This window comes from Thiococcus pfennigii (genome assembly GCF_016583835.1).
Taxonomy (GTDB): Bacteria; Pseudomonadota; Gammaproteobacteria; order Chromatiales; family Chromatiaceae; genus Thiococcus; species Thiococcus pfennigii.
Genome location: NZ_NRRW01000001.1, coordinates 1 through 57,261, shown reverse-complemented (window position 1 = coordinate 57,261; position 57,261 = coordinate 1). Strand labels below are relative to the sequence as shown.

Genomic DNA, 57,261 nt, shown 5'->3' with positions numbered 1-57,261 from the left:
TCGGAAATGGGATGGCAGTAGGCCGGCCCGGGGGCGCGCGGGCGGGGGGAGACCTCGCCCGCTCAGCGCCGCCGCGTGCCGCCGAACAGGGACCCCAGGACGCCCCGGACGATCTGCCGACCGAGTTGGGTGCCGATGGCCCGCGCCGCGCTCGTGGCCATGGCCTCCATCGTGCCTCGCCGCGGGCCGCGCGGGCGCGCTGCGCGCGGGTCCGTCGACGCTGCATCGACGGTCGCGGCGCTCTGTGCGGCCATCTCCCGCAGGATCTCATAGGCCGAGACACGGTCGATGGCCCGCTCGTAGACGCCGGCGACCAACGAGTCGCCGAGGATCGCCTGCCGCTCGGCGGCGGTGATGGGGCCGATGCGCCCGCCCGGCGGGGCGATCAGGATCCGCTCGACCATGGTCGGGATGCCGTCGGCGTCGAGGGTCGAGACGAGCGCCTCACCGACGCCCAACTCCCCGATGACCCGTTCGACATCGAGCGCGGGGTTGGGCCGGAAGGTCTGGGCCGCGGCGCGCACCGCCTTCTGCTCGCGAGGCGTGTAGGCGCGCAGCGCATGCTGGACGCGGTTGCCGAGCTGGCCGAGGACCGTATCGGGCAGGTCCAGCGGGTTTTGGCTGACGAAGTAGACGCCGACCCCTTTGGAGCGGATCAGGCGCACGACCTGTTCGATCTTCTCCAGCAGCACCTTGGGGGCATCGTCGAACAGCAGGTGGGCCTCGTCGAAGAACAAGACCAGCCGCGGCCGATCCAGATCGCCGACCTCTGGGAGCTGTTCGAAGAGTTCCGAGAGCAGCCACAGCAGGAAGGCGCCGTAGACGGCCGGGGTGTGCATCAGTCGGTCGGCGGCGAGCACGTTGACGAGACCGCGACCGGCCGCGTCGGTCTGGATGAGGTCGTGGATGTCGAGCGCTGGCTCGCCGAACAGGCTGCTCCCGCCCTGCTGCTCGAGACTCAGCAGGCGGCGTTGGATCGCGCCGATGCTGGCCGCGGAGACATTGCCGTGGGTGGCGCGCAGGGCGCCGGCCTGCTCGGCGACGTGTACGAGCATCGCGCGCAGGTCCTTCAGGTCGAGCAGCAGCCAGCCGTTTTCGTCGGCGACTCGAAAGGCGACATCGAGGACGCCCTCCTGGACCTCGTTAAGCCGCAGCAGGCGCCCGAGCAGCAAGGGGCCCATCTCCGAGACGGTCGTGCGTACCGGGTGACCCTGCTCGGCGAAGATGTCCCAAAAGGTCACCGGGCAGCCGGCGTATTCGAACCCCTCCAGGCCGAGTTCGCGGACCCGCTCGGCGACCCGCCGGTTGTCCCCCCCGGGCTGGCTGAGCCCGGCCAGATCGCCCTTGATATCGGTGACGAAGACCGGCACGCCGCAGCGGCTGAAGGACTCGGCGAGCCGCTGGAGGGTGACCGTCTTGCCGGTGCCGGTGGCGCCGGCGATCAACCCGTGGCGGTTGGCCATGCCAGGCAACAGGTGGACCGAGTGCACGCCGCGGCCGACGAGTATGGGATTGGGCATTCGCGAGGATCCTTCCGGCATGGGAGGGGATGCGGGCTATGGTACTGTCTCGAACCGTCGTGGCAAAGGCCGCCCGGCGTGCTTGGAGGGCACCTTGGAAGATTCGAGGCGCCCGGACGGGGCCAGCAGCCCCCACCATGTTCGGTTGTCTGAGAGGCTGACAGGGAGGCGAGGCGAAGATCGCATCTTCGCCTCGCGTCGTCGAAGAATCGCCGGGATGGCCATCTTCGGAGATCTCCTGGAGTCGGCCCGCATGTGCGCGCGGTGTGCCGTTTCCATCGCGGCGGCCTTCGCGTTATTTTAGGCCGTTGCCTCTATCGGTCTCCGCGACGCGGCTGAGGTCCGAACGGGCCCCACGGGCCTGGGCGCGATGGCCTTCGGCTGGATCTCGGCCGACCCGGCAACCCCCGGGAGGCGGATCGCCGGCCGGGCATCCGACCCGATCGGCTCGCCGCTCCGGCAACGCTGCGGAGCGTGTCCGAATCAATACGAACCAACCCAATGGCTGTTTGGAGCTGTCGATGAAAAAGAGATGTCGTTTCCGGTCGATGCCCCTGCCCGTCGTGGCGCTGGCGACTATCCTGTTGCTGGCCGGCTGTGGTCCCGAGGCCCCGTCGGGCCCCGAACTCTCGGCCCCGGAGGCGCTGGAGAGGGCGCAGCGCGGCGAGCTGATCATCGTCGATGTCCGCACGCCGGGTGAGTGGCGCCGCACCGGGGTCGGTGCTGGTGCCCTCGAACTCAACATGATCCAGTCGCGCGGCGGCGAGGAGTTCATCGAAAAGCTCCTGGAGCAGGTCGGTGGCAATATGGATACGCCGATCGCCCTCATCTGCCGTACCGGTAATCGCAGCGGCAATGTCCAGCGGCTCCTGCTGGAGAACGGTTTCACCGAGGTCTATAACGTCCGCGAGGGCATGGCCGGCAGCGGGGCCGGACCGGGCTGGCTGGAACGCGGCCTGCCGGTCGAGGACTGCCGCAGCTGCTGATCGTCTGGACAGTCGTCCGCTCGCGCGTCATGGGGACCTTGAATTCTTCAACCCAAAAGCGGCCGTTGGACGGTGCCCGAGGTGCGCCGCGCGGGGTGCCCGGTCAGGCACGAGGAGGCGCAATAGCCAGGCTATTGCCACGACTTGTAACGCCACCGGGCGTTGCGCGCGACCTGCGTCGGCCGTCGTAGCGGCCTTCACCGAGCGGGCGAGCAGGACCCATACCCCTATAGCGCCTCGCCACGGTTCCGACCGACTTCCTTCCATGATGAAGCGGTCAACTGCCCTTTTTAGGCCTCATGTCGGGGCCTCGAACAGCGAGCGCTGGATGGGGCGGCCCGGTGGGCTGAAGCGGCGGCTGTCGAGGTGCCAGGCACCGCCATCCGTCCCCAGGCCGGCGCGGCGGGCAGCGAGCGCGAAGCGCTGCGCGATTAGCGCGGCGATCGGCCCGCTGCCGCTGTGACGGTGGCCGAAACGCGGGTCGTTGAGCCGGCCGCCGCGGCATTGGCGGATCAGGTCCAGGACCTTGGCCGCACGGTCCGGATAGTGTGCCTGGAGCCATTCCTGGAACAGGTCTTTCAGCTCGTGCGGCAAGCGGATCAGCTGGCTGCACGCCATCCTCGCCCCGGCCTCGGCGGCCCGTGCGAGGATTCGCTCCAGGTCGACGTCGGTGAGGCCCGGGATCACCGGCGAGACGAGGACGCCGACCGGCACACCGGCCTCGGCCAGGGCCTCGATCGTCGCGAGGCGCCGCGTCGGCGAGGCGGCGCGCGGCTCCAATCGCCGGGCGAGTTCGGCGTCGAGCGTCGCGAGCGAGACCCGCACCGCGATCAGGTTCTCCCGGGCCATCGCCGCGAGGCGCTCGAGGTCGCGCAGCACTAGGGCCGACTTGGTCGTGATGAAGGCCGGGTGGCGCCAGTCGTGCAGGACCTCGAGGACCGCCCGGGTGAGGCCGAGGCGTCGCTCGAGCGGCTGATAGGGGTCCGTGTTGGAGCCGAGCGCCAGCGGGGCCGGGCGATAGCCGGGTGCCGCCAACTCGCGAGCGAGTTGGGTCGCGGCGTCCGGCTTGTAGAACAGCCGGGTCTCGAAGTCCAGACCAGGCGAGAGGCCGAGCCAGGCGTGCGAGGGCCGGGCGTAGCAGTAGAGGCAACCGTGCTCGCAGCCGCGGTACGGATTGACGGCGCGGTCGAACGGGATATCGGGCGAGGCGTTGTAGCTGATCACCCGGCGGCTGGCGTCGACCTCTACGGTCGTGCGCAACGGCTCCTCCGATGCTTGCCACCAGCCGTCGTCGACCGTCTCCCGGCGGTGCTCGGCATAGCGTCCGTCGGGGTTCGAAAGGGCACCGCGGTGCGGTGATCGTTGCGCTGGGTCTTGCGCCATCGTCTTGCCTCGCTGAACCTGCTCCACCATCGCCAGTCACGTTTCCATTTGTTGGCCGCGAGCCCGATCCGACGTCGGGGTGGCCCGATCCGGAGATAGAGTCTATCCATGATGGACCAGCTCGCGCAGATCCTCGTGCTGCTTGCCGTCGCCCTGACGGTCGTGATCGCGTTCCAGCGCCTGCATGTACCGACCAGCCTCGGTTATCTGTTGGTCGGCGTGATCCTGGGGCCGCACACGATCGGACCGACCATCCACATGCCGGAGCTCAGCGCCCTGGCCGAGTTCGGGGTCGTCTTCCTGCTCTTCACGATCGGGCTGAACTTCTCGATCCCCCAGCTCCATGCGCTGCGCCACCAGGTCCTCTGGCTGGGCACGGCCCAGGTGGTGTTGACGACGGCCGTCGTCGCGCTGATCCTGTGGCTCGTCGGCCTGCCGGGGGCGGCGGCCTTCGTCCTCGGTGCGGCCTTCGCCCAGTCCTCGACGACGATCATCGGCAGCCAGTTGGCCGAGCAGGGCGAGGAGAACAGCCCGCACGGGCGGCTCGGCCTGGCGATGTCGGTCTTCCAGGACGTCACCGCGGTGCCCTTTCTGGTCGTCATCCCCGTCTTGGGCGTGGCGCTCGCCCCCGACCTGCTGGCCGGCGCGCTCGGCGCGGCGATTGCCAAGGCGGTGCTGGCCTTCGTCATCGTCTTCTTCGTCGGGCGTCGACTCCTGCGCCCACTCTTTCACCTGGTCGCCAAGCGGCGTTCCCCCGAGGTCTTCACGCTGGCGGTCCTGTTGGTCGCGCTGCTCGCCGCCTGGTCGACGAGCAGCCTGGGCCTGTCATTGGCGTTCGGGGCCTTTCTCGCTGGGATGATGCTCGGGGAGACCGAGTTCCGTCACCAGGTGGAGTCGAGCATCCGGCCCTTCCGCGACGTCCTGCTCGGCCTCTTCTTCATCGGCATCGGGATGCTGTTCGACCCGAGCGCGCTGCCGCGGATCTGGCATTGGGCGCTGGCCGGGGCCCTGCTGATCCTGGTCAGCAAGGTGCTGATCGTCGGGCTGATGGTGCGACGCAGCGGCATCGAGCCCCTGGTCGCCTGGCGCACCGCGCTGCTCGTCGCGGTCGGCGGCGAGTTCGGCTTCGCGCTCCTGGCGCTCGGTCTCGGGGCCGGCGTGATCGACGAAGCGCTCGGCCAGATCGCGCTCGCCGCGATCCTCTTCTCGTTGATCGGCGGGGCGGCGTTGATCCGCTTCAACCGGGCCATCGCGGCGCGCTTCGCCGGACCCCGCGTCGAGGCGGCGGACCCGCCGAGCGCACTCGCCGAGTCGCCCGAGGCGCAGGTAGTGATCGGCGGCTACGGCCGCGTCGGGCACACGATCGCGGTCCTGCTGCGCAATAGCGGCGTATCCTTCGTGGCCTTCGACACGGACCCGAAGCGGGTGCTACAGGGCCGCGCCGACGGCCATCAGGTCCTCTACGGCGACATCGCCGATTCAGAACTGCTGACGGCGATCCAAGTCGAACGGGCGGCCCTGGTGATTATCACGACCGATCGGCCGGCTACGGCCCTGCGGGCCGTCTCCTTCCTGGGTCGCCACTGCCCGCAGGTGCCGGTCATCGCCCGGGCGCGCGACCTCGAGGCGAGCTCGCGTCTGAGCGAGGCCGGGGCGACGCATGCCTACCCAGAGGCGATCGAGGCGAGTCTGCGGCTCGGCGCGATGGCCCTGGAGATGCTTCGCATCCCGAGCGAGGATATCGAACTGACCATCCAGGGCGTGCGGGATTGGCAGTACCGTGCGGTCCTCGAGCCCGAAAGGGATGGCTGAGGTAGGCTGTGGGCGTGCGAACGACCGAGGCAGCGAGATGATGAAGCGATTCGCCGATATCCTCTGTGTGATCGGATCGCCCGTCCGTGACGGGTTGGTCCTTGCGCGGGCGGTCTCGCTCGCCGAGAACAATCAGGCGCGGCTCACGGTCGCCGCGTTGCTGCCGGTGGTCCCGGCGGGTAGCGCCGGTGCGGCCCCAGACCCGGCGGTGACGGGCGACGCCCGGCGGATCCTCGCGCGCCTGACCGAACCCTATCGGCAACGGATCGAGATCCGCCACGCGGTGCTGGTCGGCACCGGCTTTTTGGAGGTCATCCGTGCCGTGCTGCGCGAGGGGCACGACCTGGTGATCAAGGCGGCCGAGGATCCAAGCTTCCTCGACCGCCTGTTCGGCTCCGACGACATGCACCTGCTGCGCAAGTGTCCCTGCCCGGTGTGGCTGACGAAGCCGGGCGAGCGCCCCAACTACGCCCGCATCCTGGCGGCCGTCGATATCGAACCGCCGACCCCCGAGGCCGAACTCGCGCCGCTCAATCGCCGCATCCTCGAGCTGGCCGGATCGCTCGCGCTGTCGGACTTCGCCGAGCTGCACCTCGCCCATGCCTGGGACGTGCCGGAGGAACGCTTCGTGCGGACCTGGAGCGAAAATCCGCACGTCGATGGACCGGCCTACGTCGAGGGGGAGCGGCGCTACCATCAGGATGGCCTGGACCGGCTCGGCGAGCGATTGCGGGGGTTGATCGGCGCCGAGGCCTTCGCGTATCTCGTGCCGCAACTCCACCTCTGCCGCGGCCCGGCGAGCCTGGTCATCCCCGACCTCGCGCGGCAGCTCCAGGCGGACCTGGTCGTGATGGGGACCCTCTCGCGCACCGGGGTCGCCGGGCTGTTTATCGGTAACACGGCCGAGGCGATCCTCGAGCAGCTGACCTGCTCTGTCCTCGCGATCAAGCCGCCCGGCTTCGTCTCGCCGGTCGCCTGACGGCCAGGTCGCGAGCGGTGGTGTTCAGGTCGCCTCGGCCTTCGGCTTGCGCGTTGGGCGATTGACGTACCGGACCATCTTCACCGCGTTGTCGCCGGTCTGGATGATCTCGATGACATGGCCGTGCAGCTTGAGACTGGTACCTGTCTCTGGGATCGTCTCCAGGTACTCCAAGATCAGGCCGTTGAGGGTCTTCGGTCCCTGGGTCGGCAGCTTCCAGCGCAGCACCCGGTTGAGGTCGCGCACGCTGATGCCGCAGTCGATCAGGATGCTGCCGTCCGGGTGGCGGACGATCTCCGGAATGTTGTCGGCCGGGTCGGTCGTGAACTCGCCGACGATCTCCTCGAGCAGGTCGGTGAGCGTGATGAGCCCGAGGAAGTCGCCGTACTCGTCGACGACCAGCGCGACGCGCTGGCGCTCGCGCTGGAAGTTGATCAGCTGCTGATAGAGGCGCGTCCCTTCGGGGACGAAGTAGGGCCGGTGACAGATCTCGCGCAGCTGCTCGCGCGTGAAGTCTTCGCGCTCGCGCATCAGGCTCAGGACGTGGCGCATGTGCAGCAGGCCGACGACGTTGTCGACCCCGCCGTCGAAGACCGGCAGGCGCGAGTAGCCGGCATTGCGCAGCGTGCGCATGACGTCCTCCTCGGGATCTTGAAGGTCGATGCCCTCGACCTCGTGGCGCGGGATCATGATGTCCTCGACCGTCGCCCCCTCCAGGTCCAGGATCGCGAGCAGCATGTCGCGGCTGCGCTCGGGGATCATGGCCCCCGCCTCGCTGACGACGGTGCGCAACTCCTCGCGGCTCAGGGTCTGGTTCGGCGCCCCGACCGGCTCGACCCCGAGGAGCCGCAACAGGTTGTTGGCGATCATGCTGACCGACCAGACCAGCGGCGAGAAGAAGCGGATCAACGGGGTATAGACGTAGGCCGCGGGGTAGGCGAGGCGTTCCGGGTGCAGGGCCGCGAGGGTCTTGGGCGTGACCTCCGAGAAGATCAGGATCACCAGCGTCAGCAGCCCCGCGGCGATCGCGATCGCATTGTCGCCGCCGATACGTAGCGCGATGAGGGTGGCGAGCGACGAGGCGAGGATATTGACGAAGTTGTTGCCGAGCAGGATCAGTCCGATAAGCCGGTCCGGACGCTCGAGCAGGGCCTGGGCCAGGCGCGCACCGCGGTGCCCGCGATCGGCCAGGTGGCGCAGGCGGTAGCGGTTGATCGTCATCAGGGCCGTCTCGGATCCGGAGAAGAAGGCCGAGAGGACGAGCAGCAAGAACAGCGAGAAGAAGAGCGCGGCAAGCGGGGGCTCGGTCACGGCGGACACCTGTTGGTCTCGCCCCGGGCGCCGCCCCTGGGCCGACGGCGCGGCGAACGGCAGGCGGCGGACCTGGTCGGCGATGCAAGACTTGGCCAGAAGGTCTGTGACACGCGTTGGACGCGGCGCGGGGCCGGAGTCGGGCGGTGCCACGCCGGTCGGACACCGCGCATTGTCATCCCGCGTGCCGACCCGGCCGCGCCCAGGTCGGGCATGGCCAGCGGGCCGCCGGTGGGCGGCCCGGGGTCAGCGGATTTCGGCCGGCCGGTTCAGAAACCTTCGGTCGAGATGAAGAGGCCGACGCGCAGATCCTTGGCGGTGTAGATCTCGCGGCCGTCGACCTCGACGGTGCCGTCGCCGATGCCGAGGACCAGCTTGCGGGTGATGACCCGCTTCATGTCGATCTTGTAGGTGACCTTCTTGGCCGTGGGCAGGACCTGGCCGGTGAACTTGACCTCGCCGACGCCGAGCGCCCGGCCATGGCCGGGGTTGCCGATCCAGGCGAGCCAGAAGCCGACCAGCTGCCAGAGGGCGTCGAGGCCGAGACAGCCGGGCATCACAGGATCGCCGGGGAAGTGGCAGGAGAAGAACCAGAGGTCCGGCTTGACATCGAGCTCGGCGAGGATCTCGCCCTTGTCGAAGGCGCCGCCGCTGTCGGTGATCTTGAGGATGCGATCGAGCATCAGCATGTTGGGCGTCGGCAATTGGGCATTGCCGGGCCCGAACATCTCGCCACGGCCACATTGCAGCAGTTGCTCTCGATCGAAGGCTTCCACTCGGCTCATGCGTTGTCTGTCCTGGGGTCTCGAGGGTGGGGCCGGGCGAGTGTCGCCCGGCACTGGAATCCCGGTATGGGGATGAGTCAGTGCGCGGCGAGCCGCTCGCGGAGGAAGGCGACGACCTCGGCCAGCGGGATCAGCCGCGAGTCGCTGTCGCGCCGGCCCTTGTACTCGACGGCCCCCGCATCGAGGCCCTTGTCGCCGACGACGATCCGGTGGGGGAGGCCGATCAGCTCCATGTCGGCGAACATGACGCCCGGGCGCGCGTCGCGATCATCGAGCAGGACCTCGATGCCGGCCGCCTGGAGGTCGGCATAGAGCCGCTCGGTCGTCTCGCGCACGCGGTAGGACTTGTCCCACTTCATCGGCAGCAGCGCGACGGCGAAGGGCGCGATCGGCGCCGGCCAGCAGATGCCGCGCTCGTCGTGGTGCTGCTCGATCGCGGCGGCGACGACCCGCGAGACGCCGATGCCGTAACAACCCATCGTCAGGGTCGCGGCCTTGCCGTCCTCGCCGAGGACGGTCGCCTTCATCGCCGCGCTGTACTTGCGCCCGAGCTGGAAGATGTGGCCGACCTCGATGCCGCGGGCGATCGTCAGCTGGCCGTGGCCGTCGGGGCTCGGATCGCCAGCGACGACGTTGCGCAGGTCCGCGACCGGCGGCAACGGCAGGTCGCGCCCCCAGTTGAGGCCGAACCAGTGTTTGCCGTCCTCGTTGGCGCCGGCGCTGAAGTCGGCGATGACGGCGACGGCGCGGTCGGCGATGACCGGGATCGCCAGCCCGCGTGGTCCGAGCGAGCCGGGGCTGGCGCCGATCGCGGCGCGGATCTCGGCCTCGCTCGCGAAGCGCAGCGGCTCGGCGACCTCCGGTAGCTTGACCGCCTTGACCGCGTTGAGCTCGTGGTCGCCGCGCACGAGGAGGGCGACCAGATCGGCATCGACGGCCTCGGAGGCGGCGACCACCAGCGTCTTGACGGTACGCTCGATCGGCTGGCCGAACTGCTCGACCAGGTCGGCGATCGTGTGCGCGTTCGGGGTGTCGACCAGGCGCGACGTCTCGCCGGGCGGCGGGCAGGCCGCGCTCGGCGCCAGCGCCTCGGCGAGTTCGATGTTGGCCGCGTAGTCGCTCGCATCGGAGAAGGCGATGGCGTCCTCGCCGGAGGCGGCGAGGACGTGGAATTCGTGGGAGCTGTGCCCGCCGATGCTGCCGGTATCGGCCTGGACCGGGCGGAAATCGAGGCCGCAACGGCGGAAGATGCGGCAATAGGTGTCGAACATCGCCTGGTAGGTCTCGCCGAGCGAGGCCTCGTCGAGATGGAAGGAGTAGGCATCCTTCATCAGGAACTCGCGGGCGCGCATGACGCCGAAGCGCGGCCGGATCTCGTCGCGGAACTTGGTCTGGATCTGATAGAAATTGACCGGCAGTTGCTTGTAGCTGCGCAGCTCGTTGCGGGCGAGATCCGTGATGATCTCCTCGTGCGTCGGGCCGAAGCAGAAGTCCCGCTGGTGGCGGTCGCGCAGCCGCAGCAGCTCCGGGCCATATTGGTCCCAGCGGCCGGACTCCTGCCACAGCTCGGCGGGCTGGACCGCCGGCATCAGGACCTCGAGCGCCCCGGCGCGGTCCATCTCCTCGCGCACGATGCGCTCGACCTTGCGCAGCACCCGCAGGCCCAGCGGCAGCCAGGTATAGAGGCCGGCGGCGAGGCGGCGGATCAGCCCCGCGCGCAACATCAGCTGGTGACTGACGACCTCCGCGTCGGCGGGGGTCTCCTTGAGGGTCTGGAGCGGGAATTGGGAGGCGCGCATGCTCGTGTCTGGGCGACGGAAAATTTTGGAGTCTAGCGGGAGGAGATGACGAGGACAAGCGGGCGGGTACGGACGGCCGGGGCGGCGCGGACCGCCCCGGTGACAACCCAGCGCCGGCAGCCGAGGCTGCCGGCGGTCGGATCGGCGAAACGATGGAAACGGGAGCCGATCGGTCGGCGACGCCGTCGGGCACGCATCAGTCGCCCGGGACTGCGTCGTGCGCCTTCAGGTGGGATCCCCGGGGGAGGGGGATCCCACGATCGGCGTTCAGAAACGGCGGCCGCCGCCACCGCTGCGCGGCGGCCGCTCGGCGCGCGGGCGAGCCTCGTTGACCTTGATGTTGCGGCCCTTCAGCGAGGTCTCGTTGAGCGCCTTGATGGCCGCATCGGCCTCGCTGTTGTTGGGCATCTCGACGAAGCCGAAGCCCTTTGACTGGCCGGTGAACTTGTCCGTGATCACGCTGACGCTGCTGATTTCACCGAAGGCGCCGAACGCCTCGCGCAACTCGTCTTCAGTGACTCCGTAAGCCAGGTTTCCTACGTAGATATTCATCTCGTCGATCTCTATTGCGGGCTGTGCATTGTTGGGAAAGGAACGATCGCGTAATCAATGCACGAATTAGGCGAGCGTTTGCCGCCGTCCCGAGCCATCGGGAAGGCGCGGATCTCGTTGCAGCGAACAATGCGTGTGGCGCGCCGCTCCAGGGCGACAGCGAGGGCCGACGCCGCCTCGCGCGGCCTGCGCAACGGCCTCGATATCGGACCTCGAACCAGGCCGACCGAGCCGACAAGGATCCCTTGGCCGACGGTTCGGTCCCGATTGTGCCTGAGGTCGTCCGTAATCGCCACGTTTTATCGGGAATTGGGTGCGGGGCGCACGCGGGTCAGCGCGTCGCGTTGCGGGGCTGCTGCGTCGCCGCGGTGCGCGGACGGCCGCGGGAGCGGCGGCGCGACGGGGCGGAGGGCGCGGGGACGGTCGCCACCGGCATCGCCGGCGCCTCGAAGCCGTCGACCGAGGCCGAGGGGATCTCGCGCTTGAGCAGGCGTTCGATGTCGACCAGCAGCTTGCGCTCCTCCGGGCTGACCAGCGAGAAGGCGGCCCCGGCGCTGCCGGCCCGCCCAGTGCGGCCGATGCGGTGGACATAGTCCTCCGGGACGTTCGGCAGCTCGAAGTTGACCACGTAGGGCAGCTGATCGATGTCCAGGCCGCGGGCGGCGATATCGGTCGCCACCAGCGCACGGACCGCGCCGCGCTTGAAGCCGGCGAGCGCGTTGGTGCGGGCGGTCTGGCTCTTGTTGCCGTGGATCGCGGCGGCGGCGATGCCGTCGCGGATCAGTTGGTCGGTGAGCCGATTGGCGCCGTGCTTGGTGCGGGTGAAGACCAACACCTGCCCCCAGCCCTGACTGTGGATCAGGTGCGAGAGCAGCTCGCGCTTGCGCTCCTTGGCGACCGGATGGACCAGTTGCGAGACCCGTTCGGCGGCCGTGTTGCGCCGGGCGACGGCGATCGTCACCGGATCGCGCAGCAGGCCGTTGGCGAGTTGCTCGATCTCATCGGAATAGGTGGCCGAGAACAGCAGGCTCTGGCGCGCGCTCGGCAGCAGCTTGAGGATCCGACGGATGTCGTGGATGAAGCCCATGTCGAGCATCCGGTCGGCCTCGTCGAGGACCAGGATCTCGATGCCGGAGAGGTCCAGCGTGCGTTGGCCGACGTGGTCGAGCAATCGCCCGGGTGTCGCGACGACGATGTCGACGCCGCGGCGCAGCCGGTCGATCTGCGGCTGGATGCCGACGCCGCCGAAGATGATGGTTGCGCGCAGCGGCAGGTGCCGGCCATAGGTCGAGATGCTCTCACCGACCTGGGCGGCGAGCTCGCGCGTCGGCGTCAGAACGAGGGCGCGCGGCCGGTTGCGGCCGGTCTGGCCATCGCAGAGCCGTTGCAGCATCGGCAGCGTGAAGGCGGCGGTCTTGCCGGTGCCGGTCTGGGCGCCGGCGAGCACGTCGCGGCCGGCGAGGACCGCCGGGATCGCCTGGGCCTGAATCGGGGTCGGGGTGGTATAGCCTTGCGCCGCGATCGCGCGCCGCAATTCGTCCATGAGACACAGAGAATCGAAAGACATGAATGCTCCTGGGTCGGCCTACCCAGGTCTGTTCTGGGCCGGTCTAGGCTCGTTGATCGTTATTGGAGTGTTTCGGGGATGAGCCTGGGAAGGGTAATCAGCCGCGGAACGATGCGCCGACCGTAAGGCGCGATCTGGGCCTGGATCATATACAAGCCAGGCACCGTTGAAAAGCGATTTTTCGGGCGGCGCCAGCCGCTCGAGCCAGTGGACGACTCGTGTCTCGGTACCCGCTGCGAGTCGCGGCTGGCTGCCGACATTGGCCGTGGGGATCGGCCCCGGTTCCTCGGCGGGCAGTGCGGCGGCCTTGGCCGCGCCCAGGCGCGCCGTCCTCCGCGACGAAGGCCCCGCAGCCGCTCGCGTTGACCAGGATCGCCTCGGCGACTGGCGGTAGTCGCAACAGCGCCGCTCGGGAGGTTGCGCACGCCGGGCTGGACGCGGCCGTGCGGGCCCGCGGATCGACCCCGTGGATGCGGGTGAAGCACGTCAGGCTCAGCAGGACCCCAGGGGAAGGCGACCGCAATCCCCCGGCCCCGGGGTTGAAAAGGGCGCCTCGCCCTCAGAGTGTCTCCAAGAGGCCTTGGCAGGCGACGCAACGGCAGGCGCCTGGCACGGACACGCGGCGGGCCGCCGGGATCGGCCGGCCGCAGTCGATGCAATGATCCCGGCCGACGCCCGGTCTCGTGCTGCGGCGGATCCGTTCGATTCGCAGTGCCGTCTCCTGCTCGATATGTGCCTGCGCCATGTCGACGATGTCCGATAAACGCTCCATCCCATCCCCGCTCGGTCGGTTTGCGAATGCGGACAGTGTGCCCGCCGGCTGTTGCGAATCCGTGACGCGGCGCGGGAACTCCCCGGAGGCGGTCACACTCGGAACACACTCGTCGACTATATTGATCCCTTGAAGCCCGCTACAGGAGGAGTCGTCCATGGCCAGACCCGCCGCCGAACTCACGCCCACGACAGGTCCGCTGACGCAGGAGGCCCTCGCCAGGATCGACGCCTACTGGCGTGCCTGCAACTACCTCGCCGCCGGCATGATCTATCTCCAGGACAACCCGCTGCTGCGCGAGCCGCTGAAGGCCGAGCACGTGAAGAACCGCCTCCTCGGCCACTGGGGGGCGAGCCCCGGCCTGTCCTTCATGTACGTCCATCTGAATCGGCTGATCCTCGAGCAGGACCTCGAGGCCATCTTCCTCGCCGGCCCGGGCCACGGCGCGCCGGGCGTGCTGGCCCCCGTCTATCTCGAGGGCACCTACTCGGAGGTCTATCCGGACAAGAGCGAGGATGAAGAGGGGCTGCGCGGCTTCTTCAAGCAGTTCTCGTTCCCCGGCGGCATCGGCAGCCACTGCACGCCCGAGACCCCCGGCTCGATCCACGAGGGCGGCGAGCTCGGCTACTCGATCTCGCACGCCTTCGGCGCGGCCTTCGACAACCCGGACCTGGTAGTCGCGGTCGCGGTCGGCGACGGCGAGGCCGAGACCGGCCCGCTGGCGACCTCCTGGCACTCGAACAAGTTCCTGAATCCGATCCGCGATGGGGCCGTGCTGCCGATCCTTCACCTGAACGGCTACAAGATCAACAACCCGACCCTGCTCGCGCGCATCCCGGGCGAGGAGCTCGCGAGCCTGTTCCGCGGCTATGGCTGGACGCCTCACTTCGTCGAGGGCGACGACCCGGCGACGATGCACCAGCAGATGGCCGCGACCCTCGACCGCTGCCTCGCCGAGATCCGCGCGATCCAGGGCGAGGCGCGCCGCTCCGGGCAGGCGACCCGCGCCCACTGGCCGATGATCGTGCTGCGCACGCCCAAGGGCTGGACCGGCCCCGAATCGGTCGACGGCCGCAAGGTCGAGGGCTCCTGGCGCGCCCATCAGGTGCCGCTCGCCGGGATCCACGGCAATCCGAGCCATTTGAGGCAGCTCGAGGCCTGGCTGCGCAGCTATCGGCCCGAGGAACTCTTCGACGAGACCGGCCGGCTGATGCCCGAGCTCAAGGCGATCGCCCCGCGCGGCCCGCGGCGCATGAGCGCCAGCCCGCATGCCAACGGCGGCCTGGTGCGGCGTGCGCTACGGATGCCGGACTTCCGCCACTACGCGCAGGAGGTGCCGAAGCCGGCGCAGTTGACGGCGATGAACACCAAGCCGCTCGGGGCGCTGCTGCGCGACGTCATGGCCCGCAACGCCGACAACTTCCGCGTCTTCGGCCCCGATGAGAACACCTCGAACAAGCTCGATGCCATCTACGAGGTCAGCAAGAAGCTGTGGCTCGCCGACTACCGGCCCGAGGATGCCGACGGCGGCGAGCTCGCCCCCGACGGGCGGGTCATGGAGATGCTCTCCGAGCACACGCTGGAGGGCTGGTTCGAGGGCTATGTGCTGACCGGCCGCCACGGCTTCTTCGCGACCTATGAGGCCTTCGTCCACGTCATCGATTCGATGTACAACCAGCACGCGAAGTGGCTCGCGATCAGCGAGGAGATCCCGTGGCGCGCGCCGATCTCCTCGATCAACCTGCTGATCACCTCGACCGTCTGGCGCCAGGACCACAACGGCTTCACCCACCAGGACCCGGGCTTCCTCGACGTGGTCGTCAACAAGAACCCCGAGGTCACCCGGATCTACCTGCCGCCGGACGTCAACTGCCTCCTCTCGACGGTCGACCACTGCCTGCGCAGCCACGACGACATCAACGTCATCGTCTGCGACAAGCAGAACCACTTGCAGTATCTCGACATGGACGCGGCCATCAAGCACTGCACCAAGGGCCTCGGGATTTGGGACTGGGCGAGCAACGACCAGGGCGCCGAACCCGACGTCGTCATGGCCGGGTGCGGCGACATCCCGACCAAGGAGGCGCTGGCCGCGACGGCGCTGTTGCGCGAGCACTTCCCGGATCTGAAGATCCGCTTCATCAACGTCGTCGACCTGTTCCGGATGACGCCCGACACCGAGCACCCGCACGGCCTCTCGGACCGCGACTTCGACAGCCTCTTCACGCGCGACCGGCCGATCATCTTCAACTTCCACGGCTATCCCTGGTTGATCCACCGGCTCGCCTACCGGCGCACCAACCACAAGAACCTGCACGTGCGGGGCTACAAGGAGAAGGGCAACATCAACACGCCGCTGGAGCTTGCGATCAACAACGAGATCGACCGCTTCAGCCTGGCCATCGACGTGATCAACCGTGTCCCGCGCCTCCAGGTGGCCGGGGCCCACGTCAAGGAGTGCCTGCGGGATCGGCAGATCGAGTGCCGGCAGTACGCCTACAGCTACGGCATCGACAAGCCCGAGGTCGCCGATTGGACCTGGCCCCACTGAGACGGGACCTTCACGCCCGGGCGGCGTGCGCGCCCGGGCGCACGAGAGCGCGCACGCGAGGGGGGAGGGGGAACGCGCATGACCGCCACGAATCGTCCCGGCTCGACGGTCGCCGACGGCGACCACATCCGCACCGGCCTGTCGAAGGAGCAGCTGAAGCAGGCCTACGTCGACAACCTGTTCTACCTGCTAGGGCGCTTCCTCGAGGTCGCCACCCCGCATGACCGCTACATGGCCGCCGCCTACACGGTGCGCGACCGCCTGCTCGATCGCTGGATCAAGACCGCGCGCACCTACAAGGCCACGCAGGCGCGCACCGTCTGTTACCTGTCGGCCGAGTTCCTGCTTGGGCCCCACCTGGCCAACAACCTGATCAATCTCGGCATCATGGAGGTCGCGCGCGAGGCCGGCGACGAGCTCGGCCTCGATTTCGAGGAGATCCTCGAACAGGAGGAGGAGCCGGGGCTCGGCAACGGCGGCCTGGGGCGGCTCGCGGCCTGCTATCTGGACTCGCTCGCGACGCTGCAGATCCCGGCGATCGGCTACGGCATCCGCTACGAGTTCGGCATCTTCGATCAGCTGATCGAGGACGGCTGGCAGGTCGAGAAGAGCGACGTCTGGCTGCGCGACGGCAACCCCTGGGAGCTGCCGCGCCCGAAGCTGCGCTTCCCGGTGCGCTTCGGCGGTCACACCGAGACCTACCACGACGACGGTCGGTTGCGCGTGCGGTGGGTCCCGGATCTGGTCGTCGAGGGCCGCGCCTACGACACCCCGATCCTCGGGCATGGCGTCAGCAACGCCAACCTGCTGCGGCTCTGGTCGGCCCACGCGCCCGAGTCGTTCGACTTCCAGGCGTTCAATACGGGCGACTACTATGGCGCCGTGCACGCCAAGGTCGAGGCCGAGACCATCTCGAAGGTGCTCTATCCGAACGACGAGCCACAGGCCGGCAAGGAGCTGCGCCTCAAGCAGCAGTACTTCTTCGTCTCCTGTTCGCTCCAGGACATGGTCCGCCTCCAGCTCAACGCGACCGCGACGCTCGCGGGCTTCCACGAGAAGTTCGTCGTCCAGCTCAACGACACCCACCCGGCCATCGCGGTCGCCGAGCTGATGCGCCTGCTCCTCGACGAGCAGCGGATGGACTGGGAACCGGCCTGGGAGATCACCCGCCGGACCTTCGCCTTCACCAACCACACGCTCCTGCCCGAGGCCCTGGAGACCTGGACCGTGTCCCTCTTCGGGCGTCTGCTACCCAGGCCCTTGGAGATCGTCTACGAGATCAATCGCCGCTTCCTCGACGAGGCGCGGGTGCGCTTCCTCGGCGATGAGGCGCGCATCGCGCGCCTGTCGCTGATCGACGAAGGTCACGGCCGGCGCATCCGCATGGCCCACCTGGCGACGGTCGGCAGCTTCGCCGTCAACGGCGTCGCCGAGATGCACTCGGCACTCGTCAAGTCGACGATCCTGAAGGATTTCCATGAGATGTGGCCGGAGCGCTTCCACAATGTGACCAACGGCGTCACGCCACGGCGCTTCCTCCTCGTCAGCAACCCGCGCCTCGCACGGCTGCTGACCGACTGCTGCGGCGACGATCGCTGGGTGCGCGACATGGGGCGGCTGCGGGTCCTCGAGCCGCTCGCCGACGATGCCGGCTTCCACGAGGACTGGCGGCGGATCAAGACCGCCGCCAAGCGCGACCTGGCCGACTGGCTGCGCCGCCAGGTCGGGGTCGGCATCGACCCAGAGAGCCTGTTCGATGTGCAGGCCAAACGGATTCACGAGTACAAGCGTCAGCACCTCAACGTCCTGCACATCATCACCCTCTACGAGCGCCTGAAGGCCGAGCCGAACCTGAGCATCGCCCCGCGGACCTTCGTCTTCGGCGGCAAGGCCGCCCCCGGCTACCTGATGGCCAAGCTGATCATCAAGCTGATCAACTCGGTCGCCGAGGTGATCGACCAGGATCCGCAGATCAACGACCGCCTGCGGGTCGTCTTCATGCCCGACTTCAACGTCAAGAACGCCCAGCGCCTCTATCCGGCGGCGGACCTCTCCGAGCAGATCTCGATGGCGGGCAAGGAGGCCTCGGGTACCGGCAACATGAAGTTCTCGATGAACGGCGCGCTGACGATCGGCACGCTCGACGGCGCCAACGTCGAGATCCGCGCCGAGGTCGGCGACGAGAACTTCTTCCTGTTCGGCCACACGGCCGAGCAGCTCCAGCGCCTCCAGGCCGAGGGCTATCGACCCTGGGAGGTCGGCAATACGCACCTGGAGCTGCGCTCGGCCATCGACCTGATCGCCTCCGGGTTCTTCTCCCACGGCGACAAGGCGCTCTTTCGGCCGCTCGTCGAGAACCTCCTCTATCAAGACCCCTTCATGGTCCTGGCCGACTACGAGCCCTACCTGGGTCGCCAGACCGAGGTCGGCCACGCCTGGAGCGACCCCAAGCACTGGAACCGGATGTCCATCCTCAATGTCGCGCGGATGGGCAAGTTCTCATCCGACCGCTCGATCCGCGACTACTGCGAGCGGATCTGGCAGGTCCGGCCGGTGCCGGCGCAGCTCTGACGCTGCACCTCCAGTCGATCTGAGGCCGATTCCAATGGGTGACGGTGACGAAGCAGGGGGCTCGTCACCAGGGAGACGCGGAAAGGGCAGGCTCTTGCTCGCGTGCGCTCATCTCGGTGACGCGGCCCCCGCCGCCGGGCGGATAGTCGGCCGCGCTGATCTGTCCGGCCAGGGACTCGACGATGTAATCGGCCAGGGCCTGCCGGTAGCCGACCTCGAGGTTCACGAAGGCGGCGTCGCGATACGGGTAGCCATCGCCGCCTCGGGCCAGGAAGTCGATCGTCGCGATAGTGAGCGGCGCCCCGGGTTGGACGACACCGTCGATGACGAACGGCTCGCCACCATCGAGCGTCACCTGACGCACCCGGGTGCCGGCGACCAAGACCCGGCCGGCGTCATCGAGCACCTGGGGGATGCCGTTCGGATCCCAGGCGAAGCGAAAGCCGGCGATCTGCGCGAAGGCGCCATCGGCGCCCGCGACGTTGGCCACGGCCTTCTCCAGGATCTCCTTGAATTGCGCGCGGGGGATGTCGGGGACGATCGTGACGAAGTTCGCGAAGGGCAGGATGTCGAAGGTGGTCAGCTCGGTGAGCTCGCCGGCCGGGATGACGCTGTTGTTGCGGATCCCACCACCGTTCAGCAGGGCGACGTCGGGCGGCGGGGCAGCGCGGGCCTCGGCCAGTTCGCGGGCCTGCCAGAGCAGGGCGTCGGCGATCAGGTCGCCGAGGTTGGTCTCGCGGATGCGGATGTTCGGCCGGCTGCCGTCCAGGGCGACCTCGCTGGTCGCGAGGACCTGCTCGGCGAGTCGATCGAGCGCGGCCTGCACCGGCCGGGTCACGCGCGCCAGAACCTGCGGATCGGGCGCGACGGCATCGGGGGCGTTGCCGCCGGCCACCCGCACCGGGCCGCTGCCGGGGGCGATCGCGACGATCCGGCCCGCGCGATCGAAGCCGACCTCGAGGCGCCCGACATACTTGTAATCGCCCGCGGTCGTCACGACCGGCACCCGCTGGCCATCGGCATCGACGGCGAACAGCGGGTAGGGCAGGGCGGGGACGCGCTCATCGCCCGGCACCAGCCGGTCGCCCGCGTTGGCCAGCAACTCGTGGCCGCCGCCGGCGATCGCGACGTCGATGCCGCGCAGTTCGGCGAGGAGCGCCATCTCCTCGGTGATGCCCTGCAAGTGGCTGATGAGGATCACCTTGTCGACGTCGCGGTGGCGCAGCCTGGCCAGCTCACGCGCGACGGCCGGTGCGACCTCGTTGACGAGGATGTTCCGCGGATTGGAGATCGCGGGCAGGGTCGGCGTCGTCGCGCCGATGACGCCGATGCGGCGGCAGCCGGCGAAGACGACGGTGCTTGCCACGATCCTGCCGTCCGCGGCCAGGGCCGCAAGGCGCGGTTCGGCGCTGACATCCAGGTTGGCGGCCAGGAACTCGACCGGTCGTTCGAAGCCGGCGATGAAATCGGCGAGGACGTCGGGGCCGAAGTCCAGTTCGTGGTTGCCGATCGCGACGGCATCGTAGCCGATCAGGTCCAGGCCGATGGCGTCGTAGAACGGCTTGCCGTCCGGGCGCCTGAGGCTCGCGTGGAATTCGGGGCCGGTGAGGAAGTTGTCGCCGGAGGACAGCACCACTGCGGCGCGTCGATCGCGGCGGTTCAGACAGGGTTGCCGGACACCGGCGGTCGCCTGCGCCCGCAGCTCATCGACGAGGGTCCGGAACCGCGCGATGCCGCCGAATGCCTCGTGGCCCGGGGCCTGGAGCAGTTGCGACTCGCCATCGTTGCTGTGCAGGATCGTCAGCCACAGATCCACATGCGGCGGCCGGGCCTCGACCGGCGTCGCGGCCGCGAACGCGAGCACGATGGCCATCGGAAGGTCGCCGAACAGGACTCGCCAGATCACCTTCGCTGTCATGCCACCGCCTTCCGATTCTAAGGGTCATCGCGGTCACGCCGTCGCCATGAGGGCACCTTGAAAAATTCAAGGTGCCCGCGCGGGGCAAGGATGCCCCGCCATTTTCAGTCGCCTAAGCGACTGAAAATGAAGCGAAGCGGAAATCGCATTTTCGCTTCGCGTCTTGAAAAATTGCCTGGATGGCAATTTTTCAAGGTCCCCATGAAAGCGACACTGCCGTTCGATGACTGTCGAATCCATGGATTATCGCCCCTTCGTCTGCCCGGAAGCGACCCGGCTCAGCGGCCAGGACGGCAGCGAGGCGACCGCATGTCCGTGGCTCGCTGGCGATCCGCAGCCGGCCGCGCCGATCGCCCGCAGGCGGGCTCCCACCCGTGCAGGCAACGCGGGATGATGCCCGCGGACCGACCGATGCGTTGCTTGCCGGAGCGCGGAGCTTCGCGACCGCAGATCGGATCATTTGACGTAACTTCTCAATAAGTCATGGCAGCCTTGGCTGAAGATATCCGTTAGAGTACCCCATGGTTTCCCACAAATCGTCGAGCCATCATGCCCAGCCCGATCAGGCTTCCTGACATCCCCGACGCGGAACGCACGCCGCTGGTCGAGCAGTTGGTGGAGTTGATCGAAGCGCTGGCCGAGACGACCCAACGCCAAGCGGAAACCATCCAGCAGCTGCGCGATGAGATCGCGGTGCTTAAGGGCGAGAAAGGCAAGCCGACCTTCAAGCCGAGCGGGATGGAGGATCAGAGCGATCCTGACAAGAACGAGCAAGGCACGGGCGAGTCAGCGGGCCAGCGGGCCGGCTCGAGCAAGCGGAGCAAAACGCCGGACGTGCCGATTCATGAGGAGTGCGTGATTCCCCCCGCCGAGACGCCACCGTCTGGCTCCCGCTTCAAGGGCTATCGCGACTTCGTGGTCCAGGATCTGAAGATTCAGGCGCACAACACCCGCTATCGCTTGGAGGTGTGGCAAACCCCGGACGGGGAATGGTTGCGCGGGGAGCTGCCAGCGACCTTGCAAGGCGGGCACTTCGGCCCGAGCCTGCGTGCCTACCTGCTCTACCAGCACCATCACTGTCACGTTACCCAGCCGTTGTTGCGCGAGCAGCTCCTCGAATGGGGTATCGACCTGTCGGTAGGGCAGATCGACGCCCTGCTCAGCGGACACAACGAACCCTTCTTTGCCGAAAAGGACCAGTTGCTGGAGGTGGGCCTGGAAGTCAGCTCCTTCATCACGGTCGATGACTCGGGGGCGCGCCACCAGGGGCGCAACGGCTACGTCACGCAGATCGGCAACGATTTCTTTGCCTGGTTCTCCAGCACCGAGAGCAAAAGCCGGATCAATTTCCTTCAGCTCCTGCAAGCGGGCGAGCCCGTCTATTGCCTTCATGACGAGGCACTGACGTACTGGCGCGAGCAGGATCTGCCGCAGGCACTGCGCCACGCGCTCGCGGCCTCGCCCATCCTGGAGATCGCGACCACCGCGGCGTGGGAGGAACACCTCAAGGCCCTTGGGATCACCAAGGAACGCCATCGGCGCATCGCCACCGAGGGCGCCTTGCTCGGTGGACTGCTGGCGAAAGGCCTCTCGCGCGAGCTGGTCATTGTCAGCGATGGCGCCGGACAGTTCGCCATTCTGCTCCATGCCCTCTGTTGGGTGCACGCCGAACGCCTGATTCACACACTCATCCCGCTCAATGAGCGCCAACGCCTGGATCAGGAACGCGTCCGCGACGAGATCTGGACCTTGTATGCCGATCTCAAGGCCTACCAACGCGCCCCCGATCCCGCCGCCGTCGCCGATCTGCGCGCACGCTTCGAGGCCATCTTCAGCCAGAAGACCTCCTTCGCGACCCTCAATCAGACCCTCAAGCGCCTGAAGACCCATCAGAGCGAGCTGCTGCTGGTGCTCCTGCGCCCGGACATCCCGCTGCACACCAACGGCAGCGAGAACGACATCCGCGGTTACGTCAAATGGCGCAAGATCAGCGGCGGGACGCGCAGCGAGCTGGGGCGCCGCTGTCGCGACACCTTTGCCAGCCTCAAGAAGACCTGCCGCAAGCTCGGGATCTCGTTCTGGGATTATCTCAATGACCGCATCGGACAGGTCGGAGACATTCCCCCTTTGCCGGAGATCGTGCGCGAACGGATCTTGGCGGCACAGACTGTGCCGTGAGTTATTGAGAAGTTACCATTTGACGCTATAAGCTACTGTTATTGCACTTTAAACGCTGACGCGCGGATGAACTGCGTGGGCCTCCAGTCGATCGGGATACCCGTCGCCGCAGCGTCGCCAATCTTTGGGAGATCGCCATGACCCAACTCTGTGTCGAATTGCCAGACGCGGTCCATTCCGTGCTGCATTGCGCACCGGCAGATGTGGACCGCGAGCTGCGGCTGGCCGCCGCAGTCCAGTGGTACCAGCAAGGCCGCATCTCCCAGGAGTGGGCGGCCGAGATCGCCGGCCTGGATCGCACGGAGTTCCTGCTGGCCCTGGCCCGGCTGGGCAAGGACTCGTTCCTGGTGGATTTCGAGGACCTGGACCGCGAGCTGTCGCGTGGCTGAGCGGGCCGTCATCAACTGGTCGGCGATGCGCCGAGCGGCTTGGCCTTGTGGTGCGCGGCACCCTTGGGATCGTGTTGGCCGCCAAGCGTCCCGGCTTGATCGCGGCCGCCCGTCCCGTGATGGCGGACCTGACGGCGGCCGGGCTGTACCTTTCGGAGCGGGTCCTCGACGAGGCCCTGCGGCGGGTTGGGGAATAGTCGCAAGGGAGAAGCGTGGACAACCGCGACGCGACCGCGTGCCCGGATAGGTCCCGCTCGTCGGCGATCCGCAGCCGGCCGCGCCGATTGCTCGCAAGCGGGCTCCCACCCGGGCGGGCAACGCGGGTGACGCCTGTGGACCGGCCGATCTTGGGCTGGAAATACCCCCTGGTGTGTGCGATACAGGGCCATCGCGTGCGTCTGGCGAGGGCCAGGGCCGGACGATGGGAGAGGACAGGAGGGCTGGGGGCGATGAGCGACAAGGCAGAAAAGATTCAGGAACTCATCTTGCGACGAGGAAAACCCCATCGGCGCGACCGGGCAGATGCGCACCTGGTATACGACCAAGCCGACCTTCCCGGCGATCAAGTCGCACATCAGCCATGTCGTCGGCGATTCCGCCTGGGAGGGCCACACGGCGAACATCTGCGAACGGCGCGACGAGGTGCTGGCCTACGCCAAGAACGACCATCTCGGCTTCCAGATTCAGTATCTCTGGGGCGGATCGCGGAGGCGCTTCCTGCCGGACTTTCTGATCCGGCTACGCAACGGAAGGGTCCTCGCGCTCGAGATCAAGGGCGAGGACAGCCCGCAGAACCGGGCCAAGCGCGATGCGCTCGCCGAATGGGTGGCGGCGGTCAACCAGAGCGGTGGATTCGGCCAGTGGTGCTGGGATGTCGCCTTCGCTCCCCACGACATCGACGACATCATCACAAGGCACGCCGCTGCCTAGTGAAAGACTGCGGAATTCCCGAGACCGCGCGTCGCTGCCTGCAATCCCCGCGTGGCGCGTGGTAGGAGCCCGCATCATAGGGCGACATGAAAGCGGCCTCGGTATTTCTGGAGCGGGGCACTAGGGATCCATCGTGCCGCGCCCGCCTTCGGGCCTGTTTGACGGGTTGCGCGAGAGCTTCGGCCGCCAGAATGGAAGCAAGGCGCCCAGAGTCGATGGGGTAAGGCAAGAGGACTATGCCAAAGGCGCGGAGCCACGTCAGGTCCCACAGCGCTACGGCGTCCGAACTATAATGCAGTGCATTACCGCAAATAGAGGTTCTGCGACATGGGGATGACCAGTGTCCGGATGCCGGACGATCTGCTACAGCGACTCGACTCCATGGCGACACGCCTCCGCCGCTCCAAGGGCTGGATCATCAACGACGCCGTGCGCGAGTACCTGGAGCGCGAAGATCTCCGGCAGCGTCGCGACGAGGAAACACGGGAGGCCCTGGCCGAGCTGGATGCCGGGCAAGTCGTGGATGGCGAGGAGGTGCTCGCCTGGATCGACAGTTGGGGCTCGGACAAAGAGCTTGAGCCGCCGCGTTGAAGCGCCTCCAGTTCACGGCGAACGCCACGCGGGATCTGCGGCGCTTGCGCGATCTTATTGCCGAGCACGACCCGGCGGCAGCCGCCCGCGTCAGCAAGCGCCTGGGTCGCACAATCCGCTTGCTTCGAGACCAGCCTGCGCTGGGGAAGGAGGTCGAGGAACTGCCCGATGTACCCACGGCGGATCTGTTCTGAGTAACCCGACAGCGGCCTAGCCAGGAGCCGCGTTGCCGGCTGTCGGGTTACGCCCCGAAGGGCTAACCCGACCTACGGCTCCGCCAGCGTTGCCTGGGCCGATGGCACGGCCCGTAGGTCGGGTTAGGCGCGCCGGCACGGCGGTCCAGGAAAACAAAGGATTGCGCGCGCCGTAACCCGACAGCGGCCTTTTAGGCGCGTCCCTTGCGTACCATCAGCCCCTCGATGCGCTGGCGGATGTCGCGCAGGCTCAGGCGCCGGATCGGCTGGCGGCTGGCGATGCGTGCTGCATCGGCGGCGTCGAGGCGTTCCTTGACGATGCGCGCGAAGCGCTCGGCGAGCTCGGGGCGGGCGGCGAGGAGGGTGCGCACGCAGTCCAGATCGATGCGGATCAGCGTCACGTCGCTCTGCGCGCGCATCTCGAGGAATGAGGGGTCTGTCGTCAGCATCGAGGTGATGCCGAAGTAGTCGCCGAGACCAAGGACCTCGGTCACCTTGCGGGTGCCGTCGGGCAGCCGGATCGCGGCCTCGACGAGGCCGCCGGCGATCACATAGAAGGCGTCGCTCAGTGCCCCTTCGGCAAGGATCACGTGGCCGCTGTCGTAATAGCAGTAGGCGCCGCGTGCCGCCAGCTCCTCGAGCTCTCCCTCGGTCAGCAGGCCGCCCACGTCGAGGGACTTGAGGGCCAGGAAGATGGTTGGCGGTTCGGCGCGCACCGCATCGGCGCGCCGCATACGCAGCTCGTGCACCTCCGGCGCCAGCGAGATCCCGGCCCGTTGCAGCGCCCAATGGATCTCCCGGTAGAGCTCCTCGCGGCCCCGGAACATCGCCGGATAGTTCTTCAGATGCACCCAGACCATGTAGCTGTAGGGGACCGAACCCGCGTCGGCGAGCCGCACCACCGGATGCGGCATCTTCAGGACACTCTCGCAGCGCAGCGCGGCGTCGAGGATCAGGGCCGTCGCGAAGCGCGGGTCCACCTCGGCCGGGACCTTGACGAAGTACCAGGGCGCGAAGAGGTGGCGATCGTCGTGCAGGTTCTTCAGCGGCTGGCCGGCCATCTGCGAGTTCGGGATCACGTGGGTCGAGTTGTCCCAGCCGCGCAGCCAGGTGGCCCGCCAGTTGAGATCGATCACCTGGCCGACGGTGCCGTCGCGCAGCTCGATCCAGTCGCCGAGCTTGAAGGGCCGCTCGATGCCGAGCGCGATGCCGGAGAAGAGATCGCCGAGCGTGCGTTGCAGGGCCAGACCCAGGACCGCCGCGGCGACGCCGGTCGAGACCCAGATCCCGGTGAACGAATAACCCTGAAGCCACAGGAGCAACCCGAGGCCGAAGAGCATCAGGGCGACATAGATCAGGCCGACGACGAGTTTCGGCACCCGTTCCGAGAGCTCGTCGTCGGCACGCGCGAGCAGCAGCGCCTCGATCAGCCGTGCGAGCAGCCAGCCGGTGATGAGATAGCCGACGACGAGGGTGGCCGTCCGGACGGTCCCGCCATCGACTCCGGCGAACCCGAGCTGTGCGACGGCGACGCTGGCCAGCGCACCGACGAGGGCGACCAAAGCCGGCACCAACAGCAGATCGGCGAATGCGATCAACCGCGGAAAGCGCCGAGCGAGCGCGCGCCCCTGAACAGGGTGGCCACCGAGGCGCCACAGGAGGAAGAGCAGCGAGACGGCGAGGAAGATCGGCCAGTGCCGGGTTGTCAGGTCTTCGAGAAGGTTCATCACGAGCGACGCGTCGAGGACGGCGGGCGACCGGCAGGCGTGGCGGCCGTGGATGCCAGCGATTCTACGTGACGGACCGGGATCTGTCCGGCCCGTTGCCCGGACGCACGATGACAACCTCGGTGTCGGTGAAGCGGTAGTACAGCGCGTAGTCGCGATGGAAGTGGACGCGCAGGCATTCGGCCAGTTGGTCCCGCCGCGGACCGATCTCCGGATGGTCTTGGACGGTCTCGAAGCGTGCCTGGATCTCACGGACCAGCTTCGATGCCGCTGTGCGATTGTCGGCGGCAATGAAGCTCCAGATCTCGATCAGGTCCTGCTCGGCGCTCTCGGTCAATCGGAGCTGTCGGCGCGGCGCGGCAATCGCTCTTCTCCCCGTCGAATGATCCGCTCGGCGTCGAAGTCGCGCACGCGCCCGGCCTCGATGTCGTCGAGACCCTCCTGGACCGCCGCACGCAGGCCGGCAAGCTCTTGCGCTTGCAGTGCGCGCTTGTGGCGCCAGTCGCGCAGGGCCTCGCGGATGATCTCGCTGCTGGAGGCGTACTCGCCCGCCTCGACGGCGTCGCGCACGGTCTGGGCCATCTCGGCGGTGAGGGTGATGGTGATGCGTGCCATGGTGTTCATGAGTATGAACATATCATACTTGTTTCCCGATGCACGCCCTTGGGAAGGGTGATCGGGGCGACGGCTCCACCGTCGGTTGGCTGCCAGACGGTGCGGGCGGCGAAGAAGCGTGGGATGCCGCCGGCGCCGACAGCCGTCCGGATCCATCATGCGCAATTGCGCATAATGTATATTATGTAAAGTCGTCGGGCGATGGCTCAGGGGCCTGGCGACCGCGCGGGCGCCCTGGACATAGGGCGTCCGCGCTGCTCTCGATAGGCCTCCCGATACCAATCGCGATCATGCATTCCCATCGTTCCTTCCCTCCCTTTCACATGATGTGAGAAACAAGAATCTGGCATGCCAACAACCGAGGCTGCGGTTCGTGCCTCATCCCCGCCTATCGGCTTGATCGGTCAGTGCAGCAGTGCCTCGCGTTGGGTCGATTGCAGCAGGCCGACCAGGCTGTTGACGCCGTGGCAGACCGCATCGGTGCGGACCGATTCTTCCCTCGCGTTGCGGATCAGCCCGCCGATGACCCTCTCCGGGTCCTCGATGTGATAGGTGTTCTGCGGTGAATAGGTGTTCTGAATCAGCCATCGGGTGGTCAGGATCAACGCCCGTTCCAGGCGCTCGCAGTCCGGCCGTCCCGTCGCCTCGCAGGCGACGAGCAGTTCGCTCACGACCTCGTTGATCCAGCCGTTGCCACTGGTGGCCCTGGTGTCCGAGAAGCGGCCATAGTTGGCGATGTCGCTCGGGTCCGTCATCTGCAGCGGTAGCAGCGCATCCAGGTTCTTGAACGCGACCTCGAGGCTGCCGCTGGCCGGATCGATGCGGCTGTAGTCGAGCAAGGCCATCGCGAGCCAGCTGGTGGAGATGGACTCGACCTTGCGCCGATACTGGTCGCGCAGCAGAGGACCCTGTTCTTCGACCATGCCGAGGAGCTTGCCGGCGAGCCGGCGCGCGCCGTCGAGGTGACGTGGCGCCTCGCTGATCGCGTAGAGCCTGGAGAGCCCGGTGAGGACCTGGCAGTTGTAGAAGAGCGAGAAGGCCTCGTTGGTGTCCCAGGCGCCGCGGCGCCAGGCGACGTCGACAGGGAAGCCGCCGTCGGGTGTTTGCAGCGACAGCAACCAGTCCCCGGCGGCGATGGCCGCCTGCAAATAACGGGGGTCCTGGTCTCCCTCGTAGAGCGCGGCCAGCGTCATGATGACCTTGGCCGTGGTGCCGACCGGGAACCGCCGCTCCTTCTCGCTGGTGGTCAGATTATAGGAATAGTGGAAGGCGCCCCGGTAGGGTTCATCCTGCTTCTGCATCGACAGGATGAAATCGGCGATCGGCTCGATGTTCGCCTCCACCCTCGGGTCGACCTCGAGGGTGTTCACGCGCAGCAGCGAGTAGAGGCTCGAGGAGCTGTAGATGGTGCGTAGCCGGTCGTCGAAGCCGCCGCGCGCGACATCGTACTTCTTGGAAAAACCATGCAGTTCTGGGTGCATGATCCGCAGGAGATAGTCCTTGTTGGCCTCGACCGCCCGTCGGACATCGCGGCGCGTCAGCGTGCGCAGCGGGACCAGGTCCCCGACGAGTTCAAGTCCCCTGCCCTCGAATTCGATGATCGAATGCAGATCGCCACCGTCGGGCCGCAGCGTAATCAGGAGACGGGCCTGCTCCGACAAGGGCGACTTGGGGGTCGCCCCCAGCGCCTGTGTGACGGCATCGCAGAGGGCGGCGTCGAGCCCCATCGCAGCCGCCGAGCCTTCGTGGGTCCGCACGCCGTCGGCGTAGACGGCCACGCTGGCCTCCCAGGGTCCGGCCTGTCCGAGCGAGGGTTCGTCCTCCTCCACGTGGTCCCCTCTTCGACCTGCCGCACAAGCCCGGGCCACTTGCACGACCTCGGTTCGAAAGGCGTCGTTGGAGTACGCGCCGCCCCCGGAGGGATCGACTGCGTCGTTCGCTGCCGGCGCGAGGGCGGTGTAGGACAGCGCAGCGAGCGCGAGCGCTGCCACGAAACCCGGGATGATTGTCTGTTGGCTCATGTTGGCTGCTCGGATTGAGAGGACGTCAGACGGTTGGACGGCGGACCATCGAGACGGGCGGCGAGACCCGACCGGTGGCCCCGCCTGACTCTGCCCATCCTATCGCACTCCCGGCGACTTGGGCGCCTGCCGTTCAGCCGCTGTTAAGCCGGGTTGCTGTCTCATCGGTCCCGTATCGGCCACAACGGGCCGTTGAATGGGAGATGCAAGACCATGAAACCGCAGACACTCGCACTGGCCGCTATCCTCTCGGTCGCCCTGGTGGGATGCGGTACGACGACCGCGTCGAGGACCGGAACGGGGGCGGCCGCCGGCGCCGCCACAGGGGCGCTCATCGGTTCGATGAGCGGCCACGCCGGCGAGGGCGCCCTGATCGGCGCCGGCGCCGGTGCCGTTGGGGGCTATCTCTACGATCAGAACGAGAAGCGCAAGCAGTACTACTATGGAGGTTACTACTGACCATGACCACCGGAGCGGTCGCGGCCGAGCATCGCCTCCGTGCCGCGAGCGGCGCCGGATCAGGTCGCGCGCGGGGCCGTCGTCCGGGATCCGGACAACGGCCCCGACGCGAGGACGCGGGTGCCCCGATCGGGTTCTTCAACGTTATTGCGCCGGGTTTGCGCCTTGCCGCGAGATGCACGACGCCCCATGTGTTGACAGACACGCACATCGACGCCGCACGGAGACTGCCATGACTGTCACGGGTCGCCCTCGCACAATGACTGCATCGTTGGTGTTATCGGCCTGGTTGCTCGCCGCGTTCGCCGGCGCGGCATCCGCTGACTGGTCGCTCGATCCCGAGCGCTCACATCTCGCCTTCGTCTCGATCAAGGCCAAGGATACGGCTGAGGTCAATACGTTCAAGGAGATGTCTGGTACCGTCGATGAGGAGGGGCGAGTCGAGATCGCACTGCGGCTCGACAGCGTCGAGACCCTGATCCCGATCCGCAACGAGCGGATGCGCGAGTTGCTCTTCGAGACCGCCGACTATAAGGAGGCGAGGTTGACGGCGAAGATCGACGGCGCGCTCCTCGCCGACATGACACCCGGCGAGATCGCCACCACCGCGGCTGAAGGCATCCTATCGCTGCACGGCGAACGCCAGCCCATGATTCTCACCCTCCAGGTCGCCAAGGTCGCGGACGATACCCTCATGGTCGCGAGCGTCAAGCCGGTGATCGTCGAGGTGGCGAAGTTCGGCCTGACGAGCGGCATCGAGAGGCTGCGGGAGATCGCCGGCCTCGAAAGCATCAGCCATGCGGTGCCGGTCAGTTTCGTCGTCACCTTCGTCGATGCGCCGGCGCCCTAGATCGGTGCCGCCGCTGGCGGCGCCACCGGCACGCCCCGCTCTCCAGGGCTGATCCGTTCTGCGGCCTTATCCGACAGCCGGCAATGCGGCTCAGAACAAGGCCGTCGGGTTACGGCGCGCTCAAGCCCTTCTTGCTCAGCGACCGCCGTGCCGTCGCGCCTCACCCGACCTACGTGGCTCGGTCGGGTCGGCCCCGAGGGGCCTAACCCGACGGCCGACGACGCGGCACCGAACGACGCCGCTGTCGGGTTACGGCGCGCGCCCGGCCTGTTCTTTCGCATCGAAGGCCGTGCCAGCGCGCCTAACCCGACCTACGTGGCTTCATATTCAGTCGTTTACCGTGAAAGATGCAGCCGCCCGTCGGGTTACGGCGCGCGCCGCCCGTGCCTGCTCATCGAAGGCCGTGCCAGCGCGCCTAACTCGACCACGGGCCGTACCACCGGTCCAGGCAACGCCGACGGAGTCCGCCGGTACGCCTCGTCGGCACCCCCCGCGGATCAGAACGGATCCGCCTCGCCCCGGTCTCGGCCGTTCGTTGGCTTACATGGGACGCCTTCTGTAAAATCTCGCGACTCTGAAACAGGCGGTGTTGCCAGACGCCCGCGCCGGCAGGGCGTCGCCGCGGCGCCCTGGTCCAACTTCGGGTCAATCTTGGGAAGCGAGACGATGGGGCGATTAGCGATCATTGGGGGTTCCGGATTCAAGGCGATCAGGGGCATCGAGGGCGCCGTCGCCGGTGCCTCGACGACGCCGTACGGCCCGCCATCGGCCCCCGTCTCGCGTGCCTTGCTCGGCGAGCACGAGGTCCTGTTCCTGCCACGGCACGGTGTCGGACACACGATCCCGCCGCATCGTATCAACTACCGCGCCAACCTCTGGGCGCTGCGCGAGGCCGGCGCCTCGCACATCGTCGGACTGGGTGCGGTCGGTGGCATCACCCCCGCCTTCGGCCCTTGCGTCTTGGCCGTTCCCGACCAGCTCATCGACTACACTTACGGTCGGGTCCAGACCTACCACGACAACGACGACGGCGAGGTCGTGCACATCGATTTCTCGGCGCCCTACTGCGCCAGCCTGCGCGAGGATCTGCGGCGCGCCGCCGAGTCGAGCGGGGTCGAAATCGTCGCGCATGCCGTCTACGGCGCGACCCAGGGACCCCGGCTGGAGACGGCGGCCGAGGTGCGGCGCCTGGAGCGCGACGGCTGCGACCTGGTGGGGATGACCGGGATGCCCGAGGCGGCCCTGGCCCGGGAGCTTGGGCTCTGCTACGCGAGCCTGGCCTTCGTCGTCAACTGGGCGGCGGGCAAGGTGGAAGGCGAGATCCAGATGTCCGAAATCGCTGCGAATGTTGCCCTGTGCACGGGGCGCATCGAGCAGATCCTCACAGCATTGACCCCGTCCGGGGCGTAAGGCGCGGGTTCGTCGATCCCGGCCATCGCCCCGGTCTCACGGAGACAACCAAAGATGGCGGAAGCGGAAACATCCTTGGAGACCCCCCGCAAGCGGCAGCTCTGGCCAAAGGCGCTGCTGTGGTTGCTGGTCATCGGCTTCGGCATCTTCTATCTGGATGCGGTCAACGAGCGCGACCCCGACGGGGACGCGATGCGCGGGGTCGATCGTCCCGCCTCGGCGCCTGCGCAAGCCCCGACCGAGCCCACACCGCCGACACCCGAGACAGCAGCTGGGCCTAGGACGGCGGGGCGCGAGGCGCCGGCAGGCCCGATCGAACCGCGCATCGGTGGGGCGCCCGAACCTGGCACACCGCCGGTCGCACTGCGCGAGGCCCCTGCCCCGCAGCCGATCGGCGGCGCGGCAAGCACGGCACCTGACGCCGCGCCCGACCCCAACACGCAGCCCGCATCGCCGACCGATCAGGGACCAACCGCCGCGGCACCACCGGATCGCGACCCGTTGGCGGAGCATCGTGCCCGCGTCCTCGCCGAGTACAGGGCCATGCTCGAGTCCGTAGAGGCCGAGCGTCGCGCCCTTTGGGAGCAGATGAACCAGGTACCGGGCAATCCCGAATGGCCTTATCCCTACCCGCCGCCGGCGCCGTTCGGCCCGCCCGGATACGGCTGGCCGCCTCGCTGACGCGCGCGGGGGCTACGCCCGGCGTCTGATGACAGCCGCCGCTCGGTTCAGGGCGCGGCACCGCGCAGCAGATGCTCGTAGCGCGCCTTGACGGCGATCTGCCGCAGCCGTTCGGCCTCCTCGCGGTCGGCCACCAGGGGCGAGTCCTGCCAGGACGCGCTGGCGTGGTCGTAGACCGAGAAGCGAAAGCCCTTGCCGACCTTGAAGACCCTGGTCACCTGGTTGCCGGCCTGTTCGAGCGCGGCGAGCCGGTCGAGCCCGGCGCCCGACGGTACGGGCCGGTCGCTTCGGCGCTCGTCCGCAACGACCGCTGGCTCGTCGTGGAATTGAAAGCGTGTATTCTGGATCTCACCGGTGGTGTCCGGCTCGACGGCGGCGACCCGCGGCAGGCGGCTCAGGATGTAGCCGGCCATGAGGCGGCCGAGCTTGTCGTTCTCGTTCTCCAGTGCGGTCAGCAGCTTGTCGGCGACGATCTGGCAGCGCTCCAGCCGCGACGGGCTCGGGACCCACTCTCGGCTCATCTGCCAGCCGTCGTCCATGTCGCGGTCGAGCCTGTCGAAATAGTCCGCGGCCTGCGCGAGGAAGGCGTCGGGCACGTTCAGGCTGTAGACGGTGTCGCCAATGATCGCGTTCAGTATCATCCGATCGATCTCCGTTTCTGTGCGCGTGCGCCTCGTGCCCGACCGGGGCGATCGCGACAACCGCGGTTCGGGCTTGGGTGAAGGGCGGCGGGCGGGAATTCAACCCGACCGAGCCGCCCTGCTTCTGCGAGAATGGCCTTTTCGCGAAGAGCACCTGAAGGAGCCATCACGATGACGATCGCGGTCCTACGCCTCTTGAAGGACCAGGAGCGCCGACTGCTTGCCGGTCACTGCTGGATCTACAGCAACGAGGTCGATACCCGGGCGACGCCGCTCAAGGGGCTGGAGCCCGGGCAGACGGTGGCCGTTGTCGGTCACAGCGACCGCTGGCTCGGCTATGCCCATGTCAACCCCCACTCGCTGATCTGTGCCCGCCTGATCAGCCGTGATCGCGCGCGCCCGCCTGGGCCGGCCCTGTGGGCCGAGCGCCTGCGCAGCGCATTGGAACTGCGCGCCCGGCTCTACCAACGGCCATTCTACCGCCTGGTCTTCGGTGAGTCCGATGGCCTGCCCGGCCTCATCGTCGACCGCTACGCTGACCTCCTCGCGGTGCAGCTGACGACGGCCGGCATGGAGCGCGAGCGCGCGGCCATCCTCACCGCCCTGGAGCAGCTCCTGCGACCGACCGCGATCGTGCTGCGCAACGACATCGCCGTGCGAGAGCTCGAGGGCCTGCCGCAGTCGGTCGAGACGGTCCTCGGGACGGCGCCGGAGACGCTCGAGCTGATCGAAACCGGGGCCCATTTCCTCGTCTCTCCGCTCACCGGCCAGAAGACCGGCTGGTTCTACGACCAGGCCGAGAACCGCGCCCGGCTGTCGCGGTTTGGGATCGCCGGGCGGGTCCTCGACGTCTGCAGCTATGTCGGCGCCTGGGGCGTGTCGGCGGCGGTGCGCGGTGCCGAGCGGGTCACCTGCGTCGACAGCTCCGGGCCGGCGCTGGAGCGCCTGATGGAGAATGCCGCGCGCAACGGTGTTGCGGGCCGGATCCGGCCCCTGGCCGGCGATGCCTTCGAGGTCCTGCGCGGGCTACGCGATGGCGCGGAACGCTTCGATCTGGTCATCCTGGACCCGCCTGCGTTCGTCAAACGGCGCAAGGACGCCCGCGAGGGTGCGCAGGCCTACCAGCGGCTCAATCGCCTGGGTCTCGAGGTCCTGGAGCCGGGTGGGTTGCTGGTCACCTCGTCCTGTTCCTTCCATATGGATCGCGAGGCATTTCTCGGGGCAGTGCAGCAGGCCGCGCGCCGGGCTGGCCGCACGCTCCAGCTGCTGGAGACCGGCCAGCAGGGGCCGGACCATCCGGTCCATCCGGCGATCGCCGAGACGGCGTACCTGAAGACCTTCTTCCTCCGCGCCCTGTAGCTCGCCTGCGTCGACCGAGGGGCCGCGCAGCGGGGGGCAAGGGCCGCGACAGCCTAGGATCCACCCTCTTTTTTTTGTTCAGCCCCTTGCCTAGAATTCCTCCCAATTCGCTTCAGATCTCGCCGCATCCCTCGCCCTATCCGGTAGCCGACATGTCGTCCCCTGAACCCACATCGGCCGCAAATCGGCGTCACCCGCCCTCGGCGCCCCGCCCTTGGCTGCGGTGGGGCGCCCTCGCCCTCGCCGCCCTGCTGCTGATCCTCGGCGGCTGCACGACCAGGCCGCCCGAGCGACCCCTGGTCGTCGATCAGGTCGTCGTCGAGAAGTCGGCGCGTCGGCTCCAACTCAAGGGCGACGGGAAGGTCCTGCGCGAGTACCGCGTCGCGCTCGGCGGCAACCCGATCGGTCACAAGCAGCGCGAGGGCGACAAGCGCACCCCCGAGGGGGACTACGTGCTCGATTGGCGCAATCCCAACAGCAATTTCTACAAGGCGATCCACATCTCCTATCCGAACGAGCAGGACGTCCTGCTGGCCCGCATGATGGGCGACAACCCGGGCGGCATGATCATGATCCACGGTCACCCCAACTACATCGTCTCGGATGCGGTGCGCCGGGAGTACCTGGGCCGGGATTGGACCGACGGTTGCATCGCCGTCACCAACGACGAGATGGACGAGATCTGGAGGTTGGTGCCGAACGGCACGCCGATCCGGATTCTGCCCTAGTGCAAGACTGCGCTATTCCCGAGACACGGCGGATCCGTTCTGATCCGCCGGCGTCGCCTGTGCCGATGGTACGGCCCGTAGTCGGGTTAGGCGCGCTGGCACGGCGGTCCCGGTAAAACAAAGGATTGCGCGCGCCGTAACCCGGCAGCGGCGTTACTCGGAGCCACGTTGCCACCCGTCGGGTCACGGCGCGCGCGGCCCGTCCTTTCTCAGCGGCCGCCGTGCCGACGCCCCGGCATGCTCGCTGACGCAGCCTAACCCGACATCGAAGACCGAGCTGTAACGCTCGCTTTCGAAACCTTCCTCATCGTGCCAACGCCCCCGGCATTCGCCGCGGTGCCTGCACGACGTCGCCCTGCCCCTCGCACCTGAGCGATTCGTCGCGCCCCGCCGAGCCGGTCGGCGTCACGGCTTCGTCATCAACTCTTAAACCGCCAATCACAGGATCGACAAGGTCGCTCGCTAGAGTGGGCCGCGTCGACGGGCCACGCCCGAGCGCCTGTCGGCAACCGTCCCAGCTCATCGTATCTATAGATCAAGCGAGGCAGTTGTTCGATGAACCTCAGACAGCTTTCCGTCACCCTGCTCGGCGTCGCCCTGCTGGCGGTGACGACCCTGGCGAGCGCCGCACCGAAATACGTCTTCTTCTTCCTCGGCGACGGGATGTCGGCCACCCAGATCCAGGCAACGGAGGCCTATCTGACGACCATCAACGGGGGCGATGCCACCGTGGCCGAGGACCTGCTCCGGCCGGAGAATCGCCTGAACATGTCCAAGATGCCGGTCCTCGGCATGCAGACGACCTACGACGCCTATGCGCTGATGACCGATTCGGCCTCCTCGGCGACGGCCTTCGCCAGTGGTATCAAGACCAAGAGCGGCACCATCGGGATGGATGCCGATCTGACCACCAACTACAAGAGCATCGCCGAGCTGGCCCACGAGAAGGGCATGAAGGTCGGCGTCCTCTCCAGCGTCTCCCTCAACCACGCCACCCCGGCCGCCTATTACGCGAACGTGCCGAGCCGCAACGACTATTACGGTATCGCCGGGATGCTGGCCGATTCGGGTTACGAGTTCTTCGGTGGCGGCGGCCTTCACAGGGCCGATACCGCGCTGTGGGACTATCTGGCGGGTCAGGGCTATACCGTGCTCAACGATCGGGACTCCATCCTGGCGCTGAAGAACCAACCGTTGGACAAGGTCGTCGCGATCAATCCGGAGCTGGATTCGAGTTCCGCGATGCCCTACGCGATCGACAAGCCGCAAGGCAACCTATCGCTCGCGGAGATGACCGAGGTCGCGATCGCCAACCTGTACGGCGGCGACCGTCGCGACCCCGGCTTCTTCATCATGGTCGAAGGCGGCAAGATCGACTGGGCGGGCCATGCCAACGACGCCGTTGCGGTCATCGGCGATGTGCTGGACTTCGACGCCGCAGTCGGCGTCGCGCTGAACTTCCAGGCGCAACACCCGGCCCAGACCCTGGTCGTCGTCACCGGCGACCACGAGACCGGTGGCATGACGATCGGTCATGCGACGACCGCGTACAAGGCCTACTACGAGAAGCTCCTCAACCAAGAGCACAGCTACGAGTACTTCGGGCAGAACGCGTGGGCCGATCACAAGGCGACCTATGCCGCCGGCTACGATTGGGAGAATCCGAACAACCTGGCCTCGAACGCCGACATGGTCGGCCTGCTGGAGTCGGAGTTCGGTCTCGTCTGGGATGCGCTCAACAACTACCAGAAGGAGAAGCTGGAGGACGCCTACGACAAGTCCATGTCCGGCGAGAACGACAACACGACCGCCGAGAACAACCTGCTCTACGGTGGCTACGAGCCGATCGTCGTGACCATCACGCACATCCTGAACGAGAACGCCAGCATCGGCTGGACCTCGTACGCGCACACGGGCGTGCCGGTCCCGCTCTTCGCCAAGGGTCCTGGCGCCGTCGCCTTCGCCGGCTTCTACGACAACACCGACATCGCCAAGCGTCTGGGCAAGGTGATGCGCCTCGGGAACCTGCCGGTCGCCAAATAGCCGTCTGCGCCATCGGTCTCCTGTCCTGTGACTGCGCGGCGCCGCTGCCCCAGCGGCGCCGCGTTCGTTCGTCTTCCGAGGGTAGACACCGCCATGTCCCACACCCGGCGCGAATGGTTCTTCGCCCTGGTCCTCGCGACCATCTGCATCGGACTCTTGTTCCTCGACCTCGCCCCGGCCTCGCCGGTCACCACGGGTCTGCACGCCCGCGCCCTGGTCACGGCCGTCGACAACACCGACGTGCGCACCAACCTGATCGTCAAGACCGACACCCAGGCCCTCGAGGTCCGCCTGCTGAGCGGTCCGCACCGGGGCTACGCGATGTCGATCACCAATCGGCTCACCGGCAAGATGGAGTTCGACGAGTTCTACGAGGCCGGGGCGATCGTGCTCGTGGAATACGATGTCGTCGACGGTGAGCCGAAACACGGCGCCGCGCGCGGCCATTACCGCCTGCACCTGCAGTTGATGCTCGTCGGCCTCTTCGCCGCCCTGCTGATCGCAGTCGCCGGTGTGACCGGGTTGAAGGCCGCCCTCTCGTTCATCTTCGCGGCGCTCGTCCTGTGGAAGCTGTTCTTTCCGGCGGTCCTGCTCGGCTTCTCGCCAATCCCGACCGGCCTCGCGATGGTCGCGTTGCTGACCGCGAGCATCACCTTTTCGATCGGTGGCCTCAATCGCCGAGGGGTCGCCACGTTCGCGGGCTCGATGCTTGGCGTGCTGCTGACCTGCGCGCTGGCCTACACCTTTACCCATGCCTTCCAGCTGCACGGGGCCGTGCGCCCCTTCGCCGAGACCCTGCTCTACTCCGGTTATTACGAACTGCGTCTCACCGACATCTTCATCGCCAGCGTCTTCATCGCCTGCTCGGGCGCCGTCATGGACCTGGCGATGGACATCGCCGCGAGCATGGAGGAGATCGCTCAGAATCGCCCGGACATCGGGTTCTTCGAGCACCTCGTCTCGGGTCTGCGCGTCGCTCGCGCCGTCGTCGGGACCATGACGACGACCCTGCTGCTGGCCTACTCCAGCAGCCACATCTGCATGTTCCTGTTGTTCGTCGCCAAGGACCTGCCGCTCGCGAACGTCCTGAACGCGCCGTTCGTCGCTGCCGAGATTCTCAACATCCTGGTCGGCAGCTTCGGCCTGGTGACGGTCGCGCCCTTCACCGCCCTGGTCGCGGCCCTGCTCTATCATCTCCGCGGCCGTCGCGCGGCCGAGCGCGGCGAGCTCGTCGCGCCGGCCTCGCTCGGCGGAGAGGCCTGAGCGTCCCGCCGGCACGGCGGACTCGGCCAGGGATGCCGAGCTGCGCACCAACGATTGCCCCGCCCCTGGGCTCTCGGTAGACTTGGCAACTCGCTGGCGCCCGCCGGCCCGTCGAGCGATCCGCCGGCGCCGTCCCCTGCCTTTCTGGACCGGCCGCGAAATGCGGCCGGTCGTCGAACCGATCCTCAACCTCGATAAAGACCAAGCAACCGATCATTTGGAGTCATCATGGCCGTCGAACGCACCCTCTCGATCATCAAGCCCAATGCCGTCGCGAACAACGCGATCGGCGCGATCCTGGCGCGCTTCGAGGCGGCCGGCCTGCGCATCGTCGCGGCCCGGATGCTCCACCTCACCCGCGAGCAGGCGAGCGCCTTCTACGCCGTGCACCAGGAGCGCCCCTTCTTCGGCGAACTCGTCGACTTCATGACCTCGGGCCCGGTGATGGTGCAGGTCCTCGAGGGCGAGGACGCCGTCGCCCGCAACCGCGAGGTGATGGGCGCGACCGACCCGGCCAAGGCGGCCCCGGGCACGATCCGCGCCGACTTCGCCGATTCGCTGACCGAGAATGCCGTCCACGGCTCGGACGCCCCCGAGACCGCCGCCGTCGAGATCGGGTTCTTCTTCCCGGAGGGGGTTTGTGAGCGCACCCGGTGACACGGGCCGCGGCCCGGCGGACGCCCCGATCGACCTCCTGGATCTGACCCGCGCCGGCATCGAGTCGCTGGTCCAGGGTTGGGGCTACAAGCTGTTCCACGGCCGCAACCTGTTCAAGTGGATCCACAAGCATGGCCTCACCGACTTCGAGGCCATGACGGATCTCTCCAAGCCGCTCCGCCAACGGCTGGCCGCGACCTGCACGGTCGCGCTGCCGCGGGTCGTCTTGGAACAGCCGGCACCTGACGGGACCATCAAGTGGCTGACCGAGGTCGGTGACGGCCAGCGCATCGAGACCGTCTTCATCCCGGAGACCGGGCGGCGGACCCTGTGCATCTCCTCGCAGGTCGGCTGCGCGCTCGATTGCGCCTTCTGCGCCACCGCCCGGCAGGGGTTCGCCCGCAACCTGCGCCTCGCCGAGATCGTCGGCCAGGTCTGGTACGCGACCCGTCGCCTGGGCGTGGCGCCGAGCAATGTCGTCTTCATGGGCATGGGCGAGCCGCTGGCCAATTTCGAGGCGGTCGTCGCGACGATCGATATCCTCCGCGACGACTACGCCTACATGCTCTCGAAATATCGGGTGACCCTCAGCACCTCTGGCATCGTCCCGAACATCGCCCGTCTGGGCATCGTCAGCGACGTCGCGCTGGCCGTCTCGCTGCACGCGCCGACCAACGCGTTGCGCGACGAGTTGGTTCCGATCAATCGCAAGTACCCGCTGGAGGCACTGGTACCGGCCTGCAAGGCCTATCTGCGCGGCGACCGGCGACGTCGGATCACCTGGGAATACGTGATGCTCGATGGTGTCAACGACGGCCTCGGCGAAGCCAAGCAGCTGATCCGGCTGCTCGAAGGGACCCCCTCGAAGGTCAACCTCATCCCCTTCAACCCATTCCCGGGGAGCGGCTTCGCGACCTCGCCGCCCGAGCGGGTCGAGGCCTTCCGCCAGCGGCTGCTGCGTTCCGGCCTGGTGGCCACGACGCGCAAGACACGCGGCGAGGAGATCGCCGCCGCCTGCGGCCAGCTCGTCGGTCTGGTGCAGCGTCGCCGGCCACCCCTGGCTGGCGCGGCGGCGAGAGGCGCCGAGGGGGCTCGGCCATGACCGCGGTGATGCGGTTGCCGCGTCTGGCCGTGACGATCGGATTCTGCACGCTGCTCGGCGCCTGCGCGACCCCTCAGAACCAGTCCAGCGGCGAGGGCATCGGCAAGCTCAGTGCCCAGGAGACCGACAGCCCGGCCGACCTCTATGTCGCGCTCGCCTCCGAATACTATCGCATCGGTCAGATGGACCCGGCCCTCGACCGGGCGCGCCGTGCCTTGGAACTCGACCGCAACAACGCCCGCGCCCACTATGTGGCGGCCGTCATCCTGCAGCGTCTGCGCGAGGACGCGCTCGCCGAGACCCATTTTCGACGGGCGATCGAGCTGGAGCCGAACAACCCCGACATCCGCAACGCCTGGGGCGCCTTCCTCTGTGCTCAGAAACGCTACGCCGAGGCCGACGCCCAGTTCGCCGAGGCGCTCGCCAACCCCTTGTACAATACGCCGGCGCTGGCCCTGACCAATGCCGGCCTGTGCGCCGTCGGTGCGGGGGACAAGACCAAGGGCGAGAACTACCTGCGCCAGGCGCTGACCCGCGAGCCGCGTTTCGCCCCGGCCCTCTACCAGATGGCCGAGATCCAGTACGCGCGTGGTGACTACAAGTCGGCTCAGGGGTATCTCGAGCGCCTGATGCAGGGCGGTCAGCTCAACCCCAGGGCGCTGTTGCTCGCGGTGCGGGTCGAGAAGGCGCTTGGCAACCGTAAGCAGGCGAATGTCTACACCGAGTACCTGCGCAAGGGCTTCCCCGACGCTCCCGAGGTCCTCGAACTCTGACCCGTCCCCCTAGGGCGAGCGAGGGCGAGCCCCGGCGGCGTTCTTCACGGCAACCGTTTCACGACCTCGATATGACCGAGCCATCCGCCAATTCCGAGCACCCATCGACCCGCGAACTTGGCGCGGGTCCCGGTCACTGGCTGCGTCAGGAGCGCGAGGCGCGCGGGCTGACCCCCGAGCGGGTCGCCGCCGAGCTGCACCTGGCCCCGGCACTGCTCGAGGCGCTGGAGCAAGATCGCTATGCCGAGTTGCCGGCACCGGTCTTCGTGACCGGTTATCTGCGCAATTACGCGCGGCTGCTCGGCCTGGACCCCGAACCCTTGCTCCAGGCGTACCGAGCCGCGAGCCCGGCCTTGGAGCGGGCGGCGACGCGCGGCACTGGGCACAGCGCCCGGTCCGACGGCAGCGGCAGCCCGCTCTTTCGGGTCGCGACCCTCGTCATCGTGATCGGGCTTCTGGTCCTGCTCGGGCTCTGGTGGCAGGGCCGGCAGGGCCCGCTCGACATCACCGAGGTCGAGGAGACCGGGCCGACGGCCCCAGCCCTCATCGAGGCCCCAGACGATCCGCCCGAGGTCCCGCAGGGCCCGCCGCGCGCCCCCGACGAGGTGCCCTCGGCCCCAGACCCGGCCCCAGACCCGCCGACGGATGAACTGCCCGTCGCGCCGGCGCCGATCGTCGAGGCCCCGACGTCGCCCAGCCCGCCGGCCGCCGGGGACGAGGCGCCCGCGGCCCCCGCCCCGGTCGAGGTCGTGCTCGTCTTCGATGGGCCCTGCTGGGTCGACATCCGCGATGCGACGGGCGAGTTCAAGCTATTCGGCGAGATGGGCAAGGGTGATCGCCGTGTCCTCGGCGGCTCCCCGCCCTACTCCATCATCATCGGCAACGCCGCCGCCGCGACCATCAGGATCGACGGCGAGCCGTTCGACCTGGCGAGCCGCGCGCGCGGCAACGTCGCCCGCTTCACGCTCGATCCGACGGCGGCCCGCTGAGGCGCTCCGTCGATCGATCCCATACGGCCCCACAACAGTTCGATTCAGATGACGAAGAACATCCAGGCGATCCGGGGGATGCACGACATCCTCCCGGCGCAGACGCCCCTCTGGCAACACCTCGAGGCCCAGGCCCGGAGGATCCTCGCCGCCTATGGCTACAGCGAGATCCGTACGCCGCTGGTCGAGGTCACCGAGCTCTTCAAACGCTCGATCGGCGAGGTCACCGACATCGTCGAGAAGGAGATGTACAGTTTCGATGACCGTAACGGCGGCAGCCTCAGCCTGCGCCCCGAGGGCACCGCGAGCTGCGTGCGCGCGGCCATCGAGAACGGCCTGCTGAGCCAGCCTCAACGCCTCTGGTACCAAGGGCCGATGTTTCGCCACGAGCGCCCCCAGCGCGGTCGCTATCGGCAGTTCCACCAGATCGGCGTCGAAGTCTTCGGCCTGGCCGGCCCGGACATCGACCTGGAGGTCATCCTGATGACCCGGCGACTCTGGCAGGCCCTCGGCCTCACCGGGCTGCGCCTAGAGGTCAACACGCTCGGCGACGGGCCCGAGCGGCTCGCCTACCGCGCGGAGCTGGTCGCCTTCCTCGAGCGGCATCGCGAGCGGCTCGACGAGGACAGCCGCCAGCGCCTGTCGACGAACCCGCTGCGCGTGCTCGACTCGAAGGACCCGGGGACCCAAGCGGTCCTCGTCGACGCACCGCGGCTGCTCGACCACCTGGGCGCCGAGTCGCACGGGCACTTCGAGCAGCTCTGCGCCGGGCTCGAGGCGGCCGGCATCGCCTACGTGCACAACCCGCGGCTCGTGCGCGGCCTCGATTACTACAACCGCAGCGTCTTCGAGTGGATCACCGACGAACTCGGCGCCCAGGGCACCGTCTGCGCCGGCGGGCGCTACGACGGTCTCGTCGAGCAGCTCGGCGGTCGGGCGACGCCGGCGGTCGGCTTCGCGATGGGCGTGGAACGCCTGATCGGCCTGATCGAACAGGCCGACTCGGCCCCGGCGCAGTCCCTCGATGCCTATCTGGTCGCCGTCGGCGAGGCCGCCCAGGCGCGCGCCCTGCAGATCGCCGAGGACCTGCGCGACGCCTGCCCGGGGCTGCGTCTGATGTGTCATTGCGGCGGCGGCAGCTTCAAGAGCCAGTTCAAGAAGGCCGACCGCAGCGGGGCACGCTACGCGTTGGTCCTCGGCGAGGCCGAACTCGCCGCCGGGGTCGTCGGCGTCAAGCCGCTGCGCGCGGAGGCCGAGCAGACGCTGGTGGCATTGGACGAACTGCCGGACTACCTGGCCGGCCAGGGCTGACTGGGGTTGGGCGCGGCAGCGCCCCGCGGCAACCGATCAATCGCGATTCACGGGAGAGCATCGTGGCTCAATACGAAACCGACGAAGAGAAGGTCGAGGCGATCAAGCAGTGGTGGAAGGAGAACGGGCTCGCCGTCGCCGCGGGGCTCGTCTTCGGCCTGGTCGCCGTGTTCGGCTGGCGCGCCTGGCAGGACCATCAGGAGAACCGCGCCCAGCAGGCCTCGGCGACCTTCGAGCAACTGCTCGCGGTCGCGAGTCGGAGCGACGCGGATGCGGCCGCGGCGAGCCAGCTGACCAAGCGGCTGCACGAGGACTTCGGCGGCACCCCCTATGCGGCGCTCGGCTCGCTCGTGATGGCCCGCGTCGCGCTCGCGGGGGACGACCGCGAGGCCGCGAAGGAGGCGCTCGGGCAGGCGATCGACGAGGCCCCGGATCCGGCCTTGGCCGACATCGCCGCACTGCGTCTCGCACGCATCCTGATCGACGAGCAGGACCTCGAGGGCGCCGATGCCATCCTCGCCGGCCTCGATGCCGGCGGCGCCTTCGCCGGCGAGATCGCGGCACTACGCGGGGACATCGCGGCGGCCCGGGGCGACCTCGAGGGGGCGCGCACGGCCTATCGCGAGGCGCTCGCGAGCGGCGCCAGCCAGGCCCAGCTGATCGAGATCAAGCTGGCCAACCTGCCGGCGGCCGGCTGACGGCAGCCCGGCGCCGCCCCAACACCACTGCGTGACAACCCAGAGGGCCAGAGAATTGAACAGCTTCCGCCGATGGAACCGGGGAGACGCCACCCTCGTCCGCCTCGTCCTCTGCCTCGTCGCGGCCGTCGCCCTGGGCGGGTGTTCGTCGCTGTCCTGGTTCGGGGGGGACAAGGATCCCAATCCGCCGACGCCGCTCGCCAAGTTCACCCCCGATGTCGACCTGCGGGTGCTGTGGCGGCGCGACGTCGGGCGCGGCACCGACAAGCGGCGGCTCTATCTGGTCCCGGCCCTCGGCGACGGGCGGATCTTCGCTGCCGACGCGCGCGGCCTGGTCATCGCGGTCGACCCCAACGAGGGCCGTCCGATCTGGCGCGCCGACCTCGGCGTGCCGCTCAGCAGCGGGCCGGCGAGCGAAGGCGGTCGGGTCGTCCTCGGCACGACGAACGGCGACCTGATCGCCCTCTCCGCAGTCGACGGCACGCAACTGTGGCGCGCGCGCGCCGAGAGCGAGATCCTCTCGGTGCCGCGATTCGCCGACGACCTGATCGTCGTCCACACCCTCGACGATAACGTCTACGGCTTCGATGCGGCCACCGGCGAGGTCCGCTGGCGCTTCCTCAATCAGGCCCCGGTCCTGATCCTGCGCGGCAGCAGCAGCCCGGCCATCACGCCCTCGGGCGCGATCGTCGGGCTCACCGGCGGGCGACTCGTCAAGCTCGACCTCGCCGACGGGGTCCCGCTGTGGACGACTCGGGTCACGCCACCGACCGGGCGCTCCGAGCTGGAGCGCATCACCGACCTCGATGCCGATCCGGTAGTCCTCGACGACACCGTCTACGTCGGCACCTACAACGGTGACCTCGCGGCCGTCGATCTGGAGTCCGGCGTCGTCCTGTGGCGGCGGACCCTGTCGGTCTACGCCGGCCTCGTCGCCGACCCGAATACCCTCTACGTCACCGATGCCGACGACCACCTGTGGGCTGCCGATCGCGAGCGCGGTGCCGGGCGTTGGCGTCAAGAGCAGCTCGCGCACCGGCGTCTCAGCGCCCCGGCCCTGCTCGGCGACCTCGTCCTGGTCGGCGACTACGACGGCTGGCTGCACGGGGTCGCCCGTGCCGACGGACACCTCGCCGCCCGCATCCGGATCGCGAAGGGTCCGGTCACGGCCCGCCCGCTGGTCGTCGGCGATCGCGTCTACGTCTTCGCCGACGATGGTACGCTCGCCGCGTTGGCCCTCGGCGGCGGGCAGCTTGGCCAGCCGAGCGCCGCGACCGCCGCGGTCGGCGGGTCTGCGATGAGCGACCGGGCCGACACCGAGGCCGGCGCTGTGCCGGCCGTGCCGGCGCCCTGACCCATGCTACCCGTCATCGCGCTCGTCGGTCGTCCGAACGTCGGCAAGTCGACGCTGTTCAACCGCCTGACCCGCAGCCGCGACGCCCTGGTCGCCGATACCCCGGGCCTGACCCGCGACCGTCAATACGGCATCGGGCGGGTCGGCTCCGCCCCCTACGTCATCGTCGACACCGGCGGCCTCGGCGGTGAGACGAGCGACCTCGCGGCGCTGATGGAGGGCCAGGTCGAGCGGGCCATCGCCGAGGCCGATCACCTGCTGTTCCTCGTCGATGCCCAGGACGGCTGCGTGCCCGGCGACGTCGAGATCGCCGCGCGGCTGCGCCGCGTCGGCAAGCCGCTGACGCTCGTGGTCAACAAGACCGACCAGCGCGATCCGGACCTGGCGACGGCGGAATTCCATCTGCTCGGCCTCGGCGAGCCGGTGGCGATCGCCGCTGCCCAGGGGCGAGGTGTGACCGCCCTGATCGAGCAGGTGTTGGCCGGCCTGGCGAGGGACGACGAGACGGCGGCCGGCGAAGAAGGTCCCGAGCGGATCCAGGTCGCGATCGTCGGGCGCCCGAACGCCGGCAAGTCGACGTTGATCAATCGGCTCCTGGGCGAGGAACGGGTCGTCACCTACGACAGCCCGGGCACCACCCGCGACAGCCTCTTCATACCGTTCGACCGCCTCGGCCGTCGCTACACGCTGATCGACACCGCCGGCGTGCGACGCCGCGCCCGGGTCCAGGACGCCATCGAGAAGTTCAGCGTCATCAAGACCCTCCAGGCGATCGCCGCATGCCACGTGGTGATCCTGGTGGTCGACGCGCGGGCCGGCATCGGGGAGCACGACGCGACGCTGGCTGGGCACATCCTCGAGAGCGGCCGCGCCCTGGTCGTGGCGGTCAACAAGTGGGACGGGCTCGATGCGCAGGCCCGCCAGGCCGTCAAGGACGACCTCGGGCGCAAGCTCGCCTTCGTCGACTTCGCCGCCTACCACTTCGTCTCGGCGCTGCACGGCAGCGGCGTCGGCCTGCTCTTAGACGAGGTCGATCGGGTCTACGCCAACGCCACGCGCGACCTCTCGACGCCGGAACTGACCCGGCTGCTCGAGGCGGCCGTCCAGGAGCATCAGCCGCCCCTGGTCCGCGGTCGGCGGATCAAGCTGCGCTATGCCCACCAGGGCGGTCGCAACCCGCCGCTGATCGTCATCCACGGCAGCCAGACCGAGTCCCTGCCGGCGAGCTACCAGCGTTACCTGGTCAACCGGTTCCGCCGCGCGCTCGACCTGCAGGGCACGCCGCTGCGCATCGAGTTGCGCAGTGGCGCCAATCCCTTCGCCGGGCGCCGCAACAAGCTCACGCCCCACCAGATCAAGAAGCGCCGCCGGCTGCGCGAACACGTCGAGCGCCGCCGCTGACCGGAGACGGCCGACCCGTCGTCGGCCGAGATGGGGATCGCTCGGCTCGGGTGCGGCGCGCCTCAGAGCAGGGTCACGGCCTCCTCGAAGTCGAGCCGCGGGCCGCGGGGGAAGAGGCCCAAGTCATCGCCGTAGCCGAGATTGGCGAGGAAGTTCGAGCGTAGGCGCCCGTCGGGGAAGAATTCGGCGTCGACCTTGGCGCGATCGAACCCGGACATCGGACCGACATCGAGCCCCAGTGCGCGGGCGGCCAGGATCAGATAGGCCCCTTGCAGCGTGGCGTTGCGGAAGGCCGTGGTCTGGGCGAGCGGGGCATTGCCCGAGAACAGGGTCGCAGCGTCCGCGTCGTGCGGCCAGAGCCTCGGCATCTCATCGAAGAAGCGCCCGTCGTAGGCGACGATCACGGTCACAGGCGCGGCCTGGACCTTCGCGACGTTGCCGGCCATCAGGGCTGGCACGAGTCGCGCCTTGGCCTCTTCCGTGCGCAGGAAGACGAAGCGGGCCGGCAGGCAGTTCATGCTCGTCGGGCCCCACTTGAGCAGGTCGTAGAGGGTGCGCAGTTGGTCATCCGAGACCGGCCGATCCTGCCAGGTGGGGTAGCTGCGCGCCGCGCGGAACAGCTGATCGAGGGCCAGGTCGTCGAGGGGTCGTGTCATCTCGGGATTCTCCATCGGTAGTCATTCGCATCCGCGGCGGGGCCTGCCGACTGTGAAGGTCACCGGCCGGTCGTGCGTCGTCGTCGCCGTCCTGCCCGCGAGGGCCTCGCGATGCCGCCGCTCGGATCCGGAGCGCCATCCCAATCATCTCACGTCAACCGCGAGGAGGTGTTTCTCATGCCCACACTGCGTATCGTCACCAACGTCGAGATCCCGCCCGAGCAGTGCGCCGCACTGCTGGCCGACGCCTCGGGTACCGTCGCCGCGATGCTCGGCAAGCCCGAGGCCTACGTGATGGTCCTGATCGAGGACGGCCGCGCGTTGTCGTTGGGTGGTTCGTCGGCGCCGGCCGCCTACCTCGAGCTCAAGAGCCTCGGACTGCCGGAGGATAGGACAGCGGAGTACTCGCGCACCCTCTGCGATCTGCTGGCCGAGGCGTTGGAGATCGGTGCCGAGCGGGTCTACATCGAGTTCGCCGCCCCACCCCGCCACCTGTTCGGCTGGAACGGCGGCACCTTCTGACGCGCCGACAGGGGCCGATGGAGGCCCGCAACGGCCACCGCGCCGCTCGGCGCGGGCCGCTGCGGGGCTTGTTCGGTACGGGATCGGGGGGGCGTGCTCAGGCCGTGCTGACGAGGCGCTCGCGGACCTTGGCCGGCTCCTCTTCGGCCGCCATCAGCTCTTCCTGATAGGCCTGGTTGACGCGATCGCGCAGCTCCTTGCCGGGCTTGAAGTGGGGGACGTACTTGCCGGACAAGGAGACGGCCTCGCCGGTCTTGGGGTTGCGGCCGATGCGCGGCGGGCGATAGTGCAGCGAGAAGCTGCCGAACCCTCGGATCTCGATGCGCTCGCCGGAGGCCAGTGCGTTGCTCATGTTGTCCAGAATGCAGCGCACCGCCAGTTCGACGTCTTTGTAGGCCAAGTGATTCTGACCCGCGGCCAGCACATCGATCAGCTCTGATTTCGTCATGGCAATCATTCCGGCTAAAAGGCTAGGCGAGGCCCGGCGTGCCGGGCCTCGCGTGCGATCGGGCTGGCGTCAGGGGATCAGTCCCGACGGGCCTCTTCCATTTGCTCCTTCAGGATGTCGCCGAGCGTCGCCGTGCCGGCGGCCGCATCGCGCGAGTAGCCCTTGATGGCCGCCTGCTCCTCGTCGACGTCCTTGGCCTTGATGGAGAGGGAGATGGTGCGGTTCTTGCGGTCGACGCCGAGGAACTTCGCCTCCACCGCGTCGCCGACCTTGAGCACCGCGCGGGCATCCTCGATGCGGTCGCGCGAGATCTCCGAGGCGCGCAGATAGCCCTCGACCCCCTCGATCAGGGCGATGGTCGCGCCCTTCGGATCGACGTCGGTGATGGTGCCGCGCACGACACTGCCCTTCTCGTGGGCGGCGACGAACGACGAGAACGGATCCTTGTCGAGCTGCTTGACGCCGAGCGAGATGCGCTCGCGCTCGGGGTCCACCGACAGCACGACGGTCTCGAGGCGGTCACCCTTCTTGTAGCGGCGCAGGGCCTGCTCGCCGGGTTCGTCCCAGGAAATGTCGGAGAGGTGGACCAGGCCGTCGATGCCGCCTTCCAGGCCGATGAAGATGCCGAAGTCGGTGATCGACTTGATCTCCCCGGCGACGTGGTCGCCCTTCTTGTGGGTCGCGGCGAACTCGTCCCACGGGTTGCTCTGGCACTGCTTGATGCCGAGCGAGATGCGCCGACGCTCCTCGTCGATGTCGAGGACCATGACCTCGACCTCGTCGCCGACGGCGACGACCTTGGTCGGATGCACGTTCTTGTTGGTCCAATCCATCTCGGAGACGTGGACCAGGCCCTCGACCCCCTCCTCGATCTCGACGAAGCAGCCGTAATCGGCGATGTTCGTGACCTTGCCGAAGACCCGGGTGCTCTCCGGATAGCGGCGCGAGATGTTGACCCACGGATCCTCGCCCATCTGCTTGAGGCCGAGGGAGACGCGCTGGCGCTCACGGTCGAACTTGAGGACCTTGACCATGACCTCGTCGCCGATCTCCACCACCTCGGAGGGGTGCTTGACCCGACGCCAGGCCATGTCGGTGATGTGCAGCAGGCCGTCGATGCCGCCGAGATCCAGGAAGGCGCCGTAGTCGGTCAGGTTCTTGACGATACCCTTGACCTCCATGCCCTCTTCGAGGTTCTTCAGCAGCGCCTCGCGCTCGGCGCTGTACTCTTCCTCGACGACGGCACGGCGCGAGACGACGACGTTGTTGCGGCGCCGATCGAGCTTGATGACCTTGAACTCCTGCTCCTTGCCTTCGAGGTAGGTCGTGTCGCGTACCGGGCGCACGTCGACGAGCGAGCCGGGCAGGAACGCGCGCACGCTACCCAACTCGACGGTGAAGCCACCCTTGACCTTGCCGTTGATGAGGCCCTTGACGGTGTCGCCGGCCTCGAAGGCCTTCTCGAGGTAATCCCACGCGGCGAAGCGCTTTGCCTTCTCGCGCGACAGGCGCGTTGCGCCCGTGCCGTCCTCGACCGCATCGAGGGCCACCTGGACGTCGTCTCCGACGGCGACCTCGAGCTGGCCCTCGGCATCGAGGAACTGGATCCTCGGGATGATGCCCTCGGTCTTCAGGCCCGCATTGACGACCACGGTGTCTGCCGTGATCTCGACGACCTGCCCGGTGACGATCGTGCCGGGCTGGAGCTGGGTGTTGTTCAGACTCTGTTCAAAAAGTTCAGCAAAGCTTTCGCTCATGAGATCCTATATTCCTGCCGCGGCACGTAATCCCGCCCCTTCCGGGACGAGAGGGTTGGATGAACACAAGGTCGACGTTCGCGACGCCGACCACCATTCGCGGGCCGCAATCGACCCGCCACGCCGAGTCTGCGGAGAAGCCAAGGCATCGACTCCTCCCGAGTGGCACGCGCGGTGCCGAGCGCTTCGAGCCGAGCCTCGAAGCTGAGCACCATCCAGGATCGGCGATTCGTGGATGGTCCACCGGCCAGGGCCGGCTTGGTTGGCCGCTGGGCGCCCTCCTGACAAAGAGGCCGCGGCGGCCGGTGCGTCCCGATGGTGGCCGCGGCCTTCACCAGGGACGGCAGCGCCCCGGTCGGCCGGTTGACCGGGGACGATGCGGGGTAGTAGCCATTGCAACCCGCTCCCGCATCTCGACAGGCCGCGGTCACCGCGGCCTGTCGAGATGCGCGCTGGATGGGCCGGCGACTTCGACGAAGAGAGACGACGGCCTGCGCGGTCGATGGCGGATCCGGGGATCCGCATCGCGCCCCTTCCGTTACGCCCTGGATGTGGCTGCGGCCTAGCCGTCATCCCTCCAGGCCAGATCGGGCAGCGCAGACCGGGCGGCTTTCATAACGCAATCAAGTGCTTGCGAAATCGAGAGCGAACTCGTATCGAGCACGAACGCCCCCTCGGCCGCCCGCAGCGGCGCGACCGAGCGGTTGCGATCCCGTTCGTCCCGCGCCCGGATGTCCTCTACAAGGGTCGCAAGGTTAGCATCCAACCCCTTTTCTTTCAACTGTTTATGGCGCCGCCTCGCGCGCGTCTCAGGGCTCGCGTCGAGGAAGATCTTCAAGCGCGCCTCGGGGAAGACGACCGTGCCCATGTCGCGCCCGTCGGCCACGAGGCCCGGGGCGCGGGCGGCGCGCCGCTGCCACTCGAGCAGGGCCTCGCGCACCGGGCCATGGACGGCGACCTGCGAGGCTGCCGCGCCGGCCGCCTCGGTGCGGATGGCGTCGGAGACGTCCTCGCCATCCAGCCGGACCCTTCCGTCGGCGGTGAACTCGACCGGCAGGGCGGCGGCGAGTTCGGCGAGCGGCGCGGCCGCCGCGAGGTCGATCCCGCGCCGCTGCGCGGCGACCCCAAGCACCCGGTAGAGGGCACCGCTGTCGAGGCAGTGCCAGCCGAGGCGCTCGGCGAGCAGCCCGGCGATCGTGCCCTTGCCGGTCCCCGAGGGGCCGTCGATCGTGATGACCGGGACCATCTCAGCCCTCCCGGATCTGCAGCCCGACGCCGCCGGCCAGTGTGGCGAAGCGCGGGAACGAGGTCGCGACATTGGCGCAGTCCTCGATCTCGATCGGGCCGGCGGCGCGCAGCGCGGCGATCGCGAAGGACATCGCGATGCGATGATCGCCGTGGCTTTCGATGACCGCGCGCGCCCCGTCGGCGCCAGGCGTGCCGCCGCGAATGCGGATCCCGTCCGGTCGCGGTTCGGCCTCGATGCCGAGCCGCGCGAGCCCGTCGGCCATGACCTGGATGCGATCGCTCTCCTTGACGCGCAGCTCCTCGGCGCCGGTCAGCACGGTCTCGCCCTCGGCGCAGGCGGCGGCAATGAAGACGGCCGGCAGCTCGTCGATCGCCAGCGGCACGAGCGCCTCGGGGATGCGGATGCCGCGCAGCGGTGCGGACCGCACCCGCAGATCGGCGACCGGCTCGCCGCCGACGTCGCGCTCGGCCTCGATGCGGATATCGGCACCCATCGCCCGCAGGATGTCGATGACGCCGGTGCGGGTCGGATTGATGCCGACGTGCTCCAGCGTCAGGTCCGAGCCGGGCGCGATGCTCGCCCCGACCAGGAAGAAGGCCGCCGAGGAGATGTCTGCCGGGACCTCCAGCCGGCAGCCGCGCAGGCGCCCGCCCCCCTCCAGGCAGACCCGGGCGCCGTCGCGCGTCAACGGATAGCCGAAGGCGGCGAGCATCCGCTCGGTGTGATCGCGGGTCGGGGCCGGCTCGGTCACGCAGGTCCGACCCCGGGCGTAGAGGCCGGCCAGCAGCAGGCTCGACTTGACCTGGGCGCTGGCGACCGGTAGCCGGTAGTCGATGCCGGCGAGCTCGGGCGTGGGCGTGATGCGCAGCGGCGCGGTGCCCTCCTCCGTCGTCGCGATCTGCGCCCCCATCTCGGCGAGCGGCCCGGTCACGCGCCGCATCGGTCGGCGTGACAGCGAGGCATCACCGATCAGGGTGGAGGCGAAGCGCTGCCCGGCGAGCAGGCCGCTGAGGAGGCGCATCGAGGTGCCGGAGTTGCCCATGTCGAGCGGCCCGTCGGCGCCCCTCAACCCATCGCGGCCGACGCCGCGGATCCGTACCCGCCCGCCCTCGGGCCCGTCGATCTGGACCCCGAGCTGGCGGAAGGCGCCGAGCGTCGCGAGCGCATCGGCGCCCTCGAGGAACCCCGAGATCTCGGTCTCCCCATCGGCGATCGAGCCGAGCATGATCGCGCGGTGCGAGATCGACTTGTCGCCCGGCACGCGCAGGCGCCCGCGCAGCGCCCCGCCGGGCGAGAGATGAAAGCGTTGTCCTGATGATGCCGCGGCCAAGTTTCCCCCGCTAGAGTTGGCGGCGAACCATGGTGGCCCGCCGGTTCGCACAGGATCCGGAGTGTCGAGAAGGTGCGCATGATAACGAAATGCGCCCGACCTCGGTCATGTCGATTTCACGATTCGGCGTAGGCGTAGGTGCGGCTTCAGCCGCAACGCAATGCGCCCAGACGGCCGAGGCCGTCGCCTTCGTACGGCCGAAGCTGCGCCGACACTATTCAAGCGACAGTCGCGAAGGGATGTCGCGCGATGCACGGCGCGCCCTCAGCGCACCGCCGCAGCCTCGAGGATGTCCGGGCGGGCGAGTTCGGCGGCCCGCTCGGGCGAGTAGCCGAGGGCGCGGTAGTCCAAGATCCCATTCCGGGCGTGGCACTCCTCGCAGGTGCGTCCGGCCCGCTGGATGCCGTGGCTGATCTTCAGGCTGCCCATCTGGCGCATCCAGTGGGCCTCGACGCCGCGCAGCGCGCCGTCGACCAGCGGGTAATTCGTTCGCCAGCCGCCGGCGACGCCGAAGTAGGCCATGAACTCGTCCATCATGTAGAGCTTGAACGGGGTCTGGTACATCCGCACCAGGATCGGGTCGCGCAGCGCCGCCGCGACGGCCTCGCGGGTCTGGCCGGTCTCGTAGTAGGTCGGGTAGTCGAACGGCAGGATCATGGCGCCGAACGGACCCTGATTGCCCATATCCTCGTACATCAGCGCGTTGAAGAGCTTGAACGGATAGATGCGGCTCTCGCCGTCGTTCATGTAGGCGCGCAGGTTCTCCTCGATCATCCGGCGGCGCTCGACGAGTTGCTCGGGGGTGAGCTGGGAGAGCGGATTCGTGGCCGCCTCGACGTAGGCCTCGACGTCGATCTGCGGATAACGCACCTTCAGTGCCCGCGCGGCCTCGCGCACGGCGGCGACGACCTCGGGGTCGTCGATCCGCGCCAGTTGCGCCATCAGCGGGTCGTAGTCGCTCGTGCCGTTCGGGTTGTTGCCGAGGGCGTTGGCGAGGAAGGTCCCCTTCCCGTTGAACCAGAGGAAGGTGAAGCCCTTGTTGACCTCGCCGGAGCGGTAGACGTCGGTCGGCTCGTAGATGCCCTCCTCGGCCTTCCAGGTCGGGTGGACCCAGTCGCGCAGGACCACGTTCGTCGGCTGCAATTCTCTGATATGACAGGTCTCGCAGGCGATGCGGGCGATGTGGCCGTTGAGCAGGACCTTGTCCTCGGAGGCATTGTGCGGGGCCTGCGAGTGGCAGGTGACGCAGGAGACCTCGACGTCGGGCAGATCGTTCGCGACCAGGTCGACGCCGAGCTTGCCGCGCGGCAGCTTGTGGCCCTGCGGGCGGTGGCAGTCGGTGCACTGGATGTCGGCCGCGGCGTGCACGTCGTCGGCCGGGCTGAAGGGGTTGCCACGCTTGGCCCCCTTGTGCAGCAGCCGCTGGTTGCGCTCGCCGAGCGCCTGGGCCGCCTCGTTATGCAGATAGACGTCGCCGCCCATGTTGTGCTGGTGGCAGCGCAGGCAGTACTCGTTCGCGACCCGTGTCACGGTCAGGGCCGCGCGCAGGCTGCGGTCCTGGTTCCAGCGCAGCCCGACCGCGTCGCGCATCACGTAGCGCTGGTTCATGTCGTAGTCGGTCGCGTGGCAGATGAGGCAGTCGATGCCCTCCTTCGCCACGCCCGGCACGTCGCCGACCGGCATCATCTTCTCGGTGGCCGGCTGGTAGTTGCCACCGATGTGGCACTGCCCACAGCCCTCGCTGCGCAGCACGACGCCCTCGGCGCCGGCCGGCCGGCTCTCGATCAGGGCCGCCCAGCCGGTCCAGGAGAAGCTGCCCGGGATGCCGCAGGCGCGGTCGATCTTGCCGACCGGGATCGGCCGCGAGCCCGGGGCGTTGACGATCCGCCCGTCGTAGCCGACCGTCGAGAAGCCGCCGGGGGTCTCGCTCTGGAACTTGAAGTGCACCGAATTGACGATGTCGGCGAGGGTGTCGACCTCATCGATGCGCCCGTCCGGACGCCTGACCTCGATCGTCGCGTGACAGGTCAGGCAGGTCTCGGGGCCGGCGTAGCGGCGGATCCCGGCATCGCGGAAGTAGCGGATATGGCTCGGCTCGTGGTCGCGGACGAACGACGGCGTGCGCATCAGCATCGCGAGCTTGACCTCCCGGGCGAACGGGTCCTGGTCGTCGCGCACGATCGCCTCCGCGGCGCGCCGGCGCGCCGCCTCGGTCAGTTCGTCGGCCAGCGCCTCGAACTCGGCGTCGGTCAGGGCGCGGCTGTTCGGATAGGTCAGCGGCGCGTTCGCCTTGCCGACATAGGCCTCGAACAGGCGCGGATAGATCACCGGGTAGGCGAAGACCAGGAGCAGCACGGCCCCGAGCCCGATCAGCGCCCAGCGGCCGATCCGCGTCTTGATCCAGTCGTTCATGTCAGTCTCCGCCCTCGCGGTGCCAGCCGGTCAGCATCGCGCGCAGGTTCGTCGTGACGCGTGCCCCGGTCGTGATGACGTAGAGGTGCACCAGCACGAACAGGACCAGCAGGTAGCTCACGACGACATGGGTTCCCGCGACGATCCAGATGGTCCCGAGCCCGAACAGGGTCTCCGGCAGGCGCACCGAGAGGAGGAAGCCCCAACCGCTCAGGATCAGCAGCGGCATCAGCACGAACATTGCGGCCACGTAGCTCAGCTGCTGGAGCGGGTTGAGCTTCGCCGTCTCCGTGACGTGGAACGGGTGCGGGGCGCCGCGGAAGATCCCGACCAAGTAGTAGAGGCTTTGGTCCCAGGTCCGCCGCCACAGCCCGCGCAGCCGGATCCGGTAGTGGCGGCCGTTGCCGGTCACCAGGTTGCCGACGACGAAGCCGACCCAGGCGACCGTCAGCAGAATGCCGGCGGCGTTGTGGATCACGAGCGCGGTGCGGAACGGCAGCAGTGCGGCCGCCCCGGCATAGTGGAGGCTGACGCCCGAGACGATCAGCGCGACGAAGAGCGCGGCATTGACCCAGTGCCACAGCCTCAGCCAGCCGGGATAGAGATACAGCGCGGTCATGCCCTCCTCCTCCTCGCCCGGGCCGCGAGCCAGCGCCCCAGGCCGTGCGCCGCGAGCAGCCCGGCGACGACGGCGAGGCCGATCAGGCTCAGCCGGTCGATCGTCGGGCTGCGGCTCAGCCCGACGACATAGGCCTCGTTGAAGACCGCCCGGGACAGCCAACCGCGCCGGGCGATCTCCTCCTCGGAGCGATAGGCATACAGGTCGCCGAGGAGTTCGGCGCTGCGCGAATGACAGCCGACGCAGTCGCGCGCTGCGACCGCCGCCGGCTGGACCAAATGACTGGCCGGCGCGGCCGTCGGCGTGTGGCACTCGACGCAACGCACCGCCTGCCAATGGGCCTCGCGGTCCGGCAGCCAGGCATGCGGCGGCAGCGCCACGTCCGTCCCGCCCAGGACCGCGGGCCGATCCTGATGACAAGCGAAGCAGATCGCGTTGTGCCGGTGCACGATCGCGGCGAGCGGCTCATCGCACCCAGCCGGGCGAAAGTCGTGCGGATCGTGGCAGGAAGAACAGTCGAGCGGCCGAGCGTCGGCGGCGTCGGGATCGGCCTTGCCGTGCACGCTTGCGGCGAGCTCGGCGGCGATCCGCGCGAGCTGCGCGTGCACCGCCTCGTTCTTGCGGTGGCAGTCGGTGCAACCCTTCCGCTCGGTCGCGACCTGCGGATGCGGATAGCCCCGGTAATCCTCGGCATGGCAGTCGACGCAGACCAGCTCACGATGCGCCGACTCGGCGAACCGAACGGGATCGACGAACAGATCGACGATCGCCCAGGTCTGCGGATCGCGATACCCGAGGGTCGCCATCCCATGACAGCGCTGACACTCGCGCAGCGCGCCCGGTCGCTCAGCCGCCCCGAAGGCCGGTGGCACGGCCAACAGCACCGCTACGAGCAGCAGCAAGAGCGCCGCGCGCCGCGACGACGAGACAGATGGGTGTGGCAAGACGGACATGAGGCTCCGAGACGGCGGCGGCACCTGGGCGCCGGGGTCAGTGGCATTATAACCCCGTCATCGGCGGGCAGGCCGCGGCGGCGGCTTGGGGGCCGTCGCGCGACCCCCGGGATCTTGCGGCGAGGGCCTTGTCGAGAGGTCTTCCGGTAACGCCGGGGCGGTGCGCATGGGATCGGATCGCGCAACCGCTGACCGGAACGGTCGGCGCCCGCCCGCGCCCAAAACTCGCCAAATGGCCTATGATTGGCCGCGGAGACGCAGCTTCCACCCCTCGTAACCATTTAGCCCCCCCGCTTCGGACGGCCTGCCGGGGGTTGCGCGTGCTGTCAGATAGCGGGCGCTGGTAGGGGCGGTGCCGGCAACCCTTGGCGTCGTTGGCCGATGACCTCAGCGATGTACGGCCAAGGAGAGACGCCACGCTTGCGGCAGGTCTCGATGACGCTGG

Annotated in this window: 50 protein-coding genes; 28 read left to right on the top strand and 22 right to left on the bottom strand. The window is 68.4% G+C overall.

Features of this window, described 5'->3' with window-relative positions:
- Positions 1-62: 62 nt before the first annotated feature.
- Complete coding sequence (locus CKO41_RS00250; protein ID WP_200380921.1) at positions 63-1,520, bottom strand: helicase HerA-like domain-containing protein; 1,458 nt, start codon at positions 1,518-1,520, stop codon at positions 63-65.
- A 521-nt stretch (positions 1,521-2,041) separates the two neighbouring features.
- Here CKO41_RS00250 and CKO41_RS00245 point away from each other — a divergent pair.
- Positions 2,042-2,506 carry a rhodanese-like domain-containing protein gene (locus tag CKO41_RS00245; RefSeq protein WP_242463837.1) on the top strand — a complete coding sequence of 155 codons (465 nt, stop codon included), beginning with the start codon at positions 2,042-2,044 and terminating at the stop codon, positions 2,504-2,506.
- 297 nt (positions 2,507-2,803) lie between these two features.
- Here CKO41_RS00245 and CKO41_RS00240 read toward each other — a convergent pair whose 3' ends face one another.
- On the bottom strand, positions 2,804-3,889 hold the full coding sequence (locus CKO41_RS00240; protein ID WP_200380920.1) for a PA0069 family radical SAM protein: 1,086 nt from the start codon (positions 3,887-3,889) through the stop codon (positions 2,804-2,806).
- Positions 3,890-3,997: 108 nt separating this feature from the next.
- Between CKO41_RS00240 and CKO41_RS00235 the strand changes: the two genes are divergently transcribed.
- Positions 3,998-5,701, top strand: a complete 1,704-nt coding sequence (locus CKO41_RS00235) for a cation:proton antiporter domain-containing protein (protein ID WP_200380919.1) — start codon at positions 3,998-4,000, stop codon at positions 5,699-5,701.
- 37 nt (positions 5,702-5,738) lie between these two features.
- Complete coding sequence (locus CKO41_RS00230; RefSeq protein WP_242463836.1) at positions 5,739-6,680, top strand: universal stress protein; 942 nt, start codon at positions 5,739-5,741, stop codon at positions 6,678-6,680.
- Positions 6,681-6,704: 24 nt separating this feature from the next.
- Here CKO41_RS00230 and CKO41_RS00225 read toward each other — a convergent pair whose 3' ends face one another.
- The 6 genes from CKO41_RS00225 to CKO41_RS00200 all read right to left on the bottom strand — a co-directional run bounded on the left by CKO41_RS00225 (position 6,705) and on the right by CKO41_RS00200 (position 13,439).
- On the bottom strand, positions 6,705-7,991 hold the full coding sequence (locus tag CKO41_RS00225) for a CNNM domain-containing protein (RefSeq protein ID WP_200248869.1): 1,287 nt from the start codon (positions 7,989-7,991) through the stop codon (positions 6,705-6,707).
- Positions 7,992-8,260: 269 nt separating this feature from the next.
- On the bottom strand, positions 8,261-8,776 hold the full coding sequence (gene fabA, locus CKO41_RS00220; protein ID WP_200248887.1) for a 3-hydroxyacyl-[acyl-carrier-protein] dehydratase FabA: 516 nt from the start codon (positions 8,774-8,776) through the stop codon (positions 8,261-8,263).
- A 77-nt stretch (positions 8,777-8,853) separates the two neighbouring features.
- Positions 8,854-10,575, bottom strand: a complete 1,722-nt coding sequence (locus tag CKO41_RS00215; protein WP_200248890.1) for a proline--tRNA ligase — start codon at positions 10,573-10,575, stop codon at positions 8,854-8,856.
- Positions 10,576-10,842: 267 nt separating this feature from the next.
- Positions 10,843-11,127: an RNA-binding regulator gene (gene rbp / locus CKO41_RS00210; RefSeq protein WP_200248893.1), complete on the bottom strand. Its 285-nt coding sequence runs from the start codon at positions 11,125-11,127 to the stop codon at positions 10,843-10,845.
- A gap of 331 nt (positions 11,128-11,458) precedes the next feature.
- Positions 11,459-12,694 carry a DEAD/DEAH box helicase gene (locus tag CKO41_RS00205; protein ID WP_200248915.1) on the bottom strand — a complete coding sequence of 412 codons (1,236 nt, stop codon included), beginning with the start codon at positions 12,692-12,694 and terminating at the stop codon, positions 11,459-11,461.
- Between the two features lie 559 nt (positions 12,695-13,253).
- Positions 13,254-13,439, bottom strand: coding sequence for a TraR/DksA C4-type zinc finger protein (locus CKO41_RS00200; RefSeq protein ID WP_242463845.1), 186 nt, complete (start codon positions 13,437-13,439; stop codon positions 13,254-13,256).
- Between the two features lie 184 nt (positions 13,440-13,623).
- Here CKO41_RS00200 and CKO41_RS00195 point away from each other — a divergent pair, with 184 nt between their 5' ends.
- Entirely contained in the window at positions 13,624-16,017 is a 2,394-nt protein-coding gene (locus CKO41_RS00195) for a phosphoketolase family protein (RefSeq protein ID WP_200380918.1), read from the top strand.
- A gap of 78 nt (positions 16,018-16,095) precedes the next feature.
- A complete protein-coding gene (locus CKO41_RS00190) occupies positions 16,096-18,588 on the top strand; it encodes a glycogen/starch/alpha-glucan phosphorylase (RefSeq protein ID WP_200248923.1) in 2,493 nt (830 codons plus the stop codon).
- A 64-nt stretch (positions 18,589-18,652) separates the two neighbouring features.
- Here CKO41_RS00190 and CKO41_RS00185 read toward each other — a convergent pair whose 3' ends face one another.
- Complete coding sequence (locus tag CKO41_RS00185; protein ID WP_200380917.1) at positions 18,653-20,506, bottom strand: bifunctional metallophosphatase/5'-nucleotidase; 1,854 nt, start codon at positions 20,504-20,506, stop codon at positions 18,653-18,655.
- 549 nt (positions 20,507-21,055) lie between these two features.
- On the opposite strand from CKO41_RS00185, the gene CKO41_RS00180 reads away from it, so the two are divergent.
- From CKO41_RS00180 to CKO41_RS00155, 6 genes are all read left to right on the top strand, one after another.
- On the top strand, positions 21,056-22,684 hold the full coding sequence (locus CKO41_RS00180) for an IS66 family transposase (RefSeq protein ID WP_200380916.1): 1,629 nt from the start codon (positions 21,056-21,058) through the stop codon (positions 22,682-22,684).
- A 137-nt stretch (positions 22,685-22,821) separates the two neighbouring features.
- Positions 22,822-23,073: a UPF0175 family protein gene (locus CKO41_RS00175; RefSeq protein WP_200248928.1), complete on the top strand. Its 252-nt coding sequence runs from the start codon at positions 22,822-22,824 to the stop codon at positions 23,071-23,073.
- Positions 23,070-23,270: a PIN domain-containing protein gene (locus CKO41_RS18880; protein WP_274607529.1), complete on the top strand. Its 201-nt coding sequence runs from the start codon at positions 23,070-23,072 to the stop codon at positions 23,268-23,270. The genes CKO41_RS00175 and CKO41_RS18880 overlap by 4 nt, the downstream gene beginning before the upstream one ends.
- A gap of 325 nt (positions 23,271-23,595) precedes the next feature.
- The gene (locus tag CKO41_RS19225) at positions 23,596-24,003 is read left to right on the top strand and encodes a hypothetical protein (RefSeq protein ID WP_242463835.1); all 408 of its coding nucleotides are present in this window, start codon (positions 23,596-23,598) and stop codon (positions 24,001-24,003) included.
- A 327-nt stretch (positions 24,004-24,330) separates the two neighbouring features.
- Entirely contained in the window at positions 24,331-24,594 is a 264-nt protein-coding gene (locus CKO41_RS00160; RefSeq protein ID WP_200248937.1) for a CopG family ribbon-helix-helix protein, read from the top strand.
- The gene (locus tag CKO41_RS00155; protein ID WP_200380914.1) at positions 24,591-24,788 is read left to right on the top strand and encodes a type II toxin-antitoxin system RelE/ParE family toxin; all 198 of its coding nucleotides are present in this window, start codon (positions 24,591-24,593) and stop codon (positions 24,786-24,788) included. The genes CKO41_RS00160 and CKO41_RS00155 overlap by 4 nt, the downstream gene beginning before the upstream one ends.
- A 191-nt stretch (positions 24,789-24,979) precedes the next feature.
- On the opposite strand, the gene CKO41_RS00150 is transcribed toward CKO41_RS00155, so the two are convergent.
- The 4 genes from CKO41_RS00150 to CKO41_RS00135 all read right to left on the bottom strand — a co-directional run bounded on the left by CKO41_RS00150 (position 24,980) and on the right by CKO41_RS00135 (position 29,151).
- Positions 24,980-26,515 carry a mechanosensitive ion channel family protein gene (locus CKO41_RS00150; RefSeq protein WP_200380913.1) on the bottom strand — a complete coding sequence of 512 codons (1,536 nt, stop codon included), beginning with the start codon at positions 26,513-26,515 and terminating at the stop codon, positions 24,980-24,982.
- A gap of 64 nt (positions 26,516-26,579) precedes the next feature.
- Positions 26,580-26,852 (bottom strand): type II toxin-antitoxin system RelE/ParE family toxin, encoded by a 273-nt coding sequence (locus CKO41_RS00145; protein WP_200380912.1) that lies wholly within the window; start codon positions 26,850-26,852, stop codon positions 26,580-26,582.
- Positions 26,849-27,151 carry a type II toxin-antitoxin system ParD family antitoxin gene (locus CKO41_RS00140; RefSeq protein ID WP_242463834.1) on the bottom strand — a complete coding sequence of 101 codons (303 nt, stop codon included), beginning with the start codon at positions 27,149-27,151 and terminating at the stop codon, positions 26,849-26,851. Before CKO41_RS00140 ends, CKO41_RS00145 begins: the two co-directional genes overlap by 4 nt.
- A gap of 383 nt (positions 27,152-27,534) precedes the next feature.
- Complete coding sequence (locus tag CKO41_RS00135; RefSeq protein ID WP_200380911.1) at positions 27,535-29,151, bottom strand: prenyltransferase/squalene oxidase repeat-containing protein; 1,617 nt, start codon at positions 29,149-29,151, stop codon at positions 27,535-27,537.
- 213 nt (positions 29,152-29,364) lie between these two features.
- On the opposite strand from CKO41_RS00135, the gene CKO41_RS00130 reads away from it, so the two are divergent.
- The 4 genes from CKO41_RS00130 to CKO41_RS00115 all read left to right on the top strand — a co-directional run bounded on the left by CKO41_RS00130 (position 29,365) and on the right by CKO41_RS00115 (position 32,551).
- Positions 29,365-29,610: a YMGG-like glycine zipper-containing protein gene (locus tag CKO41_RS00130; RefSeq protein WP_200248950.1), complete on the top strand. Its 246-nt coding sequence runs from the start codon at positions 29,365-29,367 to the stop codon at positions 29,608-29,610.
- A gap of 175 nt (positions 29,611-29,785) precedes the next feature.
- Positions 29,786-30,460 (top strand): YceI family protein, encoded by a 675-nt coding sequence (locus CKO41_RS00125; RefSeq protein ID WP_242463833.1) that lies wholly within the window; start codon positions 29,786-29,788, stop codon positions 30,458-30,460.
- Between the two features lie 666 nt (positions 30,461-31,126).
- Entirely contained in the window at positions 31,127-31,870 is a 744-nt protein-coding gene (locus CKO41_RS00120; RefSeq protein ID WP_200248955.1) for an S-methyl-5'-thioinosine phosphorylase, read from the top strand.
- Between the two features lie 75 nt (positions 31,871-31,945).
- The gene (locus CKO41_RS00115) at positions 31,946-32,551 is read left to right on the top strand and encodes a hypothetical protein (protein WP_200380909.1); all 606 of its coding nucleotides are present in this window, start codon (positions 31,946-31,948) and stop codon (positions 32,549-32,551) included.
- Positions 32,552-32,598: 47 nt separating this feature from the next.
- Here CKO41_RS00115 and CKO41_RS00110 read toward each other — a convergent pair whose 3' ends face one another.
- Positions 32,599-33,192: a hypothetical protein gene (locus tag CKO41_RS00110; RefSeq protein ID WP_200380908.1), complete on the bottom strand. Its 594-nt coding sequence runs from the start codon at positions 33,190-33,192 to the stop codon at positions 32,599-32,601.
- A gap of 171 nt (positions 33,193-33,363) precedes the next feature.
- On the opposite strand from CKO41_RS00110, the gene CKO41_RS00105 reads away from it, so the two are divergent.
- The 12 genes from CKO41_RS00105 (at position 33,364) to der (ending at position 46,870) form a co-directional block, all read left to right on the top strand.
- Positions 33,364-34,551, top strand: coding sequence for a class I SAM-dependent rRNA methyltransferase (locus tag CKO41_RS00105; RefSeq protein ID WP_200248963.1), 1,188 nt, complete (start codon positions 33,364-33,366; stop codon positions 34,549-34,551).
- A gap of 152 nt (positions 34,552-34,703) precedes the next feature.
- Complete coding sequence (locus tag CKO41_RS00100) at positions 34,704-35,279, top strand: L,D-transpeptidase family protein (RefSeq protein WP_200248977.1); 576 nt, start codon at positions 34,704-34,706, stop codon at positions 35,277-35,279.
- 555 nt (positions 35,280-35,834) lie between these two features.
- Entirely contained in the window at positions 35,835-37,322 is a 1,488-nt protein-coding gene (locus tag CKO41_RS00095) for an alkaline phosphatase (protein ID WP_200380907.1), read from the top strand.
- 93 nt (positions 37,323-37,415) lie between these two features.
- Positions 37,416-38,585 (top strand): YibE/F family protein, encoded by a 1,170-nt coding sequence (locus CKO41_RS00090; RefSeq protein WP_200380906.1) that lies wholly within the window; start codon positions 37,416-37,418, stop codon positions 38,583-38,585.
- 228 nt (positions 38,586-38,813) lie between these two features.
- The gene (gene ndk / locus CKO41_RS00085) at positions 38,814-39,242 is read left to right on the top strand and encodes a nucleoside-diphosphate kinase (RefSeq protein ID WP_200380905.1); all 429 of its coding nucleotides are present in this window, start codon (positions 38,814-38,816) and stop codon (positions 39,240-39,242) included.
- Positions 39,226-40,344, top strand: a complete 1,119-nt coding sequence (gene rlmN / locus CKO41_RS00080) for a dual-specificity RNA methyltransferase RlmN (protein ID WP_338115524.1) — start codon at positions 39,226-39,228, stop codon at positions 40,342-40,344. Before ndk ends, rlmN begins: the two co-directional genes overlap by 17 nt.
- Positions 40,341-41,117: a type IV pilus biogenesis/stability protein PilW gene (gene pilW, locus CKO41_RS00075; protein ID WP_200254695.1), complete on the top strand. Its 777-nt coding sequence runs from the start codon at positions 40,341-40,343 to the stop codon at positions 41,115-41,117. The genes rlmN and pilW overlap by 4 nt, the downstream gene beginning before the upstream one ends.
- 71 nt (positions 41,118-41,188) lie before the next feature.
- Complete coding sequence (locus CKO41_RS00070) at positions 41,189-42,106, top strand: RodZ domain-containing protein (RefSeq protein ID WP_200380903.1); 918 nt, start codon at positions 41,189-41,191, stop codon at positions 42,104-42,106.
- Between the two features lie 48 nt (positions 42,107-42,154).
- The gene (gene hisS, locus CKO41_RS00065) at positions 42,155-43,417 is read left to right on the top strand and encodes a histidine--tRNA ligase (RefSeq protein ID WP_200380902.1); all 1,263 of its coding nucleotides are present in this window, start codon (positions 42,155-42,157) and stop codon (positions 43,415-43,417) included.
- Positions 43,418-43,479: 62 nt separating this feature from the next.
- Positions 43,480-44,115 (top strand): tetratricopeptide repeat protein, encoded by a 636-nt coding sequence (locus tag CKO41_RS00060; RefSeq protein ID WP_200380901.1) that lies wholly within the window; start codon positions 43,480-43,482, stop codon positions 44,113-44,115.
- A gap of 55 nt (positions 44,116-44,170) precedes the next feature.
- Positions 44,171-45,469: an outer membrane protein assembly factor BamB gene (bamB, locus tag CKO41_RS00055; RefSeq protein WP_200253543.1), complete on the top strand. Its 1,299-nt coding sequence runs from the start codon at positions 44,171-44,173 to the stop codon at positions 45,467-45,469.
- Between the two features lie 3 nt (positions 45,470-45,472).
- Positions 45,473-46,870, top strand: coding sequence for a ribosome biogenesis GTPase Der (gene der, locus CKO41_RS00050; RefSeq protein WP_200380900.1), 1,398 nt, complete (start codon positions 45,473-45,475; stop codon positions 46,868-46,870).
- Positions 46,871-46,932: 62 nt separating this feature from the next.
- Here the strand turns inward: der and CKO41_RS00045 are convergent, their stop codons facing one another.
- Positions 46,933-47,526 carry a malonic semialdehyde reductase gene (locus CKO41_RS00045; protein WP_200380899.1) on the bottom strand — a complete coding sequence of 198 codons (594 nt, stop codon included), beginning with the start codon at positions 47,524-47,526 and terminating at the stop codon, positions 46,933-46,935.
- Positions 47,527-47,703: 177 nt separating this feature from the next.
- Here CKO41_RS00045 and CKO41_RS00040 point away from each other — a divergent pair, with 177 nt between their 5' ends.
- Positions 47,704-48,048, top strand: a complete 345-nt coding sequence (locus CKO41_RS00040) for a phenylpyruvate tautomerase MIF-related protein (protein ID WP_200253540.1) — start codon at positions 47,704-47,706, stop codon at positions 48,046-48,048.
- 97 nt (positions 48,049-48,145) lie between these two features.
- Here CKO41_RS00040 and CKO41_RS00035 read toward each other — a convergent pair whose 3' ends face one another.
- From CKO41_RS00035 to CKO41_RS00005, 7 genes are all read right to left on the bottom strand, one after another.
- On the bottom strand, positions 48,146-48,496 hold the full coding sequence (locus CKO41_RS00035) for an integration host factor subunit beta (protein WP_200380898.1): 351 nt from the start codon (positions 48,494-48,496) through the stop codon (positions 48,146-48,148).
- Between the two features lie 77 nt (positions 48,497-48,573).
- The gene (gene rpsA, locus CKO41_RS00030; protein WP_200380897.1) at positions 48,574-50,253 is read right to left on the bottom strand and encodes a 30S ribosomal protein S1; all 1,680 of its coding nucleotides are present in this window, start codon (positions 50,251-50,253) and stop codon (positions 48,574-48,576) included.
- 562 nt (positions 50,254-50,815) lie between these two features.
- Positions 50,816-51,499: a (d)CMP kinase gene (gene cmk / locus CKO41_RS00025; protein ID WP_200380896.1), complete on the bottom strand. Its 684-nt coding sequence runs from the start codon at positions 51,497-51,499 to the stop codon at positions 50,816-50,818.
- 1 nt (position 51,500) lies between these two features.
- The gene (aroA, locus tag CKO41_RS00020; protein WP_200380895.1) at positions 51,501-52,832 is read right to left on the bottom strand and encodes a 3-phosphoshikimate 1-carboxyvinyltransferase; all 1,332 of its coding nucleotides are present in this window, start codon (positions 52,830-52,832) and stop codon (positions 51,501-51,503) included.
- Between the two features lie 264 nt (positions 52,833-53,096).
- Entirely contained in the window at positions 53,097-55,244 is a 2,148-nt protein-coding gene (locus CKO41_RS00015) for a cytochrome c3 family protein (protein WP_200380894.1), read from the bottom strand.
- A gap of 1 nt (position 55,245) precedes the next feature.
- The gene (locus tag CKO41_RS00010; RefSeq protein ID WP_200380893.1) at positions 55,246-55,863 is read right to left on the bottom strand and encodes a cytochrome b/b6 domain-containing protein; all 618 of its coding nucleotides are present in this window, start codon (positions 55,861-55,863) and stop codon (positions 55,246-55,248) included.
- On the bottom strand, positions 55,860-56,816 hold the full coding sequence (locus tag CKO41_RS00005) for a cytochrome c3 family protein (RefSeq protein WP_200380892.1): 957 nt from the start codon (positions 56,814-56,816) through the stop codon (positions 55,860-55,862). Before CKO41_RS00005 ends, CKO41_RS00010 begins: the two co-directional genes overlap by 4 nt.
- Positions 56,817-57,261 lie beyond the last annotated feature (445 nt).

Bases quoted from the DNA above. Each gene is read 5' to 3' on its own strand.
- rpsA (WP_200380897.1), bottom strand. From the start codon at position 50,253: ATGAGCGAAAGCTTTGCTGAACTTTTTGAACAGAGTCTGAACAACACC.
- der (WP_200380900.1), top strand. From the start codon at position 45,473: ATGCTACCCGTCATCGCGCTCGTCGGTCGTCCGAACGTCGGCAAGTCG.
- CKO41_RS00010 (WP_200380893.1), bottom strand. From the start codon at position 55,863: ATGACCGCGCTGTATCTCTATCCCGGCTGGCTGAGGCTGTGGCACTGG.
- ndk (WP_200380905.1), top strand. From the start codon at position 38,814: ATGGCCGTCGAACGCACCCTCTCGATCATCAAGCCCAATGCCGTCGCG.
- hisS (WP_200380902.1), top strand. From the start codon at position 42,155: ATGACGAAGAACATCCAGGCGATCCGGGGGATGCACGACATCCTCCCG.
- CKO41_RS19225 (WP_242463835.1), top strand. From the start codon at position 23,596: ATGCGCACCTGGTATACGACCAAGCCGACCTTCCCGGCGATCAAGTCG.
- CKO41_RS00195 (WP_200380918.1), top strand. From the start codon at position 13,624: ATGGCCAGACCCGCCGCCGAACTCACGCCCACGACAGGTCCGCTGACG.
- CKO41_RS00125 (WP_242463833.1), top strand. From the start codon at position 29,786: ATGCACGACGCCCCATGTGTTGACAGACACGCACATCGACGCCGCACG.
- CKO41_RS00190 (WP_200248923.1), top strand. From the start codon at position 16,096: ATGACCGCCACGAATCGTCCCGGCTCGACGGTCGCCGACGGCGACCAC.
- CKO41_RS00130 (WP_200248950.1), top strand. From the start codon at position 29,365: ATGAAACCGCAGACACTCGCACTGGCCGCTATCCTCTCGGTCGCCCTG.
- CKO41_RS00095 (WP_200380907.1), top strand. From the start codon at position 35,835: ATGAACCTCAGACAGCTTTCCGTCACCCTGCTCGGCGTCGCCCTGCTG.
- CKO41_RS00015 (WP_200380894.1), bottom strand. From the start codon at position 55,244: ATGAACGACTGGATCAAGACGCGGATCGGCCGCTGGGCGCTGATCGGG.
- CKO41_RS00100 (WP_200248977.1), top strand. From the start codon at position 34,704: ATGTCGTCCCCTGAACCCACATCGGCCGCAAATCGGCGTCACCCGCCC.
- CKO41_RS00045 (WP_200380899.1), bottom strand. From the start codon at position 47,526: ATGACACGACCCCTCGACGACCTGGCCCTCGATCAGCTGTTCCGCGCG.
- CKO41_RS00105 (WP_200248963.1), top strand. From the start codon at position 33,364: ATGACGATCGCGGTCCTACGCCTCTTGAAGGACCAGGAGCGCCGACTG.
- CKO41_RS00180 (WP_200380916.1), top strand. From the start codon at position 21,056: ATGCCCAGCCCGATCAGGCTTCCTGACATCCCCGACGCGGAACGCACG.
- CKO41_RS00005 (WP_200380892.1), bottom strand. From the start codon at position 56,816: ATGTCCGTCTTGCCACACCCATCTGTCTCGTCGTCGCGGCGCGCGGCG.
- CKO41_RS00215 (WP_200248890.1), bottom strand. From the start codon at position 10,575: ATGCGCGCCTCCCAATTCCCGCTCCAGACCCTCAAGGAGACCCCCGCC.
- CKO41_RS00205 (WP_200248915.1), bottom strand. From the start codon at position 12,694: ATGTCTTTCGATTCTCTGTGTCTCATGGACGAATTGCGGCGCGCGATC.
- CKO41_RS00240 (WP_200380920.1), bottom strand. From the start codon at position 3,889: ATGGCGCAAGACCCAGCGCAACGATCACCGCACCGCGGTGCCCTTTCG.
- CKO41_RS00140 (WP_242463834.1), bottom strand. From the start codon at position 27,151: ATGTTCATACTCATGAACACCATGGCACGCATCACCATCACCCTCACC.
- CKO41_RS00160 (WP_200248937.1), top strand. From the start codon at position 24,331: ATGGGGATGACCAGTGTCCGGATGCCGGACGATCTGCTACAGCGACTC.
- CKO41_RS00135 (WP_200380911.1), bottom strand. From the start codon at position 29,151: ATGAGCCAACAGACAATCATCCCGGGTTTCGTGGCAGCGCTCGCGCTC.
- fabA (WP_200248887.1), bottom strand. From the start codon at position 8,776: ATGAGCCGAGTGGAAGCCTTCGATCGAGAGCAACTGCTGCAATGTGGC.
- CKO41_RS00245 (WP_242463837.1), top strand. From the start codon at position 2,042: ATGAAAAAGAGATGTCGTTTCCGGTCGATGCCCCTGCCCGTCGTGGCG.
- CKO41_RS00035 (WP_200380898.1), bottom strand. From the start codon at position 48,496: ATGACGAAATCAGAGCTGATCGATGTGCTGGCCGCGGGTCAGAATCAC.
- CKO41_RS00040 (WP_200253540.1), top strand. From the start codon at position 47,704: ATGCCCACACTGCGTATCGTCACCAACGTCGAGATCCCGCCCGAGCAG.
- cmk (WP_200380896.1), bottom strand. From the start codon at position 51,499: ATGGTCCCGGTCATCACGATCGACGGCCCCTCGGGGACCGGCAAGGGC.
- CKO41_RS00070 (WP_200380903.1), top strand. From the start codon at position 41,189: ATGACCGAGCCATCCGCCAATTCCGAGCACCCATCGACCCGCGAACTT.
- pilW (WP_200254695.1), top strand. From the start codon at position 40,341: ATGACCGCGGTGATGCGGTTGCCGCGTCTGGCCGTGACGATCGGATTC.
- CKO41_RS00250 (WP_200380921.1), bottom strand. From the start codon at position 1,520: ATGCCCAATCCCATACTCGTCGGCCGCGGCGTGCACTCGGTCCACCTG.
- CKO41_RS00185 (WP_200380917.1), bottom strand. From the start codon at position 20,506: ATGACAGCGAAGGTGATCTGGCGAGTCCTGTTCGGCGACCTTCCGATG.
- CKO41_RS00230 (WP_242463836.1), top strand. From the start codon at position 5,739: ATGATGAAGCGATTCGCCGATATCCTCTGTGTGATCGGATCGCCCGTC.
- CKO41_RS00110 (WP_200380908.1), bottom strand. From the start codon at position 33,192: ATGATACTGAACGCGATCATTGGCGACACCGTCTACAGCCTGAACGTG.
- CKO41_RS00120 (WP_200248955.1), top strand. From the start codon at position 31,127: ATGGGGCGATTAGCGATCATTGGGGGTTCCGGATTCAAGGCGATCAGG.
- CKO41_RS00090 (WP_200380906.1), top strand. From the start codon at position 37,416: ATGTCCCACACCCGGCGCGAATGGTTCTTCGCCCTGGTCCTCGCGACC.
- CKO41_RS00150 (WP_200380913.1), bottom strand. From the start codon at position 26,515: ATGAACCTTCTCGAAGACCTGACAACCCGGCACTGGCCGATCTTCCTC.
- CKO41_RS00175 (WP_200248928.1), top strand. From the start codon at position 22,822: ATGACCCAACTCTGTGTCGAATTGCCAGACGCGGTCCATTCCGTGCTG.
- rbp (WP_200248893.1), bottom strand. From the start codon at position 11,127: ATGAATATCTACGTAGGAAACCTGGCTTACGGAGTCACTGAAGACGAG.
- CKO41_RS00200 (WP_242463845.1), bottom strand. From the start codon at position 13,439: ATGGCGCAGGCACATATCGAGCAGGAGACGGCACTGCGAATCGAACGG.
- CKO41_RS00235 (WP_200380919.1), top strand. From the start codon at position 3,998: ATGATGGACCAGCTCGCGCAGATCCTCGTGCTGCTTGCCGTCGCCCTG.